Annotated in this window: 38 protein-coding genes; 8 read left to right on the top strand and 30 right to left on the bottom strand. The window is 62.4% G+C overall.

Features of this window, described 5'->3' with window-relative positions; genetic code table 11:
• The 3 genes from Q7T64_RS07175 to Q7T64_RS07165 form a co-directional block, all read left to right on the top strand.
• The coding region (locus Q7T64_RS07175) for a RimK family alpha-L-glutamate ligase (RefSeq protein ID WP_370653271.1) at positions 1-738 on the top strand (738 nt) is incomplete at its 5' end.
• The gene (locus tag Q7T64_RS07170) at positions 735-1,988 is read left to right on the top strand and encodes a glutamate-cysteine ligase family protein (RefSeq protein ID WP_304793477.1); all 1,254 of its coding nucleotides are present in this window, start codon (positions 735-737) and stop codon (positions 1,986-1,988) included. The genes Q7T64_RS07175 and Q7T64_RS07170, both read left to right, overlap by 4 nt.
• Positions 1,985-2,677: an N-formylglutamate amidohydrolase gene (locus tag Q7T64_RS07165; RefSeq protein ID WP_304793474.1), complete on the top strand. Its 693-nt coding sequence runs from the start codon at positions 1,985-1,987 to the stop codon at positions 2,675-2,677. The genes Q7T64_RS07170 and Q7T64_RS07165 overlap by 4 nt, the downstream gene beginning before the upstream one ends.
• A gap of 10 nt (positions 2,678-2,687) precedes the next feature.
• On the opposite strand, the gene Q7T64_RS07160 is transcribed toward Q7T64_RS07165, so the two are convergent.
• Both Q7T64_RS07160 and Q7T64_RS07155 read right to left on the bottom strand, forming a co-directional pair.
• Positions 2,688-2,906, bottom strand: a complete 219-nt coding sequence (locus Q7T64_RS07160; RefSeq protein WP_304793471.1) for a hypothetical protein — start codon at positions 2,904-2,906, stop codon at positions 2,688-2,690.
• Positions 2,907-3,026: 120 nt separating this feature from the next.
• Positions 3,027-4,226, bottom strand: a complete 1,200-nt coding sequence (locus Q7T64_RS07155) for an Hsp20 family protein (RefSeq protein ID WP_304793468.1) — start codon at positions 4,224-4,226, stop codon at positions 3,027-3,029.
• Between the two features lie 616 nt (positions 4,227-4,842).
• Between Q7T64_RS07155 and Q7T64_RS07150 the strand changes: the two genes are divergently transcribed.
• Positions 4,843-5,817, top strand: a complete 975-nt coding sequence (locus Q7T64_RS07150) for a glycosyltransferase family 2 protein (RefSeq protein ID WP_304793480.1) — start codon at positions 4,843-4,845, stop codon at positions 5,815-5,817.
• Between the two features lie 132 nt (positions 5,818-5,949).
• On the opposite strand, the gene Q7T64_RS07145 is transcribed toward Q7T64_RS07150, so the two are convergent.
• The 9 genes from Q7T64_RS07145 to Q7T64_RS07105 all read right to left on the bottom strand — a co-directional run bounded on the left by Q7T64_RS07145 (position 5,950) and on the right by Q7T64_RS07105 (position 18,320).
• A complete protein-coding gene (locus Q7T64_RS07145) occupies positions 5,950-6,807 on the bottom strand; it encodes a glycoside hydrolase family 16 protein (RefSeq protein ID WP_304793465.1) in 858 nt (285 codons plus the stop codon).
• A gap of 896 nt (positions 6,808-7,703) precedes the next feature.
• The gene (locus tag Q7T64_RS07140; RefSeq protein ID WP_304793461.1) at positions 7,704-8,693 is read right to left on the bottom strand and encodes a glycoside hydrolase family 16 protein; all 990 of its coding nucleotides are present in this window, start codon (positions 8,691-8,693) and stop codon (positions 7,704-7,706) included.
• Positions 8,694-9,012: 319 nt separating this feature from the next.
• Positions 9,013-10,743, bottom strand: a complete 1,731-nt coding sequence (locus Q7T64_RS07135; protein WP_304793458.1) for an FAD-dependent oxidoreductase — start codon at positions 10,741-10,743, stop codon at positions 9,013-9,015.
• Between the two features lie 131 nt (positions 10,744-10,874).
• Positions 10,875-12,050, bottom strand: coding sequence for a GNAT family N-acetyltransferase (locus Q7T64_RS07130; protein ID WP_304793454.1), 1,176 nt, complete (start codon positions 12,048-12,050; stop codon positions 10,875-10,877).
• A 173-nt stretch (positions 12,051-12,223) separates the two neighbouring features.
• Positions 12,224-14,521, bottom strand: coding sequence for a polysaccharide biosynthesis tyrosine autokinase (locus tag Q7T64_RS07125; protein ID WP_304793451.1), 2,298 nt, complete (start codon positions 14,519-14,521; stop codon positions 12,224-12,226).
• 81 nt (positions 14,522-14,602) lie between these two features.
• Entirely contained in the window at positions 14,603-15,151 is a 549-nt protein-coding gene (locus tag Q7T64_RS07120; RefSeq protein ID WP_370653272.1) for a low molecular weight protein-tyrosine-phosphatase, read from the bottom strand.
• 13 nt (positions 15,152-15,164) lie between these two features.
• The gene (locus Q7T64_RS07115; RefSeq protein WP_304793445.1) at positions 15,165-16,292 is read right to left on the bottom strand and encodes a polysaccharide biosynthesis/export family protein; all 1,128 of its coding nucleotides are present in this window, start codon (positions 16,290-16,292) and stop codon (positions 15,165-15,167) included.
• 383 nt (positions 16,293-16,675) lie between these two features.
• On the bottom strand, positions 16,676-17,545 hold the full coding sequence (gene purU, locus Q7T64_RS07110) for a formyltetrahydrofolate deformylase (protein WP_304793442.1): 870 nt from the start codon (positions 17,543-17,545) through the stop codon (positions 16,676-16,678).
• A gap of 211 nt (positions 17,546-17,756) precedes the next feature.
• A complete protein-coding gene (locus Q7T64_RS07105) occupies positions 17,757-18,320 on the bottom strand; it encodes a polymer-forming cytoskeletal protein (RefSeq protein ID WP_304793439.1) in 564 nt (187 codons plus the stop codon).
• A 203-nt stretch (positions 18,321-18,523) separates the two neighbouring features.
• On the opposite strand from Q7T64_RS07105, the gene Q7T64_RS07100 reads away from it, so the two are divergent.
• A complete protein-coding gene (locus tag Q7T64_RS07100) occupies positions 18,524-19,555 on the top strand; it encodes an NADP-dependent oxidoreductase (RefSeq protein ID WP_304793437.1) in 1,032 nt (343 codons plus the stop codon).
• Between the two features lie 528 nt (positions 19,556-20,083).
• Here Q7T64_RS07100 and Q7T64_RS07095 read toward each other — a convergent pair.
• Entirely contained in the window at positions 20,084-20,389 is a 306-nt protein-coding gene (locus Q7T64_RS07095) for a hypothetical protein (protein ID WP_304793434.1), read from the bottom strand.
• Here Q7T64_RS07095 and Q7T64_RS07090 point away from each other — a divergent pair.
• On the top strand, positions 20,367-20,855 hold the full coding sequence (locus Q7T64_RS07090) for a hypothetical protein (RefSeq protein ID WP_304793431.1): 489 nt from the start codon (positions 20,367-20,369) through the stop codon (positions 20,853-20,855). The two genes, Q7T64_RS07095 and Q7T64_RS07090, sit on opposite strands and share 23 nt — an antisense overlap.
• 193 nt (positions 20,856-21,048) lie before the next feature.
• Here the strand turns inward: Q7T64_RS07090 and efp are convergent, their stop codons facing one another.
• The 17 genes from efp to Q7T64_RS07005 form a co-directional block, all read right to left on the bottom strand.
• Positions 21,049-21,606, bottom strand: a complete 558-nt coding sequence (efp, locus tag Q7T64_RS07085) for an elongation factor P (protein ID WP_304793428.1) — start codon at positions 21,604-21,606, stop codon at positions 21,049-21,051.
• 103 nt (positions 21,607-21,709) lie between these two features.
• Positions 21,710-22,861 (bottom strand): elongation factor P maturation arginine rhamnosyltransferase EarP, encoded by a 1,152-nt coding sequence (gene earP / locus Q7T64_RS07080; protein WP_304793424.1) that lies wholly within the window; start codon positions 22,859-22,861, stop codon positions 21,710-21,712.
• 120 nt (positions 22,862-22,981) lie between these two features.
• A complete protein-coding gene (locus Q7T64_RS07075) occupies positions 22,982-23,506 on the bottom strand; it encodes an AlpA family transcriptional regulator (RefSeq protein ID WP_304793421.1) in 525 nt (174 codons plus the stop codon).
• Positions 23,463-23,783, bottom strand: coding sequence for a hypothetical protein (locus Q7T64_RS07070; RefSeq protein WP_304793418.1), 321 nt, complete (start codon positions 23,781-23,783; stop codon positions 23,463-23,465). Before Q7T64_RS07070 ends, Q7T64_RS07075 begins: the two co-directional genes overlap by 44 nt.
• Before the next feature lie 197 nt (positions 23,784-23,980).
• A complete protein-coding gene (locus tag Q7T64_RS07065) occupies positions 23,981-26,032 on the bottom strand; it encodes a TonB-dependent receptor (protein ID WP_304793415.1) in 2,052 nt (683 codons plus the stop codon).
• 136 nt (positions 26,033-26,168) lie between these two features.
• A complete protein-coding gene (gene rfbD / locus Q7T64_RS07060) occupies positions 26,169-27,062 on the bottom strand; it encodes a dTDP-4-dehydrorhamnose reductase (protein ID WP_304793412.1) in 894 nt (297 codons plus the stop codon).
• A 172-nt stretch (positions 27,063-27,234) separates the two neighbouring features.
• Positions 27,235-28,161 carry a hypothetical protein gene (locus Q7T64_RS07055; protein ID WP_304793409.1) on the bottom strand — a complete coding sequence of 309 codons (927 nt, stop codon included), beginning with the start codon at positions 28,159-28,161 and terminating at the stop codon, positions 27,235-27,237.
• A gap of 52 nt (positions 28,162-28,213) precedes the next feature.
• Positions 28,214-29,296 (bottom strand): dTDP-glucose 4,6-dehydratase, encoded by a 1,083-nt coding sequence (gene rfbB, locus Q7T64_RS07050; RefSeq protein ID WP_304793406.1) that lies wholly within the window; start codon positions 29,294-29,296, stop codon positions 28,214-28,216.
• 77 nt (positions 29,297-29,373) lie between these two features.
• Positions 29,374-29,805, bottom strand: coding sequence for a DsrE family protein (locus Q7T64_RS07045; RefSeq protein ID WP_304793402.1), 432 nt, complete (start codon positions 29,803-29,805; stop codon positions 29,374-29,376).
• Positions 29,806-29,956: 151 nt separating this feature from the next.
• Positions 29,957-30,394, bottom strand: a complete 438-nt coding sequence (locus Q7T64_RS07040; protein ID WP_304793399.1) for a RidA family protein — start codon at positions 30,392-30,394, stop codon at positions 29,957-29,959.
• A gap of 41 nt (positions 30,395-30,435) precedes the next feature.
• Positions 30,436-32,862: a xanthine dehydrogenase family protein molybdopterin-binding subunit gene (locus tag Q7T64_RS07035; protein WP_304793396.1), complete on the bottom strand. Its 2,427-nt coding sequence runs from the start codon at positions 32,860-32,862 to the stop codon at positions 30,436-30,438.
• The gene (locus Q7T64_RS07030; RefSeq protein ID WP_304793394.1) at positions 32,849-33,358 is read right to left on the bottom strand and encodes a (2Fe-2S)-binding protein; all 510 of its coding nucleotides are present in this window, start codon (positions 33,356-33,358) and stop codon (positions 32,849-32,851) included. The genes Q7T64_RS07035 and Q7T64_RS07030 overlap by 14 nt, the downstream gene beginning before the upstream one ends.
• On the bottom strand, positions 33,355-34,764 hold the full coding sequence (locus Q7T64_RS07025; protein WP_304793391.1) for an amidase: 1,410 nt from the start codon (positions 34,762-34,764) through the stop codon (positions 33,355-33,357). Before Q7T64_RS07025 ends, Q7T64_RS07030 begins: the two co-directional genes overlap by 4 nt.
• A 6-nt stretch (positions 34,765-34,770) precedes the next feature.
• The gene (locus tag Q7T64_RS07020; RefSeq protein WP_304793387.1) at positions 34,771-35,733 is read right to left on the bottom strand and encodes a D-2-hydroxyacid dehydrogenase family protein; all 963 of its coding nucleotides are present in this window, start codon (positions 35,731-35,733) and stop codon (positions 34,771-34,773) included.
• A 40-nt stretch (positions 35,734-35,773) separates the two neighbouring features.
• The gene (locus Q7T64_RS07015; RefSeq protein WP_304793383.1) at positions 35,774-36,928 is read right to left on the bottom strand and encodes an aromatic ring-hydroxylating dioxygenase subunit alpha; all 1,155 of its coding nucleotides are present in this window, start codon (positions 36,926-36,928) and stop codon (positions 35,774-35,776) included.
• Positions 36,929-37,004: 76 nt separating this feature from the next.
• Positions 37,005-37,994: a 2,5-dihydroxypyridine 5,6-dioxygenase gene (locus tag Q7T64_RS07010; RefSeq protein WP_304793379.1), complete on the bottom strand. Its 990-nt coding sequence runs from the start codon at positions 37,992-37,994 to the stop codon at positions 37,005-37,007.
• A 13-nt stretch (positions 37,995-38,007) separates the two neighbouring features.
• Positions 38,008-38,745, bottom strand: coding sequence for an FCD domain-containing protein (locus Q7T64_RS07005; RefSeq protein ID WP_304793376.1), 738 nt, complete (start codon positions 38,743-38,745; stop codon positions 38,008-38,010).
• Positions 38,746-38,932: 187 nt separating this feature from the next.
• Here Q7T64_RS07005 and Q7T64_RS07000 point away from each other — a divergent pair, with 187 nt between their 5' ends.
• On the top strand, positions 38,933-39,676 hold the full coding sequence (locus Q7T64_RS07000; RefSeq protein ID WP_304793373.1) for an aspartate/glutamate racemase family protein: 744 nt from the start codon (positions 38,933-38,935) through the stop codon (positions 39,674-39,676).
• Positions 39,677-39,904: 228 nt separating this feature from the next.
• On the top strand, positions 39,905-40,870 hold the full coding sequence (locus Q7T64_RS06995) for a tripartite tricarboxylate transporter substrate binding protein (RefSeq protein ID WP_304793370.1): 966 nt from the start codon (positions 39,905-39,907) through the stop codon (positions 40,868-40,870).
• Between the two features lie 97 nt (positions 40,871-40,967).
• On the opposite strand, the gene Q7T64_RS06990 is transcribed toward Q7T64_RS06995, so the two are convergent.
• Entirely contained in the window at positions 40,968-41,987 is a 1,020-nt protein-coding gene (locus Q7T64_RS06990; protein WP_304793367.1) for a LysR family transcriptional regulator, read from the bottom strand.
• Positions 41,988-42,040 lie beyond the last annotated feature (53 nt).

Genomic DNA, 42,040 nt, shown 5'->3' with positions numbered 1-42,040 from the left:
CTGTTCATCCGCGACACCACCAGGGTCAACGACGATACCTACCGGATCGCGCGCCGCGCCGGCCTGGCCGGCCTGGTGGTGATCGACGATCCGGACTCCATCATCCGCTGCAGCAACAAGGTGTTCCTGCATGAATTGCTGAGGCGCCATCGGCTGCCGGTGCCCAGGAGCCTGCTGCTCCAGCGCGACGGGCTGCAGCAGGCGATACCGACGCTGGGCCTGCCCCTGGTCCTGAAGCAGCCAGACAGTGCATTTTCAATGGGCGTGCTCAGGATCGAGTCGCCACGACAGCTGGCCGACATGGCCGCAGTGCTGTTCCAGAAGTCCGCCTTGCTGCTGGCGCAAGAATACCTGCCCACCGCATTCGACTGGCGCATCGGCATCCTGGACCGCAAGCCGCTGTTCGCCTGCCGCTACCACATGGCGCCCGGGCACTGGCAAGTCATCAAGCACGAAGGCGACAGCCGCTATAGTGAAGGCCTGGCCGAAGCGGTCGCCATGGAGACAGTGCCGGCCGCAGTGATCGCGCTGGCGCTGGCGGCAGCCAACCTGATTGGCGACGGCTTTTACGGCGTGGACCTGAAAGAACGCGATGGGCGCTGCACCATCATCGAGATCAATGACAATCCGAATGTGGACGCCGGCAACGAAGATGGCGTGTTGCACGACGGGCTGTACCGGCAGGTGCTCGGGGTGATCCGCGACCGGATCGATGCCGCCAGAGGCAGCCGGTCATGACAGCGGCACGCGCGCTGCCGGCGTTTTCAGCCCAGGGAATCGAAATCGAACTGATGATCGTCGATATCGATACGCTGGACCCACTGCCCATCGCCGACCGCGTATTGCAAACTGAAGCCGGAACGCAGGTCAACGAGTTGCAGCGCGGCATACTGGGCTGGTCCAATGAAATGGCGCTGCACGTCATCGAGATCAAGAGCCTGGACCCGCACACGCCGCTGGCGCAGTTGCCAACTGCATTCCAGCGCGAGATACGCTACCTGAACCGCATGCTCGGGCACTTTCGCGCACGCCTGATGCCAACCGCCATGCATCCGTGGATGGACCCGCGGACCCAGATGCACATCTGGCCGCATGACAATGCCGATCTGTACGCTGCCTATGACCGCATCTTCCAGTGTCGCTCGCACGGCTGGGCCAACCTGCAAAGCCTGCATGTCAACCTGCCTTTCCGCGGCGACGACGAATTTGCCCGCCTGCATGCGGCAGTCCGCCTGGTGCTGCCGCTGTTGCCGGCGCTGGCCGCGAGTTCGCCGCTTGCCGACGGCCGGCGGCAGAGCGCACTGGACTACCGGATGCAGGCCTATGCGCATAACGCCGATGAATTTGCGTCGATTGCCGGCGCCATCATTCCCGACAACGCCAGCAGCCGAGCCGACTATGAGCGACAGGTACTGGCTCCGATGTACCGCGACATTGCGGCGCACGATCCGCAAGGCATCCTGCAACAGGAATGGCTCAATTCACGCGGCGCAATTGCCCGCTTCGACCGCAGCACGATTGAAATTCGCGTACTCGATACGCAGGAAACCATCTACGCCGACCTGGCCATTGCCGGCGCCGTGATCGGCATGGTGCGCTGCTTGTACCAATGCGGCATACCGCTGACCGAGCAGCAGGCAATACCGACTGCCGCGCTGGCGGCAATCTTCGACGCCTGTGTGCAAGACGCCGACCAGGCACTGGTCGACAATGCACAATACCTGTGGCTGCTGGGCGCCGACGTGTCGGCATGCGCGGCCGGTGAACTGCTGCGTTTGCTGGCGGCCCGATGCGATCGCCACGACCGGTCCGGCGATGCCACTCAGCAAAGCCTGCGGACAATCCTGGAGCATGGCCCGCTGGCGCGCCGCATCCTGCGCGCGCTGGACGGCGACACCAGCCACGCCCGGCTGGTGTCGGTGTATCGCGAACTGTGCGATTGCCTGGATGGCGCGCGCATGTTCGCGCCGTCGGAGCGCGCCAGATGAAGCGCTTCGTCGTGGTCAGTTGCGAGCATGGCGGCAATCGCGTGCCGTCCCGCTTTCGCCCGCTGTTTCGCGAGCATTGGCAACTGCTGCACAGCCACCAGGGCTATGACAAGGGGGCGCTGCGACTGGCGCGCGAAATGTCGGAGGCACTGGGCGGCGACCATCATTATTGTGTGGTGAGCCGCTTGCTGGTTGACCTGAACCGCTCGGTCGGCCATCCCGGGCACTTCTCGCCGATCACGGCTGCACTCGACCCTGCGGTCCAGGACGATATCCTGGATCGCTATTACCACCCGTACCGGGCAGCGGTCGAACACTCGATTGCAGCGGCCATCGGGGGCGGCCGGCATGTGCTGCATTTGTCCTGTCACAGCTTTGCCAGGGAAATCGACGGCCGGCAAAGGACGGCCGAGGTCGGCCTGCTGTTCGATCCGGTGCGCCACACCGAGTTGATCGCGTGCCGGACATGGCAACAGTCACTGGCGCAGCGGATGCCGGCACTGACGGTGCGTCTGAATTATCCCTACCTGGGCGTGGATGACGGCTTGATCACGACGCTGCGCGGGCGCTTTCCCGATCCGCGCTATGCCGGGATCGAGCTGGAAGTGCGGCACGATGCCCTCGCCGATGTTGCGGTGCGCGGCGCGTTGGTGCAGACACTGGCGGCGCTCTTGCATCCGGGCCCTTGACACGGGCACGCTAGCACTGGCTGCCGTTGCCAGCCAGCGTGTGGCGATGGATGATGGTCCCACCTGGCGATATCCCCTGCGCCAGCTGCGGCGCTCCCCCACCGAGCTTGGGCGCAGGCGGCTTTTGCGGCGGCAACGGATTGCCCGGCCGTTCAGGGGACTTGCTGTCACACCCGGCCAACAGCAACATGCCGGCCAGGCATGCGACACCGATCGACTGCCTGTTCATGCTGACCTCCGGCATTGGCAAACCATCAAGACCTGCCCGCACGCCCCGCAACCTGTGCCGGTGATCGGCACGGCCGCATAGCGGAACAAGCAAGACCAGGCGCGCACCTGCTCAATACCGTTAGCCGATATCAACCCGATGTGGCTGGCGCGCAGCAGCCGGCATCGGTATGCGCACCTCCAGCACGCCGTCCTGCAAGCTGGCGCGGGCATGGTCGGGGTCGACACCGTGTGGCAGCGGAATCATCCGGTAGAAACGGCCGTAACAGCGCTCGGAGCGCCGGTAGCCTTCGCCCGTTTTCGGCTGCGCCACCTGTTCGCGCCGTTCGCCCTCGATCGTGAGCCGGTCGTGCAGTACCTCGATACTGATGTCCTCGCGCCTGATGCCGGGCAAATCGGCGCTGACCAGCAGCGCGTCGTCTTGCTGCACGACTTCCACTTGCGGCATCCACTTGCCGGCCACCCCGCCCTGCCCCTGCCCAAAACGCGACGCGATCGGGCGGCCGATGAAGCGCTCGAACAACTGGTCCATTTCTTCGGACATGCGGCGCATCATGCCGATCGGCTCTTCCAGTCGCGGGAACTGATTGCGCAGCCATGCCTGTGCGCCGCCAAGGCCGGCAGATGCACCGGCAGCACCGGCGCCCATGCCGCCCGGCTGCTCCGTCTGCGCCTGGCGCGGCCCGGAAGCCGATGCGGCGGCGTCCGGCGGGCGGCCGGGTGTGCCGCCGAAGGCGCTCTCGTCGGTCCATGATTCCCAGCGTCCCGACGGGTGAGTGGCGGATCCGCCTTGCTGACGCTCACTGGCGGTCTGGCCGATGGTTCGCTGGTCGTCTTCTGTTTGCTCGTGCAAGGCCGATTCGGGCGTGCTGCGCGATTGATGTATCTCGCCGCGCCAGGCGCCCGACTCGTGCCCGCGAGCTTCGATCAGTCGCTTGAAACGTTCCAGATCCTGTCCGACCCGGGTGGCGATTTCCTGCGGGTCCGAGCCCTGTCCGCTGGCCGCCGGTTCAAACTCCATCGTCATCCTGACCCGCGCGCGGTCGCTACCCAGCGGCTGGAAGATGATGCTGCCACTATGATGGGGCTGGCTGACATCGCGCCATTCGATGCGCTGGTCGGGTACCTGTTGCGTGATCTCGGAATCCCACTCCACTTCGCGTCCGTGGCGCTGCGCGCGCCAGTGCAGGTGTGCGTCGTCGAGTTGCCGCACCTCCCGCACGCCATCCATAAAGCGCGGAAAGTCTTCGAACTGGGTCCATTGATTGTAGGCGGCCGACAGCGGTACGTTGACGTCGATCGATTGTTCGACTCTTGCCATGATGAACTCCTTTGATGATGCAGGCTCCGGGTGCACACCACACCTCAGTGATATTGAGCGCGCGGGCAAGCCAAAGTTTCTTGCCGATGACGACGCTGCGCAGAAGAACGGCGGGAATCGCAGCGCAGGAGATAAAGCCAGGCGCAAAAGACAGTGAGCGGTCCTGCAAGAAACACCAGCGGACCGCACTGGCGGGCCGGCGCGGCGCTTCGTCCACGCACCGGTCCCGCCACGGATTGATCTCCCGCACGCGCGGCACGATTACCCGGAACACGGCCGGCTACAGCCTGTCTGTCATGACTGTACGTTTGCATCGGCGCAGAAAATGCCGGTGTCCGGTATCAGCGCCAGGCATCAGGCTTCGACGCCAGCGCGCGCAGGCAACACAGCGGCAGCAAATCCTATGGGACAAGTCATTCCGATCGAACGGCAGCGCCGCCTGCGGCAGTTGGGCAGGCCGTCCGCCTTCCATGAATTGTGTGATTTGCGTGATTTGCGTGATTTGCATGACTTGCGCGAGTACCAGGAGTCGCATGAGCGCAAACACCAGCGTTCGGCGACATCGGCCGCACAGCGCCGGATGGAGACCGGGGACAGCGTGCTTGCCGCCGAGGCGATGATTCCGGTCACGGTCGTGGTGCCTACCTGCGCCCGGCCGCAGTTGCTCGATCGATGCCTGGCAGCGCTCGGCGCGCAGCACTTCCCGCCGTCCCGCTATGAAATCATTGTGGTGGACGATCGGCCCTGCGTGGCAACCCGGGAGGTAGTGGCGAACTGGTCGGCGCGCCTGCGCACTGTCGGGCCGCGCATCCATTACATTGCCAATCCCGGCCCGCACGGACCGGCGGCGGCGCGCAATTGCGGCTGGAAGGCGGCGCGCGGCAGCATCATTGCCTTCACCGATGACGACGCGATTCCGCAGCCGGACTGGCTACTGGCCGGCATGCGCGCATTCGATGACAATGTGCTGGCAGTCCGGGGCCGCATCGTGATGCCGCTGGAAGGCACGCCAACCGACTACCAGCGCGACGCCAAGGGACGGGAGACGGCCGAGTTCGCCACTGCCAATTGTTTTTGTCCGCGCTACGTGCTGGAAGAAGTCGGCGGGTTCGACGAGCGCTTCCGCCACGCATGGGGCGAAGACGCCGACCTGTATTTCCGGCTGCTCGCCCGGGACGGCCGCATTGTGCATGCGCCGGCGGCGGTGGTGGTGCACCCGATCCGTGCCGCGAGTTGGGGAATCAGCGTGCAGCAGCAAAAGAAAATCCTGTCCGATGCGCTGCTCTACAAGAAGCATCCGGCGCTTTACCGCCAAAAGATCCGTGGCCAGTCGCGCTGGGACTATTACCTGATCGTACTGAGCATGCTGGTCGGCGGCGGCGCGCTGCTTGCCGGCAGTGCCGGTGTCGCGGCGATTGCCGGCCTGACCTGGCTGTCGCTATCGGCCCGCATTTGCCTGGCGCGGCTGAAAGACACGGTCCGCACGCCTTCGCATATCGCAGAAATGGTGGTCACCTCGGCACTGATACCGCCGGCAGCGGTTTTCTGGCGGCTGGTGGGTTCGCTGCGCTTCCGCACCGCCCTGCTCTGAACGTGATGCTCGTTGCCGCGCCTGGGTACCGGCCATGACCATTGCAGCAGCGGCACGCAAGAAGGCCAGCGAAAAATCGCTGGCCTTCGGATCCCGCGCGAGCGCGGCTTGCTGCATGACGGCCTTAGCGCATTACTTGAACTGCCAGGCCCGCACGTAATTCACTTCGTAGGAATTTCCCTTGCCGGTTGGCGTTGTGCCGTCAGGCTGGCCGCTGGCGCTGCCGTACCAGAGGTCGAGCATCAGGTACATCGGATCGCCCATCGAGACATCCGCCGAGAACACTTCCTTGCCGTCAAAGTAGAAGGTCTGCTTGTTGGCTTCCCACTTCAGTCCGTACTTGTGGAATCCGGCCGACAAATCCGGCGTCTGTACCATCTTGAAGCCGCCGTTCACGCTCTGGTCCAGCCAGATCGTTGCGCCATAGGCAGTCGGATGCAGGTTGCCGTCCGACCAGCCACTGTCCGGGCCACCGCCGGCATAGGCTTCCATGACGTCAATCTCGGGACGTCGATTGTCGATGTGATTGAACAGCCAGAATGCGGGCCAGGTACCTTTGCCGACCGGCAGCTTGGCTTCGACTTCGAAGTAGCCATAAGTCTGGTAGTACTTGCCGTCGGTATCGATGGTGCGGTTGAAGAAATTGCCGCTGGCATCACGCTCTGGCCATATCTTCAGCTTGCCGTCTTCCACCTCATAGTTCTTGGTGCCGGGCGCTGCCTCGTACCATATCTTGTCATTCCATACGCTGGCGTTGAATCCATCGAAGTCATCGTTGAAAGTCAGCGAGTAGCTTGCTGCGTCCTGGCCGGCCGGGCCGTCACTGGCCGTGCTTCCACTGGCCATGCCTGAGGTACTGGCGTAGGCGCCTTCGGAACCCGGCGCGCCAGCCTCACCGCCACCACCGCCACAGGCAGCGAGAATAACGGTGGCAGCGGCAGCAGCACTGGCGGCGCGAAGGATGCGGAGGGTGTTGGATGCATTTGTCATGTGTTCTCTCTTTCTCTGTGTTGTTACAGAATTGATCAGCGTCAATTCATGTAAAGGTGCTGCTCTGAGGCATTCCCGCCAGCATTAGTTCCGGCCGGAAAAGAGGGGCCACAGAAAGAGATTGCCGTTGCGACATCGAATCTTGTCGCAAGGAAAATGGTGTTTGCGCTGCTCAATTGACCACAAGCAAGGAATTTTTCCCTTGGGTTTCAATGGCTTGCGAATCGTAGCTGCCGCAAGGACAAGGACTGCGAGTCACCGGTGGTGCCAGGGCAAAAAAAACGGGATTTTTTTCGCTGTCTGCCAGAAAGCCATGCCAGCGGCAAGCAATTCAGGCGTGCAATGTCGCTGACATGCAACAGCACAGCATGGCCTGGCTTCTCATATCCATACTTCGTCCAGAAAATCTAGGCTGAAAATCTGGACAGCAGAAATTGAATGCACCTGTTTCATGCTGGCAGAACAAAAAAACGGATTCGGGAGCCGCATCGCTTCCCGAATCCAAAAGTCAGGGAGTAGTTTTCAAACATCACAACGAGTGGGTTTCCGGAACTTTCACCTCCTTTCGTGTGAAGGCAGGCTTGTGCAAGACCGCCTTGATCTCCGCCAACACGCCCCGGATGAAAGCCGGGGCAACCGTTGTTGACGTACCGCGAAATACTGCTTCGACCCCCGAAATTTTTCCAAATATGTTTAAGGCCCAGGCAATACAGCCGGGGACAATATCCGGCTTCCGACCGCACTGACGATGAGCGAATGGCAAGCAACGGTACGAGTCCTATGCGCCATGGAAAAGCGGCGCACGCGGCGCCGCCTTTCTTTGTACAAGCCAAGCGTTGCGGCCAGCATCAACACCCAGTCGCAACGCGATCTACTGACTACGCACGACCACTGGCTTACTTGAACTTCCAGGCACGAACGTAATTGACCTCATACGAATTGGTCTTGCCAGTCGGCGTGGTGCTGTCAGGCTGTCCGCTGGCGCTGCCGTACCAGAGGTCGAGCATCAGGTACATCGGGTCGCCCATGGTCACGTTGGCAGAAAAGACTTCCTTGCCGTCGAAATAGAAGGTCTGCTTGTTGGCTTCCCACTTCAGTCCGTACTTGTGAAAGCCGGCCGACAAATCCGGTGTCTGGATCATTTTGTAGCCGCCGTTGACCGACGCGTCCAGCCAGATCGTCGCGCCATAGGCAGTCGGATGCAGGTTGGCGTCAGACCAGCCGCTGTTCGGGCCGCCACCGGCATATGCTTCCATGATGTCGATTTCCGGACGCCGCGAATCGATGTGGTTGAACAGCCAGAATGCAGGCCAGGTGCCCTTGCCGATCGGCAGCTTGGCTTCGATCTCAAAGTAGCCGTAGGTCTGGTAATACTTGCCATCGGTGTCGATGGTGCGGTTGAAGAAGTTGCCGCTGGCATCGCGTTGTGGCCAGATCTTCAGCGCGCCATTTTCCACGGTGTAGTTCTTGGTTGCATTGGATGACTCGTACCAGATGTGATCATTCCACAAGTTGCTGTTCAGGCCACTGGTGAACTCGTCTGCAAACGACAAGGTATAGGCAGTGGCAGTCTGTCCATACGGAGCCGGATCACTGACCACTGGCGTCGTGGTGACGGGTGGTGGCGTGGTCGTTGCTGGCGGCGTGGTGGTGTCCGCTGGTGGCGTGGTGGTGTCCGCTGGCGGCGTCGTTGTATCCGCTGGCGGCGTGGTGGTTGTTGTTGATTTTTTCTTGGTCTCGATGTTGCTCTCGGAGGCCAATGCCGACGCCGCCACATCGCTGCCGGTCTCGCTTCCACCACCGCCGCAGGAGGCGAGCAGGATCATGGTCATGGCCGCGCAGGATACGGCGCGCAGTGCTGGCAACTTTTGGGTCTGATTGAACATCTGTTCCTCTCTGGAAATACGCTGTGTTGATAGTGGTCAACCCTGTGCAAGGTCATCCCTATGAGCATTGCCGCAGCGAAATAGTTCCATGAGGAAAAACAATTCATTCAGGCATGCAGCCGGAATTTCCGGGGATGCAATATTTGAAGAAACGGGATGTGTCGCGATGACATGCCGGGATGACATGCCGCAACAGCAAGCAAGTTGTCAGGACAAAAAAAGACGGGACCGGCAATTCGCCGGTCCCGTCTTTTTCACCTGCTCAATTTTGGCTGCGTCGGGTCGCCCAGCCCGGGATCAGCCCAGTGCCGTCATGCTGTCATCGCAGCGCCCGGCCGCCCTGTGCGGGCATGCCAAATACCGTTTTGGCGGCGACCAGCAAGCCGTCGTCGCTGGTATCGGCGCCTGAAATTTTGGTCGATGAATCACTGGCAAGAGCAAGCTTGTGCATCATGTGTTCACTCAGCCGCAATGCCAGTGCTGCAATCGTGATGGTGGGGAAGTTGGCGCCGGCGGTAGGAAACACCGAACTGCCGGCGATATAAAGATTCTCCACGCCATGTACCTTGCAGTCGGCGTCCACCACACCTTGCAGGGGCGACTCGTGCATGCGCGTAGTGCCCATGTGATGCCAGGTGCCTTCCTTTTCGAAGCTCGACGGCCATGCACCGCCCTCGATCGGTTCATCGAGCTCGACGGCGGCGACGCCGCTGCGCCGCAACTCATCGGCGACGATGGCCAAGGTGCGATCGAACGTATGCCGCACCTGCTGTCCGAGCCGCCAGTCCACGCACACACGGCGCATGCCCAGGCTGTCGGTTTGCGTGGGCGACAGCGTGATCCGGCTGTCGCGATCGGGCAGTGGCTCGACGATGATCTGGAAGCGCACGCCGCGGATCAGCGAACGCGGCTGGAACAATCGGGTGAATCCGTAGCCGACCGTATCGATCGGGTGCGCAGCCATGGTCATCAGGTCATCGCGCAGCCGCCAGCCGGCCTGCTCCTTCGCCAGCAATGCCTGCTTGCAGCGAAACAGCGCCTGCGCGCCGGCGCTGCCTTCGCCGGGGAAGATGGAAGAAAACCAGACCCGTGCATTGAGCAGGCGCTCACGCTGCAGCACGTCTGCGCAGAGGGCCAACTGCGATGCGATATGCGTGCCGCCGGACGCCACGGCGCTGTTCATGTAGTGATACTTGATGTCGTACAGTTTGTTGCGCGACCAATTACGACTGAAATGCACGGAGCCCGATTGCAGTCGCGGATGGTCCATGAAATACCGCCCGACCAGGTCATTGTCATTGCCCAGGCCATCTTTCTGCACCCGGTTGGATGCCAGCAGCAGGCGCGCATTCTCAATGCCGCCCGTGGCCAGCACATACAGCTTGGCCGACACTGTCAGCCTGGGTCCGGCCAGCGTGGCAACGTCGATATGGGTGACGTGCCGGGCGCTGGATTCTGTTGCAATGTTCAGCGCATTGGCATGCAGGTAGACCCGCACATGGCGCGAGCGCCGCAGTTCGTCCCGATACAGCTTGCCAAATCGCGCCGGCGGGCTGAATTGCGAGATGGTGTCTCGCACCATGCCGGTTACCAGCGGAAAACGGCGCACGTCGGAACGGTTGATCGCGCCCTCCCACCATGCCGGCTCAAAGTTGGGCGGACCGAGCTTGAGCAGCGCATGGGTGCGCTCATAGTAGGGGCGCAGCAGGTCGAGCCCGAACGGCCAGCCGCTGTTGGGTATCCATTCGCGCTTCTCGAAATCCCAGGGATCAAGCGGCCGGCACCAGCCACCCCAGCAATTGCTGCTGCCGCCGAAGAAGCGGCCGCGGCATCCATCTGCGAATGTGTAGGGAATGCCGACGGCCTCGCCGCGATACAGGTCGCGGGTGGCGGCATCGGGCTCGAATCCGCCGCTTTCCAGCAGTACCGTATCAATCCCCTCCCGATTGAGTTCCCTGGCCAGCGTAATGCCGGCGACGCCCCCCCCGACGATACACACGGCGGCAGTCACATGGGTTCCGTTTTCGAGGCGGCGCGTATCGATGAACATGGCTATTTTTTTCCTCAGGCGGGCGACAGGTCATGCAGCTACAGCAATGCCAATATATTCCGCTGTGCAGGACGATTACTGCGTCTGCGCAACAAAATGCGCTTATGCGGCCCAGCCATCAACTGCCTGGCTCATCGTGCCTGGCCATTGATGGCGCGCTTGGCCGAGCGCAGTGAGCTCAGTACCCGCAGCGCCAACCTGGCGGGCGCGGACCTTTGCTTGCCGATCGCATGCAGGCGCTCTGCGATGCGATTGCCCAAGGCATCGATCTGGTTGCGCACGAACAGGTCAGCGTGGGAGATGAGCTTGAATCCGGACCGATAGATCGACAGGTTTTCCAGCGGACGCTCTTTCCCCAGCAACTGGAATTTGTAGTCATAGCGCCCCCACAGGAAGTGGAATTCGCTGGCGCCGCGATCGATGCAATCGCAAATGATGTGGTACGCGCACAAGATGCCCAGCGAATAGTCGTTATAGGCCATGTCATGGGCCAGTACCGACAGCGTGAAATTGTCGCCGCTGCGAAAGCTCAGCGCGCCTGCGCACACGCGCCCGCTGATGCGGGCAATGCCGACCAGTCCGCATCGTCGGACCAGTCCGACCAGGCGCTCGGTTTCTGCATGGTCATACGCCGATACCTTGCTCTTGCTTGCCATGCGCGCGATGTTCAAGCTGATGATCGCCCTCACGTCTTGCTCGTCGACCTCGCTGCCATCCAGCACTTCATATTGGTAACTCGGGAAATCGCGCACCAGCCGCTCACCATAGCGCTTCAAGTTGCGGCGCGTATTCTTGCCCAGGCTGGCGTGATACGCCGGCACGCTGGCGGGCAGCGAGATCACGATGTTTTCGCTGCAGCGATAGCGCTGGTGAGGCCGCGCGATTGCAATACTGTTTTCCAGGTGCACGCTATGGAAGCGGATGACGCCGACATCCGGATGGCGGGCGAAGGCATAGTCGCTGAACAGATGCACCTGCTCGTCGCTCAAGGGCATGCCCTCGTTGATGACGTTCAATATGCCGGCGCGGACCCGTACCAGGAAAATGGCGACGAGCCTGCCGTTGTGATGCATCACGCAGGTATTGACTGGCTCGCGCAGCGAATCGTAGGCGCGCAACATCGGAATCGATGAATACAGGCTGCCGTATAACTCGGCGATATCGTGTTCGACGAATTCGGGGATGCACTTTTCATGACAAGTCACGGTGACCAGCTCACTGCAGCAATGCCACGCCATTCGTTCAGGCTCTGCCGTCACGCCGCCAGATTGGTGGCGGTGCACAGCAGGCGGCGTCCAGCGCTTCATGCATTTCCCCAGGAGTCTTTATCTTGTAATTATTGATTCCCGCTCGGCGGCGGCGCTTGACGCCACACAATGGACGGCCCGTGCGTGCGATCGTGAGACAAAAATGCCCCGGCAATACCGGGGCACTCATCAAGGCAGGACCATGAACGCAGGGCTTGACCAGCGCAGGCTTGTCAGCGCACGTCGGGCGACGCTTCAATCAATGGCTGCTGCGAGCCGAATGAATACTGCACCTGGCGATATTTGCCGTATTTGTATCCGTAGCCGTAGCGCCCCGGACGCACGTTGATATCGTTGAACAACACCCCTTTTGCCGACAGGCCCGCCTGCGACAGGCGCTTTAAGGATTCGGCGATTTCGCCTGCAGTGGTAATGCCGGCGCGGGTCAGTATGTAAATGGCGCCGGCATGCTGGCCGACGATCAGGGTATCGGAAACAGCCAGGATCGGCGTGCAGTCAATTAACACCACGTCATACATGCCGGACAGTTTTTCCAGCAGCGTGCCCAGGCTTGGCCGCATCAGCAGTTCGGAGGGGTTGGATGGCAACGCACCGGTGGCAATGAAGTCGACATTGTCGATCACGCTGCGATGGATCACCTGCTCCAGGCGGCGCGTACCGGCAATCGCATCGGCCAGTCCGTCCTGCCGTCCGAGGTCGAAGTAGCGGTGCAAATGACCATTGCGGAAGTCGGCATCGACCAGCAGAACGCGCTTGCCGGATGAGGCCATCACCGCCGCCATATTGGCCGACACGAAGGACTTGCCCATGCCGGCGGTGGGCCCGGTCATCATCACGATATTGTTTTTCGAATGCGTCATGGAGAACTGCAAGGCGGTTCGGAAATTGCGCAAGGCTTCGACCGCCACATCCATCGACGATATCTTGGCCAGCAGCGGCAGCTTGGGCGATTTGCGACTGACCTGGTCGAACAGTTCCTTCTGCATTTTGCTGTGCGGTATGGACGCGTAGACCGGCACGCCCAGCATTTTCTCGATTTCGATCGGGTCGTCGATACCGGCATGCAGCGCCTTCTTGATGAATGCCACCACGATGCCCAGGAACAGTCCGAGGAACAGCGCAATGGCAATGACTTTCGGGCGGTTCGGCGATACCGGCTTTTCGGGCAGCATCGGCGCATCGACCAGCCGCACATTGCTCATCTTGCCGACCGTGATCAGCTTGAGTTGCTGGGCGGTGTTGAGCAAGGCTGTGTACAGGTCGGTGTTGACCTTGACGTCGCGCTGCAGGCGAACCGCTTCCTGCTCGATTGCGGGCAGCTTCTTGATGAAATCATTCATGCTGCGGATTTCGCCGTTGATCTCGCGGATCTGGGCATCCACGCCCTGCACGACCGGATGGGCGCTGGTGTATTTGGCCAGCAGCTCGGTGCGCTTTTGCTCAAGCTCCAGCCGCTTGCCCTTGGCGGCCGAGGACTGTTGTAGCGACAGTCGCGCCTCTTCGCCCAGGTCGACCGTGCCGTTCTGGTTGCGGAAGCTGTTGTAGCGCGCCTCTGCCTGCTCCAGCTGCGTCTTCAGTTCCGGCATCTGCTTGTTGATATAGGACAGCGACTTGTCTGCCTCTTCCGTCTTGCGGCTGCCGTTCTGGCGTACATATTCATTGGTAATGGCGCTCAGCACGCCATACACCCATTGCGGATCGCTGCCCTTGAGCGTGACGTCGATGACGCCCGACTGCTTGCCCTGTTCGGCCACGGTCAGGTTGTTCTGTACGGTCTGGATCGCGGCCAGCCGTGAGCTGCGGCGCAGGATGAAATCCGCGCCTGGATTGGCATTGAGCGCAGCAACATGGATCTCGACCGGGCCCATTGCCGTCTCGATGGTGGAGGGCTTGCCGGCCGTGCCGGGGAAGCTGATGCCGCTTTCCGTCTCGCTCACGCTGAATTGTCCGCCGCCCTCGGCGTGCAGCACGAACTCGCGGTTCAGCAGCGCATCGGGCACATTGAATGCGGTGACATCGATTTTTTCCGCGCCCCATGCATAACCGCCCCAGCGCGCCAGTGCAGGCGGCGTCAGGCTCTGCTGGTTTTGTCCGGCAATCCACTTGCCGATGCCGGGAAAATATTTCGGCCCCGCTTCCAGGTACAGCTTCAGGTTGTCGATTGCCTGCGACACCACCAGCCGCGACTTGACCAGCTCCATTTCGGCGGTGGCCGCCTGCTTGACGTCAAACAGCGAGCCCATTTCGCCAAGGATATTCTTCGCCTCGCGCTGCGTCTGCTCCTCGACGTGGATCATCATGTTGGACTGGTACACCGGCCGCGCCGTGAAGGCATAGATCGCGCCCAGCAGCCCGACCACCAGCGTCACCGTGGCAATCAGCCAGCGATTGTCGTACAGCAGGTTCAGGTAGCTCGACAGCTCGACCTCATGGTCATCAGCCAGGATCGGTTGCTGGACTGGCGCTTGCAGGTAGATCGGCGCATTGTGCGGAACAATTTGATTCATCATGATTTTATCTGCCTGGCTGATTGGTGAAGATGCAACGGCGCTTGGCCTGGTCCGCTGCCGCAGGGTGAAACTCAATGCCTGTCATGGCCGCAGCGCGTGACGGGCTGGCGATTCCCGGCTGCTGGCCGGTACGGCGATTGAAGCGGCTTCGCGGGCCGCAATCCAGCCGACCAGTTCGTCGATGCCGTCCTCGATCAATCCGCAAGCATGGACGAACGCCGGTCGCCCCTGACGATAGGGATCTGGTATGTCGATGCCGGTATCCCGCGTGCCGCCTGTGCTGCCGGCAATGTCGCTGCCGCTTGCAGGGCGCGCCGGCGCCGCTTCGCGCAGGCGCCGCACCTTGCCTTGCGCTGCCACCCAGGTGCTCTCGATATACCGCTTTTGCTCGCCGTCCATGGTCACGATCAGGTCTGCTTCGCGCACCATCCAGCTGGCCAGTTGCTGCGCTCGGTGTCCGCCAATGTCGATGCCCCGCTGCCGCATCAGGTCAATGGCACAGGCATCGGCGGCTTCGCCCACCAGCGCATGCAAGCCTGCCGAGCACACCATCCGGCCCGGCAGGGCCCGTGCAAAAAGGCCCTCCGCCATCGGACTGCGGCAAATGTTGCCGATGCAAACGAACAGCACGTTGCCGATCACATCAATACCCGGTAGGCGGTTTGGCGGCGCCCACGGCAGCCGACAGTGCGCCTGGCAATATCTGGCTGATGGTGCGGTGCCAGTTGGTCAGCGCGGTGGCCGCGACATACACGATGTCCTTGGGCTCAAGCTCGAAACTTTCAGCCAGCGCCAACGCACCGTTTTCCTCCGCATTGAGCTGGTAGACCACGGGTTCGGTGGCCGACTTGCGCACCACGTAGATCTGCTTGGCGTCGCCCGAAAGCGGGTTGATGCCGCCCGACTCGCCGAGCGCTTCGTTGAGCGTCAGGCGGCCGTTGATCATTGGCAGCGCCCGCGGCTGGATCACTTCGCCGGAAACAAATACCTTGCTGGAGTCGCGCGAGACGACGCGCACCACGTCGCCATTGGCCAGCATGATGTTGTTCGGGTTCATGCCTTTTTGCACCAGCTGCGGCAAATTGATGTGGAAGGTTTCACCGCCCCGCGTCAGGTGGATCTGGCTCTGGTCTGCCGCCGGGAGAAAGCCGCCGGAACGGTTGATCGCCTCCATCAGCGTCATCGGAATGTCGTTGATCGCCTGCAAGCCGGGCGCCTTGACTTCGCCGTCCACATACACCCGCTTGCTGCGATAGGACTGCACGCGCAGGGTCACGTTCGGATTGCGGATGTATTTCGACAGCCGCTCGGCCAGCAGGTGGCGCGCCTGCTCCTGCGTCATGCCGCTGACCTTGATCACGCCGGCATACGGAAACTGGATCGCGCCCTGATGGTCGACAATGAAGCCGGCCACCGGTGTTGCGCCCGGTGCCTGGTCCGCACCGGCGCCGGCCGGTACGATTGCTGCGCCAACGTTGAGTTCGGGATGATCCCAGACGACGATGGAAAGTATGTCGCCCGGTTCGATCGAATAGGCCCCCGGCTTGCCGAGCAGCGAACTCAAGTCTTGCGAACGCTGCTGGTCACGCCGCGATCGTTCCGACTTGACCAGCGTTGGCGTGATCTGCTTGATCAGGGTCGGCACCGCGGCGTCGGTCCCGGCGCCGGCATTGTCCGCGCTGCTGCTGTAGCCGGACGACATTTTCGGCATCCCTGGCGAACTGATGCAGGCGCTCATTACTGGCGCCAGCAGCATTACGCTCCATTTCAATAACCTCTGTTTCCTGATCCGATCCATGAGCTCACCCGAATGTTGATCCACTGTGCACCTGCGGAAAATTCCACAGGCGCTTGCGCCAGGCTGGCGATGTTGTGCTTGCTGCCACTGCCTGAAACTCTACTTGTGGTCATGTGGCATGTGTTGAGATTGGTCACGCGAGTGCACGCAGCGGCAACGGGTGAATCAACGGATGTGGAGATGCAAGGCAACAGGGGATGGCGGAAAAGCGGGTGGGGGTGGGGCTGCGGGCAGGAGCAAGGACAGCGCAAAACAGGGCCGGAGCGGCCAGGCACGGTGGCAAACACTGTCAGGCAATGCGCATGCCCGCTGACGGGGCATGCGCGCCGGCCGGGAGCGGCCGGGCCGGACAGGGACTAGTTGAAAATGACGGTCTTGTGACCGTTGAGCAATATCCGGTGCTCGACAAACCACTTCACCGCGCGCGCCAGCACCACGCACTCCACATCGCGGCCAATTGCAGTCAGGGTGTCGGGCCCCATTGCATGATCGACCCGTTCGACGCCCTGCTCGATGATCGGGCCTTCATCCAGGTCGCCGGTGACGAAATGCGCAGTGGCGCCAATCAGCTTTACGCCGCGGTCGTGTGCCTGGTAATAAGGCTTGGCGCCCTTGAAGCTGGGCAGGAAGGAGTGATGGATATTGATCGCCCGGCCCTTGAGCGCATCGCACATTTCAGGCGACAGGATTTGCATGTAGCGCGCCAGCACCAGCAGGTCGACCTTGTTTTCCTGGGCAATGTCGATGATGCGCTGTTCCTGCGCACGCTTGGCCTGCATCGAGGCACCGGTGGCCAGGGGCAGGTGATGGAACGGAATGTTGTAGCTGGCGGCAAGCTGGTAGAAATCCGGATGATTGGAAACAATCGCCGTGATCTCGACCGGCAGCAAACCGCTCTTGTAACGGAACAGCAAGTCGTTCAGGCAGTGGCCGATTTTCGATACCAGGATCATCAGCCGCGGCTTGGCGCGCGCATCGTGCAGCGCCCAGTCCATCTGCAGTCCGGCGCCCACTTGCGTAAAGCGCTCGCGCAACTGGGCCTCGGAGAACGCGCCGTCCTCGGCAGCGAAATGCACCCGCATGAAAAACAGCTTCGACTGGGCGTCGCCGAATTGGGCGGAGTCAATGATGTTGCAGCCGCTGTCGGCCAGCAGGCCGGAAACCCGGTGCACGATGCCGCGCTGGTCGAGGCAGGAAAGGGTAAGGATGTATTCCGGATGCGTCATATCAATTGGTGTGGGCAGGCAAAGTGCGTATTGTCGCATGCCGGCAGGCACCGCGATTTGGCCGGACCTGTTTACGATCTGCTGTTTGCAACGGGTTCATGCGCCGCACGCATGGTGCAGCAAAAAAAACGCCGCCGCCCGTTTATCGGGCCAGGCGGCGCTGCAGCGCCCGGCGCGAGCACCGGGCGACGAACGGAATACTGCCAATGCCTCAGGCAGCGTTCAGGGCACGCTGGGTGGCGCTAGTGGCGGTGGTGGCGCTGCTGGCCGACGATGCGCCGCTGTTGACTTGCACATCGCCCGTAATCTGGCCGCCTTCTTCGATCACCAGTTTGCCGTAACGGATCTTGCCCGACACTTTGCCGGTCGCATAAATCACCAGCTTCTGGCGCACGGTCAGTTCGCCGTCGAATTCGCCGCGAATCTCGGCAATGTCGATTTCAGCATTGCCTTTGAACGCGCCGTTTTCAGCGATCTGGATCACCCGCGAATCCATCGTCGCCTCTACCCTGCCCTCCACCACGAGGGTGTCGCAATCGGTGATCTCGACGCCCTTGAGCTTGATGTTCGGGCCGACAATCAGTTTGCTTCCGACTTCATTCGTGCTCGCGGCATTGTTCATCGGTTCTTTCCCGCTGGGTTGGCTGGCATTGACGCCGGAGGCAAGCGACGATTTGACGCTGGCGTTGGCCGTGCTGGTGTGGGTGGCGTTGGCGAGGGGCGGATTGGCGGGAGCGGGCTCGCGCTTACCAAAAAGTGTTTCCGAACGAAGCATGAAATCTCCTGGCTGAATTGGGGCGGTGTCAGGCCGGCAACATGCGCTGACCTGAAGAGTAAGACGGGTCAACCTTAAGTAAGTTCCGTATGGAAATCTTTGTTTGAGAAAATTTTTTACATCTTCATGGCAGCCATCTGCGTCAAAAAATGTCCTTCCCTGCTCTGTTATAGTCGATTGCAACTCAGTCAAGGAGACCAGCAATGTCGCAGCCCACACTCATCAACCATCAGGTTCGCCTGCTTGCGCGCCCGATCGGCCTGCCGCGCCCTGGCGACTGGTCCAGGACCGAAGAGGCGGTCGGTGAACTGGCCGACGGCGAAATACTGATCAAGGTGCTCTATCTTTCGCTCGACCCCGCCATGCGCGGCTGGATGAATGAAGGCAAGTCCTACATTCCCCCGGTCGGATTGGGCGAGGTCATGCGCGCCGGTGGCGCCGGGCGCGTGATCGCGTCGAAGTCGCCGCTGTTTGCGCCGGGCGACATGGTATCGGCACTGACCGGTGTGCAGGAATACTGGCGCGGCCAGGCCACGGACAAGTTGGCCGGCGCCACGCGCATCGACCCGCAGCTTGCGCCGCTGCCGGCCTGGCTCAATGCGCTGGGCATGCCGGGCATGACCGGGTATTTCGGCCTGACCGAAATCGGCCGCCCGCAACCTGGCGAGACGGTGCTGGTTTCCGGCGCCGCGGGCGCGGTGGGACAGACCGTGGGCCAGGTCGCTCGCCATCTCGGATGCCGCGCAGTGGGCATTGCAGGCGGCCGCGAAAAATGCGACTTCGTCGTCAATGAACTCGGTTTTGACGCCTGCATCGATTACAAGAACGCCTCCCTGCGCGATGAACTGAAAAAGCACTGTCCAAAAGGCGTCGATGTTTATTTCGACAATGTCGGCGGCGAGATCCTCGATACCGTGCTGACCCGCATCAATTTCAAGGCCCGCATCATCATCTGCGGCGCGATCTCGCAATACAACAACACCACGCCGGTGAAAGGTCCTTCCAACTACCTGTCGCTGCTGGTCAATCGGGCGCGCATGGAAGGCATGGTCGTGTTCGACTATGCGCCACGCTATCCGGAAGCAGTAAAAGTGATCGCCAAATGGATACAGGAAGGCAGCTTCAAGACGCGCGAGGACATTGTCGACGGATTGGACAACTTCCCGGATGCACTGCTGATGCTGTTTGAAGGACGCAATTTCGGCAAGCTGGTGCTGCGCGTGGCGGCCGATTGATTGTTGGCGAGGATTCGCGGCAATAGCAGCCGATCCGCACGACCGGGATCAACATTCCTGCTGGTTTGCCGCCTTTGTCAAAGCCAGCCAAGTGCCATGCCCTATGCTTGGTGGCTGACTTCATGGCAGCGAGGAATGTGGCATGTCCGATCTTGCTGGCCGGCGAATCGATGCCAGCGCTTTCCGGGCGCGGCGATTCCCGGCTCTTCTGCGCCAGCAATTGCGCGTCCGCAATGGGCCGCCACTGCCGGCAGCTTGCCTGCCGACACCGCCGCTGGCAACCGACTCGGCGGCCGCGCCGCGTGCCCCGTTGCGCCCACCATCACCGCCTTCACCGCCTTCACCATCACCGCGCCAGCCTGTACTCAAACCTGATGAAGCCAAAGAGCGAGTCCCGGTTACGCCGCGCCCCCCGGCAGCGGTCTGGCGCCGGACCAAGCCACCCGATGCCAGCGCGCCATCGACGCAACCGAGGCAAGCGACGCAAATCGGGCGCGGCACCCCTCCTGCCACCCCGACCAACAAGAATCACGGCAACGGGCGATCAGTGCGCGCCAGCACAAGCGTGCTGGCGCTTGCCGCCGGACTGAGCGTGAGCTTGGGCATGGCCTTGTGGCTGACGCAGATCGAGCAGTTGGCAATCGCATCACGGCCGGCAGCCATTGCCACGAACAGCGCGCAAGAGACGCATGACACCAAAAACACGACCGGCAGCAGCACCCGTGCCACGCCCGCCACCGGCGCCCTGCCGCCACCCACACCCGAGCCGGACCCATCACCGCCGCAATCCACGCCGATAGCGCAGCCCTCGGTGGCGACGATCGACGTCCGCAAGCGCCAGCAACCTGCCGCCACCCAACAGCGTTCACTTGCCCTGGCGAAGAAGAAGCGCAGTAGTGGCCCGGTGCGCAGGATCGCCCAGGCAGCCCCGGAGGCAACAACACGCGCCACGGCCGCCGCGCCGCAAGCCATCCGGGGAGAACTGCGGGCAAAGCGCAAGGGGGTCAGGTCCGATGAAATCGGCCGGCTGAAAAGCCAGGCCTATTCGGAGAGTTCGCGCGACCGGCTGCGCCGCAGCCCGCCTCCGGCGCGATCCGTGCCGCGTCCGACCGACGGCGCCATCAAGCCGGTCAGCGCAGCCGCTGGTAAGACGCCCGCGTCGGTCACCCGCATCGAATTCAAGCGCTGCGAAAAAATGGCCGGGCTGTTGCAGCGGGAGAAATGCAAATGGACAGTGTGCGGCGCGCGCTGGGACAACGACGGCTGTCCGTCGTTTGCCATCAACGAAAAGGAATTTTGATGCAGGGAACCGGGGATTACTGACAGACCGACGCTATATTGGGCGGAAGGTCTGGGGTATGGCTACCGGGCCAGGAGGCCGGACTGCCAATGAGTGAGCAGCTGTCCGGTCATTATCCGGCCGACAGCGGCTGCTTCCTGCTTGCGCACTGGCGTGCCGGCTTGCCATCAGGCTTGCCGACGCGCCGGCCCGCTTACTTGCTGCGCGACTTGTATTCGCCGGTGCGGGTGTCGATTTCGATCTTGTCGCCCTGCTCCACGAACAAGGGTACCGAAACGGAAAAGCCGGTGGCGATCTTGGCTGGCTTGAGCACCTTGCCCGAGGTATCGCCCTTGACGGCCGGTTCCGTGTACACGACTTCGCGCACGACGGTGGTCGGCAGTTCAACGGAAATTGCTTTCTCGTTATAGAACACGACTTCACACTGCATGCCGTCCTGCAGGTAGTTGATGGCGTCGCCCATGTTTTCGCTCTCGACTTCATACTGGTTGTAGTCGGCGTCCATCAACACGTACAGCGGATCGGCAAAATAGGAAAAAGTGGCTTCCTTGCGCTCAAGCACGACCATTTCGAATTTGTCGTCGCTGCGATAGGCATTCTCCTGGCCTTGGCCGGACAGCAGGTTTTTCATTTTCATCTTGACGACGGAGGCATTGCGGCCCGACTTGACGAACTCAGTCCTGACGATGACCATTGGCGCGTCAGAAACCATGATGACGTTGCCCACGCGGATTTCTTGTGCGGTTTTCATAACTGGTATGGATTGGTTGCAATAAAGAGTGGAAATCCGTCGATACTTGGCCGACGGTTTTGAGAATGCACCTTACGGTGCGCATTCAGTAAAGCCCTGTATTTTAACAGCTTTCCTGCGCGAATCGCATCAGCTTGGCGGCCAGGTCGCCGTTTTCCCGCAACTGTGCGGCCCAGCGCCGGGCATGCAGCCGCAGCGCCTGCTGCGCGGCCGGCGTCCATAATTGCTGCCATGGGGCATGCTCGATGCCGGCGCCGTTCCAGCCACGCATCACGCCGGCCAGCGCGGTGGCCAGACCGGGCGGCAAGTCCTTGTTGTAGCGCGCCAAAAAAGCGTCGAGCTTGACGCAATGCGCCTGCTCCTCCTGCGGATAGAGTTGCCACAGCAAGGCCCGCTCGGCCCATAGCGCACGCACGAAAGAATCCTCGCCCCGGACCAGGTTCATTTCCGCACACCATAACAGCCGGTCGTAATCGGGCTGCTCCAGGAACGGAATCACTTGCAGCGTCAGGTTTGCTTTCGTCCGGCGCGCCCCCGCCTGTGCCGGTGCGTCCATGAATGCGCGCACCGCCTCACTGGCGACGCCTTCGGCCACCAGGCACAGCGTGTCGGCGTCCTCGCCCTGCAACAGCGAGAAAAAATCGGCAACACCCGCCTGCGGGTAACAAAACAGGGTCAGGATGCGATCGGGCCTGGCGTGCGCCACACCGAGTTGCGCCAGGAACGCCGGTACCGCACCGGGGTCGGCAGCGAAAGCGCTGCGCATGGCATCGAGCTCGCGTTCGCGCAGCAGCCCACCGGTGCCGGCGGTGAAACCGGGAAAGAAAAAATATTTGGTCAGCGGCAAGCTCGGATGCGGCGATGGCAGGCGATGACAGCCGTCAACCCACGGCTCCGCACTCAGGTATTCGAGGTTGATCCAGACCGGCTTGACCGCCCGTGCGGCCATCGCATCGAGATAGCTGGCCGGCAAGCGGCAGCCGAAACCTTCGATCACCAGGTCCGGTACCTGCTGCGCGGCGATGTCGGGAAATGGGTCGCTCCAGTGGCGTACGCTCACTGCGCCGGCCGCTTGCTGCGGCAGCGCCGGATCGATTGCCCGGCAAATCCGGTGGAAACTGGCCAGGTCGTCGACCCACAGCGTGACGGCAAGCTGGTATTCAGCCGCCAGTTGCCGGGCCAGCCGCCAGCACACGCCAATATCGCCGAAATTGTCGATCACGCGGCAGAACAGGTGAAGGGAGGATATTGCCAAGGATCAGGAGCGCGATAAGCGCGGTGAGCAGGATGGACTGCTCATCATAATGGAGAAATCCGGCCGATCGAAAAGCCAGGCTTGCGGCACGGATGATCGGCCCGCTGCCCAGGCAGCGCGTCAGGCTACCAGCGGGTGCATCGCGGGCTTGAGAGGCGACGGCAGGCGCAGTGATTCCTTGGTCACATTGATTTGCCGGGTCACCTTGGCGAGTTCCAGCATGCCGTGGTCGAGCTGGTAAGTCCCCTTTGCCTGCAGCCAGTCCAGCATGTCGGCCAGATGCCATAAGGTGGTGCTGCCTTCATGGACGGGCACGGGAAAGCTGGTGGCATGGTTTGTCATCAGCTTGCGCATGTTTTGCCGTGACATGCCCAGCAACTCGGCGACATCGGTCAGTCCGACAAAATCGGGACCGACTTCAATCAGGCTGGCATCCGGGATCGCGGCCCTGACATCGGCCAGCGCGCTCTGCAGGGCTGCGGCGGCCGAAGCGCCTTCGCGCGTGAATTCGAGTGCGATCCGGCCAGGCTGGCCAACGCCGATCAATGCGTCGTCACACCCCTGCGCGCCGAGTCGCTCGACCAGGACGTCGGGGTCGCAATCATTCTCCGAGAGCCGGTACTTCAGGGTGAAGGTGTATTCCATCGTTCTCTCCGCTTGGTGATGGCGCTGCTGGCCGCATGGCGTGGACGGTGCAGTTGCTGACAACCCGCCGGATCGCTTTTGCATGATTGCCTTCGCTTTTCGGCGTACTCCAGATGCTCGTGATGCAAAACTCCCCGCAGCGGCATGCATCATCGTTATAGGGGCAATAAATCTTGCCCCATGCATGACTGCCGCCACGCACCACCCGCCAGCCCTGCATCTGCACGAACTTCAATGTTTCCTCGATCTCTTTCTTGGGGTGGCTGGGTTTTGCCATACAGTGCCTCCACATTAGCTTTGAATTTATCGGTTGTCAAGTGACAACCGATGTATCGGGCATGCGCGTCACAATACGCACCACGCAGAGATTGGGGCGTGGCGAAGCCAATGCACAGGGAAGTTAGGAGCTGGCGAAATAACGAACGATAACGGACATCAATCGCACAAGTAACGCCGTTTCGGTACGGCGAGCACTTAAAAACGCATGCTCATGCCAACCCGCAAGGCCCGCATTTCAGCAGGATGGGTATGGATGTCGGCGACAGGCGCGCCTTCATTGCGCAACTGCGACTCGTAATAGTAGTCGATGTCGCTGACCTTGCGGTTCAGCAGGTTGAGCACTTCCAGCGTCAGCTTGACGTCACGCGCCAGTGCATAACCGAACTTGGCGTTGACCAGCGTGGACGAAGGCGAACGCACGCTGTTGTCCTCGACCAGCGGGCGCCCGCCCACATGCCGCACGCGCATGCCGCCGCTCCAGCGGCCGGATTCAGCGGTAATGCCCAGCGAGGCCGTGCGATTCACCGCGCCCGGAATGTACGGTCCTGCCACTGCGCCGTCGGTAAAGCGCGCGCGCGACCAGGCCAGGTCAAGGTCCGCGCTCCAGCCAGTGGCGAAGCGGTAGACATTGCTCAGTTCGATGCCGCGCCGATGACTGGGCCGGCTGGCTTGCGTGGTGCCCGCATCGCCGACGAACACCAATTCGGATGCCAGGTCCAGCTCCCACAGCGCCAGCGTGGTTTGCAGTCCGCGCACCAGGCCATCGATCCGGACGCCGGCCTCCCTGCCCCGCGCCGGCACCAGCGGCGTCGACCGGTTGACCGCGTTGTTGATGCCGCGTGCATCATTGCTATGGAATCCGCGGCCCCAGTTCAGGTACAGTTCCACCCATTCGGCGGGCGTGAAGATGGCGGAAAATTTTGGGCTGCTGATGGCGTCATCAACGCTGCCGCTATCGGCCGGATTGCTGCTGTTGACACGAAACCGGGCGCGGTCGTTGCGCACGCCGGCCACGGTGCGCAACCACGGGGTCCAGCGCGTCGTGTTCGACGCGAACAGGCCGGCGGACGATTCAACCACCCGATCCTCGCGCGTGGTGGCCAGGCGCTGCCGGGCCACGCTGGTGTAAAGACCGACCGGCGACAAGCGGTCCTGCCGCAATTGCAGCCCCACCGTGGTCTCGGATTCAAAACGACCCAGCTTGTGGTTCCAGGCGCGATCCAGGTTCACGCCACCCAGCAAACGCTGCTCGGCCTGATTGAACTGGTCGCCGTTGACCGGATCCTTGGCAAACAGGGTGAAGTTGGAAAACAGGTTAAGCCTGGATCGCACCAGGAACGCATTGGCATGCAATGCACCGTTTGCATAGCGCCGCTGCCAGTCGGCAGATACGCTGCTGCGGGCGGTGTCGCCGCCATCGCTGGCGTCGAGGCTGCCGTAGCGGCCGACGATGCCCGATACCAGTGCACGTTGCGGCACCTGGTCGGTGGCGCGCCAGCTCGACTGCAGCGTCATTGCGGCGATACGCAATTCGTCATTGCCGGCACGCAGGTTCCAGCTCAGCAGGCCATTGAAGCGCTTGTAGTTTTCCGCCACTTCCCACGGCCCGTCATTACCGACCGCTTCGACCGCATATAACAGGGTGCCAGCGCCGGCGCTGCCCGAATTGGCCAGCACCGCGCGCCGGTAACGGTGGCTGCCCAGTTCCAGGCTGAACAGACCGCGCGGAAGGCTGCGCACATAATCGAACGCCGCTGCGCCCACCGCAGAAAAATTGCCTTCTTCGGCAAAGTACGTGCCCTTCTTGTACTGGATCGTGCTGATCAGTTCGGGGATCAGGAAGTTGAGGTCGGAATAGCCCTGGCCATGCGCATGCGAGGGCATGTTGACCGGCATGCCGAGCACGGTGGTGCGGAAGTCGGTGCCATGATCGAGATTGAAGCCACGCGCAAAATACTGGTTGGCCTTGCCGTCGCCCGAATGCTGGGTGACCACCACGCCAGGCACCGCCTCAAGCAAGTCGCCGGTGCGCGCCCGCGGCCGGTTTTCCAGTTGGCGCGCAGTCACCGTACCCTGGTTGGCCGACTCGGCAATGCCAATCGGACGATCGATGCTGGAATCAACCTGTACCGCGTCCAGCGTGGCTTCTGGCGGCGACTGCGCAGCGCTGGTGGATGGCAGCAGGACAAACGCGGCGGCGACAGCCGCAATGGCGGTGCGCAGCGGGGCGCGCAGGGTCGGTTTCACGGGCGGGCAATCCATTCAGGCGGGCAAATGCAATGATGACCCGGCAATGTAGCCTAATTTCAGTGAGCGCAGGTGAGCAGGAGGCATGACCGCGCTGTGGCGGCGGCATCGCTGACAGCAACGGCGTCGGCAATGGTCAGGCCGGCGGGCTGGCGACTGCCGGCTGTTCGCGCATGCAGCGCACCAGCGCGTCGTCCCAGTCCGGCAAGGCGCAAAAGGTCCGGATGAATTTTTCGCAGGACAAACGGGAATTCGCCGGCCGCCTGGCCGGGGTCGGGTAGTCGGTGGTCGGAATGCCGACCACGCTCGGCTTGCTGGCGAGATTCGACAGCGCCACGATGCGCCGGGCAAAGCCGCACCAACTGGTTTCTCCTTGCGCCGTCAGATGATAGAGGCCGGCGCGCTCGCGCCACCAGGACAAGTCCTGGCCCTGCCCCAGCCGGACAACTTCGGCGGTGGCTTCTGCCAGCGTGCGGGCCCAGGTGGGCGCGCCGACCTGGTCATCCACCACCCGCAGTTCGGTGCGCTGCGCGGCCAGCCGCAGCATCGTCAGCAGGAAGTTCTTGCCGTGCAGGCCGTACACCCACTGGGTGCGGAAAATCAGGGCCGGTATGCCAGTGGCCGCAATCGCCAGTTCGCCTTGCCGCTTCGATTCGCCATACACATTGACCGGACTGGTCGGGTCGTCTTCTTCATAGTGGCCGGCCTTGCTGCCGTCGAAAACATAGTCGGTCGAAAAATGGATCAGCACGGCGTCCAGCCGTTTTGCCTCTTCCGCCATCGCAGCCGGTGCATGGGCATTGAGCTGCATGGCCAGCGCCGGCTCGCTTTGCGCCTGGTCGACTGCAGTGTAAGCGGCGGCATTGACGATCAGGCCGGGGCGGACCGTGCGGATCACGTGGCGTACTTGCTGCAGGTTGGACAGGTCCATACGACTGCGGTCGACTGCGATCACTTCGCCCATGGCCTGCAGCGTGCGCTGGAGTTCGTGGCCGACCTGGCCGGTGGCGCCGGTGATGAGGATTTTCATGGAGCGATTCAATGTCTGGAAAGATTGGAGTTTCAAGCTGAACGGCGGCGCAATATGCAGGCTACCAGGGCAAGGTCAGTGATTGCATCAGGCACTATAGCAGCAGAGGCCGCAGATCCTGGCAGGGGGAAACGCGCCGCGTGCGACGCCACAGGACAGCAATCGATCACGCTCAATCAGGCAGCGGATGGTGGTGGCGTTCGAGCAAGGCATGGGTCATCAATTTGTTTGCCGGATTCATGCGCGACAAGGAGCGCTTGAGGAAAGGGAAGCCGGCATTGACCAGCTCGGCTGGCCGATACAAAGTGGGGTTCTGCGCTTGCATGCTTGCGCCATACCAGAGCGAACCGACGCTCATGCTGGCTGAAGCGATGCGCGCCATGCGGGTTTCCTGTATCAGGATCACGTCATCCTTGCGGTCCAGGCAAGCCACCGGAAACAATACCGCCCTGAGGGCGCGCATCCGCGCCGGCGCGACATTGCGGATCCTGAAGGCATAGGATTGGATATGGTTTTCGATCTCACTGGAGGCGGTGAACCCCGCCAGGTCCCAATCGCAAGCGGACAAGGCCCGGATCGGGTCGGTAAAAGGCCCGAAAACGGAGTCATTCATCAGCAGGACATCGGCACCTGCGGAGCGCCGGGCAATTTCCATCAGCCCAATCCGATAGGCCGAAAAATCGTAACCATGCAGCGCCTTCCAGTACAGCGCATCGGCGTAACGCGCCAATTCAGGCGGAACCAGGGAAGCCGTGCGCGCGGCGCAGATGACCAATACGTTGGCGCCAAGGTCGCGCAGCCGCGAAAGCGCGTAGGCGTGGTACGGCATCAGCTTGCCATCCGGCGCATATAGGAAGTACAACACCCAGCTATCGCGCGCGTTCACGCGCTTGATTGTGGTCCATTCCGGCGCCGGCAAGCCGTACCAGAATATCCCCTCGACCACGAATACCCGCCGCCAGAACGCAATCTTGCTGGCTGAAAAACACCAATTGCGGGCAAGGCCGGGAATTTCCTGGCTCCCTTGAACCCCGGCAATCCCGGATTGGCCGGATAGGCTGGACCCGGCCATGGCTGGTTGATCAAGTGGCGGAGGCATGTCGCGCATCCCTTTATAGTTCGCTTCCCCTGCTGCCCAGGCGCTCAGGGCCTCAAGCGAGCGCCGACTGCGCCAGCCGCTGCCCGTAATTCGACTCCATCCACTTCAGGTAAGCCCCCGACTGGATGTTGGCGACCCACTCCTGATGCGACAGGTACCACTGCACGGTCTTGCGCAGGCCGGTCTCGAAGGTCTCGGCCGGCTTCCAGCCGAGTTCGCGCTCGATTTTCCGGGCATCGATCGCATAGCGGCGGTCATGGCCGGGGCGGTCGGTGACATAGGCGATTTGCGTGCGATAGCTGCCGCCATCGGCGCGGGGCGACAAGGCGTCGAGCAAGTCGCACAAGGTATGCACGACGTCGAGGTTGGCCTTCTCGTTCCAGCCGCCGACGTTGTACACCTCGCCGGTACGCCCGGCTTCCAGCACGCGCCGTATCGCGGCACAGTGATCGCCGACGTACAGCCAGTCACGCACTTGCTGGCCGTCGCCATACACCGGCAAGGCTTTGCCGGCCAGCGCGTTGGTGATCATCAGCGGGATCAGCTTTTCCGGGAAATGATAGGGACCGTAGTTGTTCGAACAATTGGTGGTCAGCACCGGCATGCCGTAGGTGTGGTGGTAGGCGCGCACCAAATGGTCCGAGCCGGCCTTGGATGCCGAATACGGACTGTTGGGAGCATACGGCGTGGTTTCGGTGAAGGGCGGATCGTTCGGCCCGAGCGACCCATACACTTCGTCGGTCGACACATGCAGGAAGCGGAACGCCGCCTTGTCCGCCGCCCCGAGTGCGCCCCAGTATTGCCGCGCCGCTTCCAGCAAGCTGAAGGTGCCGTTGACATTGGTGCGGATGAATTCGGCCGGGCCATGGATCGAACGATCGACATGGCTTTCGGCGGCGAAATGGACGATGGCGCGCGGCCGGTGCTGCGCCAGCAGCGCCGCCATCGCCTCGTTGTCGCAAATGTCGGCATGCACGAACAGATGGCGCGCATCGCCGTCCAGCGTGCTCAGGTTGCCGAGATTGCCGGCGTAAGTCAGCTTGTCGACGTTGAGTACCGGCTCGTCATTGCGGGCCAGCCAGTCGAGCACGAAGTTGGCGCCGATGAAACCGGCGCCGCCTGTTACCAAAATCATGGGAACCCCTGTAGTTTTGCCAATTCTATCGCACCATGATGCAGGGGCCGCCAGCCAATGCGGGCGTCAGCACCGCTTCATGGTTTCAGGTAGCCGTAGCCCTCGCGCGTTTGCAACTGGCCTACCCGCACCACGCCCGATGGCGTGAATTCAGCGTCCATGCTGAACTGCTCTTTTTTCAGGCTGCGGTTTTTCAGCGTGATTTCGCATACTTCGAAGCGCACGCCCCGCGACTTCAGTGCGCCGACCAGCGCGCCATAGTCGACATTGGCGTTCTTGGGATCTTTTGCGCCATCGAACAGGAAATCCACGCCATTGGCATGCGTGACCACGACAATCTTGGTCTGCGGCGCGACATCGAGGTGGTTGCGGATGTTACGCAATCCCTTGGTCGCCTGCGACTCGGCATTGTCGATATGGTAGACAACCTTGTCCTGCGCCAGCGCATTGCCGGTGATCGAGATGGCAGCCAGCGCCGTGCAGGCCAGCAGGTTTTTGATAGCAAGCATGATTGTCTCCTGTTTGCGGGAATCAGGAGGATCCGTGTCCCCGCTTGCGCCAAGTGTAGGTACCGGCGCGCAGTTCGGCAAGCCAATCCGGGGATTGTCGCGGCAAACCCCGCCGGCGGCGAACCTCCCGCCCACTGGCCCGATCTGGGGATCAGTCGCGATGCATGACGACGTCGGCCTCGATCTCGATCAGCGCGCCGTCGCGCACGAACTGGTCCACCCGCAGCAGGGTGCTGGCGGGAAATTTTCCCGGCTCGAAGTATTCCGCGCGCACGGCGTGGACATCACGGATCGACTCCTGGTCCATCTGCGTGACGTAAATCCGTACGCGGACGATGTCGGCCAGCGACCCGCCCTGCCCTTCCAGCGTGGTCCGGATATTTTCAAACACCTGGCGCGTCTGGTCGCGCATGTTGCGGGCGAGCAGCACGCCATCCTTGGCGCCAGTCTTGCCGGAGATGAACAGCAGGGTGTGGTCGGCCAGGTCGATGCGGACCGCGTCGGAATAGGCCGCACCGTTGGCCGTTCCCTTGAGCGCCTCGATGCCCTGGGATTTTTCCCCGGCCAGTCCGATGAATTTTCGTTGCATGTCGTGTTCTCCGTCTGCTTGAATGTCTGGCCAGCGGCCAATCAGTTGCCAGGGCCGGGGCGCGCCTTCGCGTCCCGAATCAGGCGTGCGATGTTGTTGGGGGACAGCGGCAGCCGGGTGATCTGCACGCCCAGCGGCGACAAGGCGTCGGCCACCGCGTTGGCCAGCGCGGCGCCGGTAGCAATGATGCCGCCCTCGCCGGCGCCCTTGACGCCAAGCGGATTGGACAGCGAACGTGCATGTTCCATGCTGACGCCATCGACGTTGGGGAAGTCAGTAGCGGTGGGCAGCAGGTAATCGGCCAGGGTGCCGGTCAGTAGCTGCCCCTGCTCGTCATACACGAATTCATCGAGAAAAGTGCCGCCCAGCCCCTGCACCGCCGCACCGATGGTCTGGCCATGCACGACCGCCGGATTGATCATGCGACCGACGTCTTCCACGGTCAGCAGGCGCAGCACTTCCACCATCGCCGTTTCGGTATCGACGGCGACATGCGCGATCTGCGTGCCACCGGTATAGGTCAGCTGGTTGTCGTTGCTGAAGGTGGCTTCGGCCGCCAGCGCCGACGCTGCTTGTACCGACCCGGCGCTGGCTTGCTGCGCCAGGCTTTCCAGTGTTGCCAGTACGGCGCCGTCATTGCTGCCGCGCACCGCGCCGCGCGCAAAGGTCAAGGATTCGACTGCACGACCGCTGCTTGCCGCCACATGCGCCAGCAGTTGTTGCCGCAAACGCTGCGCCACCAGTACGATGGCGCCGCCGGACATCACCGCAGAACGGCTGTGATAAGCGCCAAAGCCGCGCTTGACCAGCGTGGTCGAGCCGTGGAACACGCGTATGGCGTCCATGCCGATATCGAGTTCGTCGGCCAGCACTTGCGCCATCACCGTTTCATGCCCCTGTCCGGCGGAAGAGGCGCCAATGAACAGCTCGACCCGGCCGTCCGGCGTGACCTGGATGCGCGCATCCTCGGATGGTCCGCCGCCGGTCGATTCGACAAAGCAGCCCATGCCAACGCCATACAGCCGGCCGTCCGCACCGCGCCCGCGGCCAGCCACCAGGGCCGGATAATCGGCTTCGGCCAGCGCGCGCCGCAGTACCAGCGGATAGTCGCCGGTGTCGTAAATGGTGGACGGCAAGCCCGGAACCAGCGCGCCGGCATCGTAGGGCATGGCCTCGGGAGGAATCAGGTTCTTCAAGCGGAACTCGGCCGGGTCCAGGCCCAGTTCGACCGCGGCAATGTCGAGCAGCCGCTCACGGAAAAAAGTCGACTCATAGCGACCCGGTCCGCGGTAAGTGCCGACCGGCGTCTTGTTGGTCATCAAGGCCTGCACTTCAAATTCGAGGTGGGGGATCAGGTACGGCCCCTGCAGGAACTGCGTGCCCTTGCCCGGCCCGACGCCGCCATTGGTGCGGGTGTAGGCACCCATGTCCGCCATCAGCAAGCCGCGCATGGCGAGGATGATGCCATCGGCCGAGACCGCGATTTCCAGCCGGCATTCCATCTCGCGCGAGTGGTTGGTCGCCATCAGGTGTTCGCGCCGGTCTTCTATCCACTTGACCGGCCGGCCCAGTTTCATTGCCGCAAACGGCACCAGGAAATCTTCCGGATAAAAATCGCCGCGGACACCGAAGCCGCCGCCGATGTCCACTTCGATCATGTCGATGCACTGCTCGTCGAGCTTGAGCATGCTGGCCAGGATAGTGCGATTGGCAAACAGCACCTTGGAGCCGCCCCACACCTGCATGCGCCCAGCCGCTGCATCCCACTCGGCGACAAAGCCGCGGGTTTCCAGTGTGAGGGCCGTGTGGCGGTGGATGTTGAACACTTCAGAACGGGTGTAATGCGCGTTGGCGAAAGCGGCATCGGCGTCGCCGCGCCCGACCGTGTAATGCGAAGCCAGGTTGGTGCCGGGGCCGTCATGCAGGATTACCTGGTCGGCCAGCGCGGCATGCACATCGACCACGGCCGGCAATTGCTCATAGTCGACCTGCACCAGTTCCGCCGCATCCTGGGCAATCGCGCGGCTCGTTGCCACCACCATCGCGATCGGTTCGCCGACATAGCGCGCACGTTCGTCGGCCAGCGGCATCTGCAGGAAACGCTCAAGCCCCGGCAAGGCGCAAACGCGCTGCGGTATCGGTAATGCATAGTCGCGGATGTCGTCGGCGCTGTACACGGCCAGCACACCCGGCAGGGCCAGCGCGGCGGAGATGTCGACTGCGCGAATGCGGGCGTGCGCCAGTGCGCTGCGCACCACCATCGCGTGCGCCATGTCCGGGCGCTTGATGTCATCGACATAGCAGCCGGTGCCGGTCAGGAAACGGATATCTTCGCGCAGCGGCAGCGCCTGGCCGATCATGGGTGACGCGGCTTCGCCGGACTTGCGCAGCAAGGCCGGGTCTTCAATTCGTTCGGCGTGCTCGGCACGCGCGGCTCCAAGGTACAAGGCCGGTTCACTTTTGCCCATGCGTGCCTCCGGAGTTTGCCAGCACCGTGCTTGACTGCATCTGGCGCGACGCATCCAGGATCGCTTCGACAATCGGCACATAGCCGGTGCAGCGGCAGATATTGCCCGACAGCAGATCGCGCACTGCATGCTCGTCGGCGGGCAGCTTGCCGCTTTCGAATGCGGCGGTCAGCGTGGTCAGGATGCCTGGCGTGCAATAACCGCATTGCAGCGCATGATGCTCGCTGAATGCCTGCTGCAACAAGCGGCCGATCGGCGTGCCGGCCAGCGACTCGACGGTGCGTACGCTGCTGCCATCGGCTTGCGCCGCCAGCATCAGGCAAGAGCGCACCGGACTGCCATCGACGATCACGGTGCAAGCGCCGCACGCGCCCATTTCGCAACCGACGTGGGTGCCGGTCAGTTTGAGTTCGTGGCGGATGAAGTCCGACAGCAGCAGTCGCGACGGCACTTCTGCGTCCACGCTGGCGTCATTCACCGAACAGTGCAATTTCATTGTGTTCCTCGCCATTGCGTCATGATCCATTGCGCAAATCCAAACAGTTCGCTGTCGCGTCCCGGCAATCCCATCAGTTGCAGCCCGAACGGCAAGCCGCCAATTTGCTGCACCGGCAAGGACAAGGCCGGTCCGCCAACGAGCGTCCAGGGCACTGAAAAGGTCCGGCTGCCGGTATTGTCCAGGCCCAGCGGGGCAGCGCCGGAGGAAGAGGCAGTCACGAATGCATCGACCGTGCCAGCCAGCGCAGCGACTTCGGCACGCAATGCGGCACGCCTGGCGACGGCATCGGCATAGTCATCGGCGCGCATCTCGCTGGCCAGTTGCACCAGTTCCTGCACGCGCTCACCCACCAGCGCAGCGCCGCAATCGAGGTAAGTGCGCAGCGGCCATTGCGCTTCCCAGGCAAAAATATGCAGTGCGCTGGCTGATATCTGCGCCAGCAGCGCTTCGATCCGTGCGATCGATGGATCGCTGCGATCGATCATGTCGACACCGGCCGCCACCAGGCCGGCCATGGTCTGTTCAAAAATTTCCCGGGCGGCGCTGTCGAGTTCGGCCCAGCCTTCGGTATCGAGCCGCGCCAGCCGCCGCAAGGGCACGCCATTGCCAGCCTGCGCGCCAAGCCGGAGCACCGGACCGCCATAGTCCGGACCCACGGCGGCGATCGCTGCGGCCACTGCTTGCGCATCGCCGAGGTCGCCGGCCAGCACGCCGAGCTGGTCCAATGTCGGCGCCAGCCGCCCGATGCCGTCGTAGCACAGTGTGCCGATGCTCGGCTTGTAGCCGACAATGCCGCAATACGAGGCCGGCCGGATGATCGACGCCTGCGTCTGCGTGCCCAATGCGGCCGGCAGCATGCCGGCGGCAACCGCTGCGGCCGAGCCGCTGGAAGAACCGCCGGGCGTGCGCAAGCTGTCGTGCGGATTGCGGGTCGGACCGGAGCGTCCGCAGGCGAATTCAGTCGTCACCGTCTTGCCCAGCACGATGGCGCCGGCCTGCTTCAGTGCCATCACGCAGGCAGCATCGCGGCGCGGCCGGAAACCGGCGAACAAGGGGCTGTTCATCTGGGTCGGCATGTCGCGCGTGTCGATGATGTCCTTGACGCCGACCGGCATGCCGTCCACCGGCGACAATGGCCGCCGCTGCCGGTAGCGTTCCCCGGCCTCGTCGGCCAGGCGCCGCGCCGTGTCCAGGTCCAGGTGCACGAAGGCGCGAATGGCCGGCTCATGTTTTTCAATGCGGGCGATGCAGCGTTCGAGATAGGCGCGCGGCGTGTCGGCCTGGTCCAGGAAGTTTTGTACGCAGGCATGGAAGGGCGCGGGCGTGGCAAGGGCGGCCGCATTGGCACTGGACTGGGCAGCGCCGGCAAGTTCAATCGCAGCAGGAATGGCAGCGTTGCTCATGGGCGTTCAGGTCGGCAGGACGACGCGCACCGGCGCACCCTTCAGGTAGCAGGCAATGTTTTCCACCGTGTCGTGGAAAAAAATCCGGTAGGTCTCTTCGGTCACATAGCCCAGGTGCGGCGACAGCACCACATTGTCCAGCGCCAGCAGCGGATGCGAGGCCGGCAGCGGCTCTTGCCGGAACACGTCGAGCGCAGCGCCGCCCAGGCGCTTTTGCTGCAGCGCCAGCACCAGGGCGTCTTCATCGACGATTTCGCCGCGCGCGGTATTGACCAGGATGGCGCCGGGTCGCATGCGTGCAATCCGCTGCGCATTGACCAGGTGACGCGTCTGCTCGGTCATGGCCAGGTGGATGCTGATCACGTCGCTGGTTTCAAACAGGGCGTCAAGCTCGACCCGGCGCGCATCCGACAGCGCCGCCCGGGCGTCGTCCAGCGTCGGGCTCCATGCCTGCACCTGCATGCCGAATGCATGGCCGATGCGGGCCACGCGCGAACCCAGCCGGCCCAGTCCCAGGATACCCAGCGTGCGCCCCTGCAGCGTCATGCCCAGCGTGGTCTGCCAGCGACCGGCGCGGATTGCCCGGTCTTCCTGCGGCAGGTGGCGGGCGGCAGCCAGTATCAAGGCCCAGGTCATCTCGGTGGTGCAATGCTGCGTTTCGCCGCCGCGCGTGCTGCACACGGTGATGCCCTGCGCCACCGCCGCCGCCACATCCAGCGTGTTGTGGCGCAAGCCAGTGAACGCCAGCAGCCGCAAGCGCGGCAGGCGCACGATCAGGCTCCTGGGAAAGCGCATGCGCTCGCGCATCAGGCAGATCACGTCAAACCCGGCCAGGCGCTCCACGGCCTGGTCCTCGTCGCCCAGGTGCTGCGCAAAGCTGCTGACCTGCACGTGGTCGCCCAGCACAGACCAGTCGGCCATCTTGCTGGCAACGCCCTGGTAATCGTCGAGGACTGCAACCCGGATCACGATCGTTCCTTGCTGTGGTGGCGTGGTTCGGTCAATCTGGTCAGGCAGCCTTTGCGCCGCCGATTTTATCCATGTAGTCCTTCAGCACATGGTGAATGCCGCGCTCCAGCGTGCTGAGCCGGCCCGGTACATAGTTGCCGGACGTAACGCCATTCTGCAATGAATTCATCATCGTCACGTCCTCCGCCAGCACCAGGCGGATGTAGTCGTCATACACCTTGAGCTTGTCGGCGAAGCCGGGCTGGTCGAACCACTCTTTCGGATACAGGTTATAGACAATGGTGCGGCTGGTCGTGGGCGAGGTCGGCCACATGACCAGCGGATGCACATTGTCGATGCGCGCGATGACTTGCATGTTCGGTGACAGGTGCGACGAACAGGCGAAATTCTCCGGCTCGTGTTCCAGCGCCGGCATCTTGCCGAACAGGCTGACCGCATCCGGTGTCATTGGCCTGGCTTCGTAGCGGGTGAATGTGCCGCCGTGCTGGCGCAACAGGAACGGGAAGTTTTCCGGCGGTCCGCGGTGCTTGCCGAAGCTGTTGTAATGCAGCGTGCGCACGTGATAGACGTCCATCAGGTTTTCGACCACGAATTTCCAGTTGGTCGGCAGGTCGAGCACGACCTTGGTGCCCAGGCGCAGGTTCTCCATCTTCAGCATCGACAGGTCACCGACGTAGTCGCGCAGATGCTCTTCCAGCGTCATCGCCGGTTGCGGCGCCAGGTTGATGAATATCCAACCGGCCCATTGCCCGACATGGAGGGTCTTCAACTTGCAACTCTTGCTGTCGAAGCCGACTGACTCGCGCATGAACGACGCGCCGACCAGGTTGCCGTCCAGGTCGTAATTCCAGGCGTGGTACGGGCAGCTGAAGAATTCGGCGTTGCCGTCGCCGCTGGCAATTTCCACACCGCGGTGCAGGCAGACATTGGCGAATGCATTGAGCTCGCCCTTGGCGTTACGGGTGATCAGCACCGGCTCGCCGACGATGCGCATGGTGGTGTAGTCGCCCGGCTTTTCGACCTCCTCCACCCGGCCCACGCACAGCCAGTCTTTCTTGAAAATCTGTTCCTTCTCCAACTGGTACACCGCGTCGGAATAATAGATTTCGCCCGGGGCGTGTGACGCAGCCTCCACCGGCTGCACGGTTGCCGTCACATCGAGTCTGGCGGCGTCCTTGATTTCGATGACTTTCATGATTTTTCCCCAATGAACAAGATTCAGATCGGATTGGATCGACGCCCACAGGCCGGCCGGTCCGGGTTGCCGTCACTCAGGCGAGCACTTTTCCCTTGTGCGTCATGGCCCGGCCGTCCAGGTAGACCGAGCAATTGCGCATCGGAATATCCATATGGCACAGCGTGTCGCGCGCGCCGCCGGCGTCGGTGTTGGGACCGGTCGAGAACAGGAAATTGCCGGCAAAGGAACGACCGTCGTTGCCATTGGTCTGGCGCAGCAGCCACTGCAGCGCCGACCAGCGCGCGCGCGGGTTCAGCCCCCAGCCCAGGTGCGACACGGCATACGCTTCCGGATCGTTATGCTCTTCGATGAATGCGCGCAGCATGTCGGCGTCAAAGCCGCCGCTGATTTCGCGGATATAGCCTTCGCGGATATCGAGCCGGATCGGCGAGCGGACATAGTCCTTGAACGGAAAAATGATATCCCCGGCATCCAGCACCACCACGCCATTGGCGCTGCGCTCATTGGGCCAGGTGGCCAGGAAACCGGCAGGCCAGTGATCCCAATGGCCGGGCTCGTCGGTGTAGCCCCATTCCAGCAATACCGGGAAGTCGCCCAGCGCCACCGTCAGGTCAGTGCCGGCGTCGGATTCAATGCGCATTGACTTGGCCGCCTTCATGAATACGCCGGCGTCGCACACCGCTTTCTTGTCCGCTTGCGTTGGCAACAGGCGCACCAGCGCTTCCGGCGGCTCGGTCACGTACAGCATGCGCGCGCCCTTTTCGGTGATCATGCCCAGCTCGTAAGTGCGCAGCAGGTGCAGGCCGATGAAGTCGAGGATGAAATCCGTCTGTTGCAGCGCCGCCATGGCCGGCTTGTTCTCGCGCAGCGGCTTGTTGCGGATCTGCGGTTCCAGTTGATAGACCTGGCATCCCAGTTCTTCGAAGGCCTGGTGCGCCGCTTCCAGGTTGCGCAACTGGATACCGGGGCGGGTCAGTATGGCGACCGATTCCTCCGGCTTCACCTTGCACAGTGCCAGTACCTTGCGCCATGCATCTACCAGTTCTGCCTGACTGACCGCCATTGCCGTCTCCTGACTAATTGGATGGAATCGAGGGTTCCTGCGCTGCCGGCGCCGGCCCGTCGCCATGTTGTTCGCCGTCCCGTTCTACCGGCCCGACTTCTGCCTTGTACCGCTCCCAGCCATTGAGCACGTGACTGCGCATGACTGCCGCCGCCCGCTCCGGATTGCGTGAAGCAATGGCATCGATGATTGCGCCATGCTCGCGATCCGATATCTCGCGCCCGCCGCCTTGCACGCCACTGCGCCGCAACAGCCGGGTTTCCTTCATCAGGCGGCTGTTCATTTCGGCGAACTTGCGGTTGCTGGTCATTTCCACGATGCGGTCGTGGAAGCGGATGTTGGCCTGGAAGTAAGCGTCCAGGTCGTCGTCCCCCTGCAGCGCTTTCATCTGCCCCACGATCTCGCGCAACTCGGCAATCTGTTCGTCCGTCGCCCGTTCTGCCAGCATCTGGCCGGCCAGTGCGTCCAGGCCGGCGCGCACTTCATACAACTCGAAAGCCTCATCCAGCTTGATCTCGCGCACGAATACGCCGCGATTGCGGGACAGCCGCAGCAATCCCATTTCTTCCAGCCCGCGGAATGCCTCCCGCACCGGGCCGCGGCTGACGCCGAGCCGCTGCGCCAGCTCCGCCTCGGCCAGTTTCTGGCCGATCTGGAAAGTGCCGTTGACGATCAGGCGCTCGATCTCGTCCTGCACCGCCTGCGGCAGGGATTTGGTCTGCAGCACCCGTAAATCCGATGACAAATTCATTTTCTAGTCTCATGCGATTGGCAAGAAACGGATGGTCTCATGCCCGCCAGGCATCTTGCAAAGATCCGTAGACTTGCGATTAATCGGATTGTAGACAATCCTATTTTGAAATGCTAGAGTTTTTTAACCGCTGGCAATTACGCCAGTTTTCCTTGTCCTGTCTTTCCTCAATTCAATGGAGGCCCGCTTGAGAATTCGCGTAATTCGTCCCGGTTCGAAACAAAATACCGACCCCGGATTCATGGAGCATTCGGCCCGTGTCACGGCGCAATACGCGCCTGCCGGCATGGAAATCGAAACCGTGTTCCTGGATGCCGGCGCGCATGGCGGGCCCATGACAGGACACATCAACGAAGCGCGCATCCTGTCGGCGGCCAAGCACGTCGTGCATGAAGTGGTGCGGGCAGAAAAAGAAGGCTGGGACGCGGTCTACCTGTCCGGCGAATACGACGTCGGCGCCGAGATTGCCCGCCATATGGTCAAGATTCCGGTGGTCGACAGCGGCACCGTGGCGGCGCATTTCGCGCCCTTGCTGGGCGACCGCATCTGCGTGCTGGTGGTGGAAGACTCGCTCAAGGCCTATACCCGCAAGCTGTTGCGGCGCTGGGGCGTGGCCGACAGCATCACGGCGATGCGCACCTGGAATATCCCGCTGGGCGAACTGTGGCAGCGCCGCAGCGAAGTCAAGGAACTCAGCATCCGCATCTGCAAGGACGCCATCGAACGCGACGACGTCAACGTGATCCTGCCGATGTGCACTGTCTACACGCCCTTCATCCTGCCGCCGGAAGAACTGGAAGACGCGATCGGCATTCCGGTGGTCAACAGCGTGGCCGTATCGCTGCGCACGGCGGCCATGTTCGTCGACCTGAATATCCGCAAGAACCAGAAGATGTACCCGGATACGCCCTACGAGGTGTGGGGGGAGTGATGCCGGCGCAAGCGATCCAAAACTACCGAGACAGGCGAAACGATCGAGTCGTGCAGCACGATCGGGGCGTTCAGGGCGTACGAGGCGTGCAAAACGTCCGTTGAAACATGCAGCAGAGTTCGGGGCCGGCGCCGGCGTCTGATAAATACCGGCGATACGCCCTTGTTGACAAGACGCTCTGTCCGTCGACTGGACAGGGAGCATCCAACAGTCCGTATGGAGATCTACATGCAAAACCTGCTATCCCGCTTCGCCCTGCTCGCCGCCGCACTCACACTGAGTGCAGTTGCGATTGCGCAGGAGTATCCGAACAAGGCCGTCAAAGTGGTGGTGCCCTATCCGCCAGGCTCAGGACTCGACCGCGTCGCCCGGCTGACTGCCGAACGCCTGGCCCGCAAGCTCGAACAGCCGTTCGTGGTCGAGAACAAGTCCGGTGCGGGCGGCAATATCGGCGCCGATTTCGCGTTCAAGTCGGCGCCGGATGGCTACACGGTGCTGGTGACGCCGCCTTCGCCGCTGGTCATCAACAAGACCATGTATTCGAAGCTGCCCTACGACCCGGATGAGTTCGTGCCAGTGTCGATCATTGCCTCGCTGCCCAATGTGCTGGTGGTGACCAACCGGCTGCCGGTGGAAAATGTCGCCCAGTTGCTGGCCTATGCCAATGCCAATCCGAACAAGCTGAACTACGCTTCTCAGGGCGCGGGCACCACGCCGCACCTGACCGGTGAAATGTTCAAGTCGATGTCGGGTGCAAAAATCGTGCATGTCCCCTACAAGGGCGTCGCCCCGGCGCTGACCGACCTGATCGGCGGGCAGGTGGAAATGATGTTTGCCGACATTGCTTCGGCACTGCCGCATATCCGCGCCGGCAAGGTCAAGGCGCTGGCCGTGGGCAGCACGCAACGCACACCATTGCTGCCGAACACGCCGACCATGGCCGAGACCATCCCCGGCTTCTCGTCCGTGCTGTGGTACGCAATGGCGGCGCCGCCAAAGACCTCGCCTGACATCGTCAACAAGCTGGCATCCACCATCGGCAGCGAAATGAAGGATCCGGGCGTGATCAAGATTCTGAACGACCTGAGCATGGAAGTGATCGCCGGCACACCAGCCGAAGCGCGCGCCTTCATGCGCCAGGAAGCAGAGCGCTGGGGCAATGTGATCCGTACCGCAAAGATCACTGCTGACTGATTGGCGATTGCGGCAAGCGGGACGGCGGCGTTGGCGACAGCATCGGCAGCGTAGCCGGCCTCGGCAGCCCGGTAGATTCAGGCCAGCAGACCGGACATCATCGGGCAGCCTGTGCGTCTGCGTCCACCGCCATCGCCGTCCCGTTCAGGAAGGTGGTGCCACGGATTGTCTCCATCAGCACATCGAGAATGCGCTGGGTGTTCGGCGAGAACGAGCGCAAATGCCGCGTGATCAGGCAAATCTCCCGAGTGATCGGCGGGTCGGTCAGTTCACGGAAACAAAATTCATTCATCGGAACAGCCTGCGCCGCCAGTGAAGGCAGCACGGAAACCTTGCCGCCCAGTTTCAGCATGGCGTACAGCGAGGTCGTGCTCGACGCATGGTCGTAGGGATTGGCGCTCTTGCCCAGGCCCAGTTCGGGATAATTTTCCAGGAAAGCGCCAATGCCGGTGTCATTGGTCAGAGCGATGTATTCGCAACCCGCCAGGGCCGACCAGCGCACCGGCCCTTTTTTCGCCGCCAGCGGATGTTCGGGCGGCATGATCACGCCGAAGGGATCGCGCAGGATCGGCTTGTAATCGAGCTCGGGATAATCTTTCAGGCGACTGGCGATGCCGAAGTCGACTTCGCCATCGAGCACCGCCCGCTCGATGCGCGCCGAGCCGGCGTCCTGCACCGAGATCGTAATTTCCGGAAACGCTTGCCGGAAAGCACGCAATGCCGGCGTCAGTACATGCACCACAATCGACGGCGCAGCGGCGATGCGCACATGGCCGCGCTGGCTGGTGGCGATAGCATGCAGGTCGCCGATCGCGTTGTCAAAATCCCTGACCAGCTTTTCAGCGACCGAGCGAAAGCGGATCGCTTCCGGCGTCAGGTCCACGCGCCGGGTGGTGCGTTCGAACAATTCGCAACCAGCGGCAATCGACTTTCCGAACTCGGTGTTGGCGAATGGATTGAGCGGGTTCTCGAACATGAGTTTCGTCATGTCCGCCATGGCCCGCGCCGGGTTGAGCGAGGCCTGACCCATCTCGTACATCCAGTACATGGGGGTGGTCAGCGCAGGGCTGACCTCGGACGGCAAGGCAGGTGGTCGGCCAAATTCGCCAATCGGCATAGTGATTCCTCGATCCCGGTTTCGCGGCGCAGCATACTGTCGAGAGCGCGACA

This window comes from Lacisediminimonas sp., assembly GCF_030645335.1.
Taxonomy (GTDB): Bacteria; Pseudomonadota; Gammaproteobacteria; order Burkholderiales; family Burkholderiaceae_D; genus Lacisediminimonas.
Note: the sequence above shows the minus strand (reverse complement) of the source record. Positions and strands in the feature narration are given on the sequence as shown.

What these genes read in the sequence shown, in the direction of transcription:
- purU (WP_304793442.1), bottom strand. Translation starts at nt 17,545, where the DNA reads ATGACGCATCCGGAATACATCCTTACCCTTTCCTGCCTCGACCAGCGC.
- Q7T64_RS07075 (WP_304793421.1), bottom strand. Translation starts at nt 23,506, where the DNA reads ATGGAATACACCTTCACCCTGAAGTACCGGCTCTCGGAGAATGATTGC.
- Q7T64_RS07105 (WP_304793439.1), bottom strand. Translation starts at nt 18,320, where the DNA reads ATGCTTCGTTCGGAAACACTTTTTGGTAAGCGCGAGCCCGCTCCCGCC.
- rfbB (WP_304793406.1), bottom strand. Translation starts at nt 29,296, where the DNA reads ATGATTTTGGTAACAGGCGGCGCCGGTTTCATCGGCGCCAACTTCGTG.
- Q7T64_RS07045 (WP_304793402.1), bottom strand. Translation starts at nt 29,805, where the DNA reads ATGCTTGCTATCAAAAACCTGCTGGCCTGCACGGCGCTGGCTGCCATC.
- Q7T64_RS07005 (WP_304793376.1), bottom strand. Translation starts at nt 38,745, where the DNA reads ATGAATTTGTCATCGGATTTACGGGTGCTGCAGACCAAATCCCTGCCG.
- Q7T64_RS07125 (WP_304793451.1), bottom strand. Translation starts at nt 14,521, where the DNA reads ATGATGAATCAAATTGTTCCGCACAATGCGCCGATCTACCTGCAAGCG.
- rfbD (WP_304793412.1), bottom strand. Translation starts at nt 27,062, where the DNA reads ATGAAAATCCTCATCACCGGCGCCACCGGCCAGGTCGGCCACGAACTC.
- Q7T64_RS07100 (WP_304793437.1), top strand. Translation starts at nt 18,524, where the DNA reads ATGTCGCAGCCCACACTCATCAACCATCAGGTTCGCCTGCTTGCGCGC.
- Q7T64_RS07145 (WP_304793465.1), bottom strand. Translation starts at nt 6,807, where the DNA reads ATGACAAATGCATCCAACACCCTCCGCATCCTTCGCGCCGCCAGTGCT.
- Q7T64_RS07155 (WP_304793468.1), bottom strand. Translation starts at nt 4,226, where the DNA reads ATGGCAAGAGTCGAACAATCGATCGACGTCAACGTACCGCTGTCGGCC.
- Q7T64_RS07025 (WP_304793391.1), bottom strand. Translation starts at nt 34,764, where the DNA reads ATGAGCAACGCTGCCATTCCTGCTGCGATTGAACTTGCCGGCGCTGCC.
- Q7T64_RS07015 (WP_304793383.1), bottom strand. Translation starts at nt 36,928, where the DNA reads ATGAAAGTCATCGAAATCAAGGACGCCGCCAGACTCGATGTGACGGCA.
- Q7T64_RS07040 (WP_304793399.1), bottom strand. Translation starts at nt 30,394, where the DNA reads ATGCAACGAAAATTCATCGGACTGGCCGGGGAAAAATCCCAGGGCATC.
- Q7T64_RS07130 (WP_304793454.1), bottom strand. Translation starts at nt 12,050, where the DNA reads ATGAAGCGCTGGACGCCGCCTGCTGTGCACCGCCACCAATCTGGCGGC.
- Q7T64_RS07035 (WP_304793396.1), bottom strand. Translation starts at nt 32,862, where the DNA reads ATGGGCAAAAGTGAACCGGCCTTGTACCTTGGAGCCGCGCGTGCCGAG.
- Q7T64_RS07030 (WP_304793394.1), bottom strand. Translation starts at nt 33,358, where the DNA reads ATGAAATTGCACTGTTCGGTGAATGACGCCAGCGTGGACGCAGAAGTG.
- Q7T64_RS07135 (WP_304793458.1), bottom strand. Translation starts at nt 10,743, where the DNA reads ATGTTCATCGATACGCGCCGCCTCGAAAACGGAACCCATGTGACTGCC.
- Q7T64_RS07165 (WP_304793474.1), top strand. Translation starts at nt 1,985, where the DNA reads ATGAAGCGCTTCGTCGTGGTCAGTTGCGAGCATGGCGGCAATCGCGTG.
- Q7T64_RS07140 (WP_304793461.1), bottom strand. Translation starts at nt 8,693, where the DNA reads ATGTTCAATCAGACCCAAAAGTTGCCAGCACTGCGCGCCGTATCCTGC.
- Q7T64_RS06995 (WP_304793370.1), top strand. Translation starts at nt 39,905, where the DNA reads ATGCAAAACCTGCTATCCCGCTTCGCCCTGCTCGCCGCCGCACTCACA.
- Q7T64_RS07160 (WP_304793471.1), bottom strand. Translation starts at nt 2,906, where the DNA reads ATGAACAGGCAGTCGATCGGTGTCGCATGCCTGGCCGGCATGTTGCTG.
- Q7T64_RS07070 (WP_304793418.1), bottom strand. Translation starts at nt 23,783, where the DNA reads ATGGCAAAACCCAGCCACCCCAAGAAAGAGATCGAGGAAACATTGAAG.
- Q7T64_RS07010 (WP_304793379.1), bottom strand. Translation starts at nt 37,994, where the DNA reads ATGGCGGTCAGTCAGGCAGAACTGGTAGATGCATGGCGCAAGGTACTG.
- efp (WP_304793428.1), bottom strand. Translation starts at nt 21,606, where the DNA reads ATGAAAACCGCACAAGAAATCCGCGTGGGCAACGTCATCATGGTTTCT.
- Q7T64_RS07150 (WP_304793480.1), top strand. Translation starts at nt 4,843, where the DNA reads ATGATTCCGGTCACGGTCGTGGTGCCTACCTGCGCCCGGCCGCAGTTG.
- Q7T64_RS06990 (WP_304793367.1), bottom strand. Translation starts at nt 41,987, where the DNA reads ATGCCGATTGGCGAATTTGGCCGACCACCTGCCTTGCCGTCCGAGGTC.
- Q7T64_RS07055 (WP_304793409.1), bottom strand. Translation starts at nt 28,161, where the DNA reads ATGCCTCCGCCACTTGATCAACCAGCCATGGCCGGGTCCAGCCTATCC.
- Q7T64_RS07170 (WP_304793477.1), top strand. Translation starts at nt 735, where the DNA reads ATGACAGCGGCACGCGCGCTGCCGGCGTTTTCAGCCCAGGGAATCGAA.